This is a genomic window from Enterovibrio gelatinilyticus (genome assembly GCF_028683095.1).
GTDB lineage: Bacteria > Pseudomonadota > Gammaproteobacteria > Enterobacterales > Vibrionaceae > Enterovibrio > Enterovibrio gelatinilyticus.
This window is the reverse complement of record NZ_JAJUBC010000017.1, coordinates 1-57671: the sequence shown is the minus strand read 5'-3', so window position 1 is coordinate 57671 and position 57671 is coordinate 1. Positions and strand designations below refer to the sequence as shown.

47 protein-coding genes (1 of these 47 running past the window's edge) are annotated in these 57671 nt (G+C 47.4%); 18 read left to right on the top strand and 29 right to left on the bottom strand.

What is annotated here, in order from left to right; translation table 11 throughout:
- On the bottom strand, positions 1–975 hold the 5' portion of the coding sequence (gene ectB / locus LRP50_RS15165; protein WP_274165301.1) for a diaminobutyrate--2-oxoglutarate transaminase. Its footprint begins 291 nt before the window's first position; 975 of the gene's 1266 nt are visible here — the first part of the coding sequence; it begins with the start codon at positions 973–975; the stop codon falls past the left edge of the window.
- Positions 976–994: 19 nt separating this feature from the next.
- Entirely contained in the window at positions 995–1540 is a 546-nt protein-coding gene (gene ectA, locus LRP50_RS15160; protein ID WP_274165300.1) for a diaminobutyrate acetyltransferase, read from the bottom strand.
- Between the two features lie 510 nt (positions 1541–2050).
- Between ectA and LRP50_RS15155 the strand changes: the two genes are divergently transcribed.
- Positions 2051–3505, top strand: coding sequence for a glyceraldehyde-3-phosphate dehydrogenase (locus tag LRP50_RS15155; protein WP_274165299.1), 1455 nt, complete (start codon positions 2051–2053; stop codon positions 3503–3505).
- A 520-nt stretch (positions 3506–4025) separates the two neighbouring features.
- Here the strand turns inward: LRP50_RS15155 and LRP50_RS15150 are convergent.
- Positions 4026–4397, bottom strand: a complete 372-nt coding sequence (locus LRP50_RS15150; RefSeq protein WP_274165298.1) for an MmcQ/YjbR family DNA-binding protein — start codon at positions 4395–4397, stop codon at positions 4026–4028.
- A gap of 346 nt (positions 4398–4743) precedes the next feature.
- On the opposite strand from LRP50_RS15150, the gene LRP50_RS15145 reads away from it, so the two are divergent.
- The 4 genes from LRP50_RS15145 (at position 4744) to LRP50_RS15130 (ending at position 9774) form a co-directional block, all read left to right on the top strand.
- Positions 4744–5922 (top strand): MerR family transcriptional regulator, encoded by a 1179-nt coding sequence (locus tag LRP50_RS15145; protein ID WP_274165297.1) that lies wholly within the window; start codon positions 4744–4746, stop codon positions 5920–5922.
- A 20-nt stretch (positions 5923–5942) separates the two neighbouring features.
- The gene (locus tag LRP50_RS15140; protein WP_274165296.1) at positions 5943–6482 is read left to right on the top strand and encodes a GNAT family N-acetyltransferase; all 540 of its coding nucleotides are present in this window, start codon (positions 5943–5945) and stop codon (positions 6480–6482) included.
- Between the two features lie 9 nt (positions 6483–6491).
- A complete protein-coding gene (rsgA, locus tag LRP50_RS15135; protein ID WP_274165295.1) occupies positions 6492–7529 on the top strand; it encodes a ribosome small subunit-dependent GTPase A in 1038 nt (345 codons plus the stop codon).
- Positions 7530–7725: 196 nt separating this feature from the next.
- Positions 7726–9774: a prolyl oligopeptidase family serine peptidase gene (locus LRP50_RS15130; protein ID WP_274165294.1), complete on the top strand. Its 2049-nt coding sequence runs from the start codon at positions 7726–7728 to the stop codon at positions 9772–9774.
- A gap of 158 nt (positions 9775–9932) precedes the next feature.
- Here LRP50_RS15130 and LRP50_RS15125 read toward each other — a convergent pair whose 3' ends face one another.
- Both LRP50_RS15125 and LRP50_RS15120 read right to left on the bottom strand, forming a co-directional pair.
- Positions 9933–10118, bottom strand: coding sequence for a Flp family type IVb pilin (locus tag LRP50_RS15125; protein ID WP_274165293.1), 186 nt, complete (start codon positions 10116–10118; stop codon positions 9933–9935).
- A gap of 420 nt (positions 10119–10538) precedes the next feature.
- On the bottom strand, positions 10539–10997 hold the full coding sequence (locus tag LRP50_RS15120) for a PqiC family protein (RefSeq protein WP_274165352.1): 459 nt from the start codon (positions 10995–10997) through the stop codon (positions 10539–10541).
- A 251-nt stretch (positions 10998–11248) separates the two neighbouring features.
- Here LRP50_RS15120 and LRP50_RS15115 point away from each other — a divergent pair, with 251 nt between their 5' ends.
- Positions 11249–12142: a hypothetical protein gene (locus LRP50_RS15115; protein ID WP_274165292.1), complete on the top strand. Its 894-nt coding sequence runs from the start codon at positions 11249–11251 to the stop codon at positions 12140–12142.
- A 67-nt stretch (positions 12143–12209) separates the two neighbouring features.
- Positions 12210–13082, top strand: a complete 873-nt coding sequence (locus LRP50_RS15110) for an SMP-30/gluconolactonase/LRE family protein (protein WP_274165291.1) — start codon at positions 12210–12212, stop codon at positions 13080–13082.
- A gap of 71 nt (positions 13083–13153) precedes the next feature.
- On the opposite strand, the gene LRP50_RS15105 is transcribed toward LRP50_RS15110, so the two are convergent.
- The 6 genes from LRP50_RS15105 to LRP50_RS15080 form a co-directional block, all read right to left on the bottom strand.
- Positions 13154–13555 (bottom strand): NUDIX hydrolase, encoded by a 402-nt coding sequence (locus LRP50_RS15105; RefSeq protein ID WP_274165290.1) that lies wholly within the window; start codon positions 13553–13555, stop codon positions 13154–13156.
- A 211-nt stretch (positions 13556–13766) separates the two neighbouring features.
- Complete coding sequence (locus tag LRP50_RS15100) at positions 13767–15587, bottom strand: reverse transcriptase family protein (protein ID WP_274165289.1); 1821 nt, start codon at positions 15585–15587, stop codon at positions 13767–13769.
- Positions 15580–16008, bottom strand: coding sequence for a hypothetical protein (locus LRP50_RS15095; protein WP_274165288.1), 429 nt, complete (start codon positions 16006–16008; stop codon positions 15580–15582). Before LRP50_RS15095 ends, LRP50_RS15100 begins: the two co-directional genes overlap by 8 nt.
- Entirely contained in the window at positions 16005–17648 is a 1644-nt protein-coding gene (locus LRP50_RS15090) for an SWIM zinc finger family protein (protein ID WP_274165287.1), read from the bottom strand. The genes LRP50_RS15095 and LRP50_RS15090 overlap by 4 nt, the downstream gene beginning before the upstream one ends.
- Positions 17649–17650: 2 nt before the next feature.
- Positions 17651–20764: a hypothetical protein gene (locus LRP50_RS15085; protein ID WP_274165286.1), complete on the bottom strand. Its 3114-nt coding sequence runs from the start codon at positions 20762–20764 to the stop codon at positions 17651–17653.
- A 230-nt stretch (positions 20765–20994) separates the two neighbouring features.
- Positions 20995–21942, bottom strand: coding sequence for a LysR family transcriptional regulator (locus LRP50_RS15080; protein WP_274165285.1), 948 nt, complete (start codon positions 21940–21942; stop codon positions 20995–20997).
- A gap of 148 nt (positions 21943–22090) precedes the next feature.
- Between LRP50_RS15080 and LRP50_RS15075 the strand changes: the two genes are divergently transcribed.
- A complete protein-coding gene (locus tag LRP50_RS15075; protein ID WP_274165284.1) occupies positions 22091–22903 on the top strand; it encodes an enoyl-CoA hydratase/isomerase family protein in 813 nt (270 codons plus the stop codon).
- A gap of 319 nt (positions 22904–23222) precedes the next feature.
- The gene (locus LRP50_RS15070; RefSeq protein ID WP_274165283.1) at positions 23223–23384 is read left to right on the top strand and encodes a hypothetical protein; all 162 of its coding nucleotides are present in this window, start codon (positions 23223–23225) and stop codon (positions 23382–23384) included.
- 139 nt (positions 23385–23523) lie between these two features.
- Here the strand turns inward: LRP50_RS15070 and LRP50_RS15065 are convergent, their stop codons facing one another.
- The 11 genes from LRP50_RS15065 to LRP50_RS15015 all read right to left on the bottom strand — a co-directional run bounded on the left by LRP50_RS15065 (position 23524) and on the right by LRP50_RS15015 (position 32558).
- A complete protein-coding gene (locus LRP50_RS15065) occupies positions 23524–23907 on the bottom strand; it encodes a DUF2541 family protein (protein ID WP_274165282.1) in 384 nt (127 codons plus the stop codon).
- 140 nt (positions 23908–24047) lie between these two features.
- A complete protein-coding gene (locus tag LRP50_RS15060) occupies positions 24048–24518 on the bottom strand; it encodes an ASCH domain-containing protein (RefSeq protein ID WP_274165281.1) in 471 nt (156 codons plus the stop codon).
- Positions 24519–24755: 237 nt separating this feature from the next.
- The gene (locus LRP50_RS15055; RefSeq protein ID WP_274165280.1) at positions 24756–25304 is read right to left on the bottom strand and encodes a hypothetical protein; all 549 of its coding nucleotides are present in this window, start codon (positions 25302–25304) and stop codon (positions 24756–24758) included.
- A gap of 42 nt (positions 25305–25346) precedes the next feature.
- Positions 25347–26267 carry a 5-oxoprolinase subunit C family protein gene (locus LRP50_RS15050; RefSeq protein ID WP_274165279.1) on the bottom strand — a complete coding sequence of 307 codons (921 nt, stop codon included), beginning with the start codon at positions 26265–26267 and terminating at the stop codon, positions 25347–25349.
- Positions 26257–26952 carry a 5-oxoprolinase subunit PxpB gene (gene pxpB, locus LRP50_RS15045; protein ID WP_274165278.1) on the bottom strand — a complete coding sequence of 232 codons (696 nt, stop codon included), beginning with the start codon at positions 26950–26952 and terminating at the stop codon, positions 26257–26259. Before pxpB ends, LRP50_RS15050 begins: the two co-directional genes overlap by 11 nt.
- Positions 26939–27679 (bottom strand): 5-oxoprolinase subunit PxpA, encoded by a 741-nt coding sequence (locus LRP50_RS15040; protein ID WP_274165277.1) that lies wholly within the window; start codon positions 27677–27679, stop codon positions 26939–26941. Before LRP50_RS15040 ends, pxpB begins: the two co-directional genes overlap by 14 nt.
- Before the next feature lie 45 nt (positions 27680–27724).
- Positions 27725–29035 (bottom strand): TRAP transporter large permease, encoded by a 1311-nt coding sequence (locus LRP50_RS15035; protein ID WP_274165276.1) that lies wholly within the window; start codon positions 29033–29035, stop codon positions 27725–27727.
- Entirely contained in the window at positions 29035–29571 is a 537-nt protein-coding gene (locus LRP50_RS15030) for a TRAP transporter small permease (RefSeq protein ID WP_274165275.1), read from the bottom strand. The genes LRP50_RS15035 and LRP50_RS15030 overlap by 1 nt, the downstream gene beginning before the upstream one ends.
- Before the next feature lie 124 nt (positions 29572–29695).
- Positions 29696–30676, bottom strand: a complete 981-nt coding sequence (locus LRP50_RS15025; RefSeq protein ID WP_274165274.1) for a TRAP transporter substrate-binding protein — start codon at positions 30674–30676, stop codon at positions 29696–29698.
- A gap of 27 nt (positions 30677–30703) precedes the next feature.
- Positions 30704–31531 (bottom strand): putative hydro-lyase, encoded by an 828-nt coding sequence (locus tag LRP50_RS15020; protein ID WP_274165351.1) that lies wholly within the window; start codon positions 31529–31531, stop codon positions 30704–30706.
- A gap of 106 nt (positions 31532–31637) precedes the next feature.
- Positions 31638–32558, bottom strand: a complete 921-nt coding sequence (locus LRP50_RS15015) for a LysR family transcriptional regulator (protein WP_274165273.1) — start codon at positions 32556–32558, stop codon at positions 31638–31640.
- A gap of 423 nt (positions 32559–32981) precedes the next feature.
- Here LRP50_RS15015 and LRP50_RS15010 point away from each other — a divergent pair, with 423 nt between their 5' ends.
- From LRP50_RS15010 to LRP50_RS14970, 9 genes are all read left to right on the top strand, one after another.
- Positions 32982–34190, top strand: coding sequence for a NupC/NupG family nucleoside CNT transporter (locus LRP50_RS15010; protein WP_274165272.1), 1209 nt, complete (start codon positions 32982–32984; stop codon positions 34188–34190).
- 272 nt (positions 34191–34462) lie between these two features.
- Entirely contained in the window at positions 34463–36571 is a 2109-nt protein-coding gene (locus tag LRP50_RS15005; RefSeq protein ID WP_274165271.1) for a HAMP domain-containing methyl-accepting chemotaxis protein, read from the top strand.
- A 239-nt stretch (positions 36572–36810) separates the two neighbouring features.
- Positions 36811–37107, top strand: coding sequence for a PTS fructose transporter subunit IIB (locus LRP50_RS15000; protein ID WP_274165270.1), 297 nt, complete (start codon positions 36811–36813; stop codon positions 37105–37107).
- A 5-nt stretch (positions 37108–37112) separates the two neighbouring features.
- On the top strand, positions 37113–39593 hold the full coding sequence (gene ptsP / locus LRP50_RS14995) for a phosphoenolpyruvate--protein phosphotransferase (protein WP_274165269.1): 2481 nt from the start codon (positions 37113–37115) through the stop codon (positions 39591–39593).
- 63 nt (positions 39594–39656) lie between these two features.
- A complete protein-coding gene (locus LRP50_RS14990) occupies positions 39657–42062 on the top strand; it encodes a GH92 family glycosyl hydrolase (protein ID WP_274165268.1) in 2406 nt (801 codons plus the stop codon).
- A gap of 256 nt (positions 42063–42318) precedes the next feature.
- A complete protein-coding gene (locus LRP50_RS14985) occupies positions 42319–45027 on the top strand; it encodes a GH92 family glycosyl hydrolase (protein ID WP_274165267.1) in 2709 nt (902 codons plus the stop codon).
- Positions 45028–45095: 68 nt separating this feature from the next.
- Positions 45096–47792 carry a GH92 family glycosyl hydrolase gene (locus tag LRP50_RS14980; protein WP_274165266.1) on the top strand — a complete coding sequence of 899 codons (2697 nt, stop codon included), beginning with the start codon at positions 45096–45098 and terminating at the stop codon, positions 47790–47792.
- Positions 47793–47878: 86 nt separating this feature from the next.
- Positions 47879–50341: a GH92 family glycosyl hydrolase gene (locus LRP50_RS14975; RefSeq protein ID WP_274165265.1), complete on the top strand. Its 2463-nt coding sequence runs from the start codon at positions 47879–47881 to the stop codon at positions 50339–50341.
- A gap of 54 nt (positions 50342–50395) precedes the next feature.
- Positions 50396–52894, top strand: coding sequence for a GH92 family glycosyl hydrolase (locus tag LRP50_RS14970; RefSeq protein WP_274165264.1), 2499 nt, complete (start codon positions 50396–50398; stop codon positions 52892–52894).
- 636 nt (positions 52895–53530) lie between these two features.
- On the opposite strand, the gene LRP50_RS14965 is transcribed toward LRP50_RS14970, so the two are convergent.
- From LRP50_RS14965 to LRP50_RS14935, 7 genes are all read right to left on the bottom strand, one after another.
- Entirely contained in the window at positions 53531–54178 is a 648-nt protein-coding gene (locus LRP50_RS14965; protein WP_274165263.1) for a glutathione S-transferase family protein, read from the bottom strand.
- Between the two features lie 31 nt (positions 54179–54209).
- Positions 54210–54809: an SMI1/KNR4 family protein gene (locus LRP50_RS14960; RefSeq protein ID WP_274165262.1), complete on the bottom strand. Its 600-nt coding sequence runs from the start codon at positions 54807–54809 to the stop codon at positions 54210–54212.
- Positions 54810–55005: 196 nt separating this feature from the next.
- Complete coding sequence (locus tag LRP50_RS14955; protein ID WP_274165261.1) at positions 55006–55491, bottom strand: GNAT family N-acetyltransferase; 486 nt, start codon at positions 55489–55491, stop codon at positions 55006–55008.
- 111 nt (positions 55492–55602) lie between these two features.
- Positions 55603–55989 (bottom strand): hypothetical protein, encoded by a 387-nt coding sequence (locus LRP50_RS14950; protein ID WP_274165260.1) that lies wholly within the window; start codon positions 55987–55989, stop codon positions 55603–55605.
- A gap of 153 nt (positions 55990–56142) precedes the next feature.
- Positions 56143–56466, bottom strand: coding sequence for a barstar family protein (locus tag LRP50_RS14945; protein WP_274165259.1), 324 nt, complete (start codon positions 56464–56466; stop codon positions 56143–56145).
- An 80-nt stretch (positions 56467–56546) separates the two neighbouring features.
- Positions 56547–57071 carry a hypothetical protein gene (locus LRP50_RS14940; protein WP_274165258.1) on the bottom strand — a complete coding sequence of 175 codons (525 nt, stop codon included), beginning with the start codon at positions 57069–57071 and terminating at the stop codon, positions 56547–56549.
- 167 nt (positions 57072–57238) lie between these two features.
- Positions 57239–57538 carry a hypothetical protein gene (locus LRP50_RS14935; protein WP_274165257.1) on the bottom strand — a complete coding sequence of 100 codons (300 nt, stop codon included), beginning with the start codon at positions 57536–57538 and terminating at the stop codon, positions 57239–57241.
- Positions 57539–57671: the final 133 nt, after the last annotated feature.

Here is a 57671-nt window from a genome sequence, read left to right as displayed (position 1 = left end):
TTGCTGGCTACGCGCTGCAATGTGCTGTTCAAAATCGTCGTTCTGCCAGTAGTTTTCAATTGCTGTTGTCGCGGTAATGAACGCGTGATTATTGCCACGGAACGTACCGTTGTGTTCACCCGGCGACCACTTATCCAATTCTGGTTTCAACAGCACAAGTGCCATTGGTAAGCCGTAACCACCAATAGATTTAGACAACGTTACCATGTCTGGTTTAATACCAGATGGCTCAAAACTAAAGAAAGTACCTGTACGGCCACAACCCGCTTGAATGTCATCAACAATGACAAGCACGCCGTTGTCTTTACAGATTTTGCTTAAACGTTGAAGCCACTCATTAGAGGCGACATTCAAGCCACCTTCACCCTGTAAGGTTTCCAGTAATACCGCAGCGGGTTTATCTAGACCACTTGAATTGTCATTAAGCATGGCTTCAAACAGCGCAAGTCCATCAACGCCAGCGTAACCTTCATAAGGAAGGCGTGACGTGCCTGTGAGTGGCATGCCAGAACCTCCACGGTGATGCTGGTTACCTGTTGCTGCCAAAGCGCCATAGGTACAGCCGTGAAAACCATTGGTAAAGGTCACGATGTTTGCACGACCTGTTACTTTACGTGCGAGCTTCATTGCCGCTTCAACAGCATTGGTACCGGTTGGGCCAGTAAACTGCACTTTGTAATCAAGATTTCTAGGTTCGAAGATGTGATTACGGAGTGCGGTTAGAAATGCGGCCTTCGCTTCGGTATGCATATCTAGACCGTGCGTGAGTCCATCCTTGTCGATGTAATCAAGCAACGCTTGTTTCATGATGTCGTTGTTGTGGCCATAGTTAAGCGAACCTGCGCCTGCGAGAAAATCAATGTAGCGCTCGCCCTTATCTGTGGTTAACCAACAGCCTTTTGCAGAAGTAAACACTACTGGGAAGCGATTACAGTAAGACTTAACGTTTGATTCTTTCTCGTTAAAAATGTTCATCATGTTTCCGTTATTAAAATTAAAGATTTTTGTTCAAAGGAATGCGGAATAGAAACTCGGTATCGTGGCGGCCTTCAAAATGCTGCGCTTCATCGAGAAACACAGAAACCTCACCTTTTATGCCATTAGCGGCTTCAAGTTTTCTAAACAGGCTCCAAGACCCTTCATTCGATTGCGTGATCGTCGTTTCAATCGCGACTACGTGCTGCAGATGTTTGCGCTTCAATAGCCCTTGCAGCATTCGATAGGCCAAGCCTTTTCCACGCATGTCTGGCGATACAGCGACTTGCCATACGAAGAGATCATGAGGGGCATCCGGTTTCAAATAGGCAGATATAAATCCGACAACCTCGTCATTGTGCTCAGCAACAATGCAGGTCTTATTGAAGTGGGAGGACTGGAGGAAATTGCAGTACGAGGAGTTTTCATCAAGGGGGGGACAACTGGCGATGAGGTTATGGATCTTAAAGCCATCATCGATTCGCGGAACACGAAACATCCATTCGTCCTGTTCCGTCCTAAAGCGCGTTAACGCTGCGCTTTGGTAAATTGTCTCAGTACTCATTGTGGTTTGAATCCTTTAGAGGTCTAAGCATTAAATCCCTTTAAATGATACCTGTGATAGATAATTTATCAAGTCTAAGTCACCACTTTAAGAACAATCCCTTGTATCACAGGCTTTTATAGAGCTGGATGATGAGTGACTCGAAAGTGAAACATTTAGTGGTGTAATTAAGTTGTCATGTAATTGTCAGAGGGAGAGACGTCTTTGCGGCTATGGTGGCAATGCTGGTCTTATTTGGTGGCGATTAATAAGAATAATATGAGACAAAAATTGAAAGACTTACGTTGTAAACTTTCAATCATATTTTCGAGGATCGAAGATTATAAATTTTTTGGACAGTAAATTTTCAACAGATATGGAGGTAAAGCATTGAATAAAAGGGACTGCTGTAAGAACTTTTTTTTACTTGGTTAATAATTATCCTGTCGTTAGACTCTTCGCCAAAATAATAAAAACAGACTCAAGCCCCCTTTTAACTGTGAAACACCCAAAAAGGCAAAAAAAGTAACCATGAGCCCAGAACAATATCTTACCCAATGGCAACAGAGCCAAACTGATGCGGAAACCATGTCCCCCTTGATTGGCAAATTATACCGCGAGAAAGGTGTCGAGATTCAGATCTACGGTCGCGCAGTGATCAATGCGAGCACAATAGATTTGCTTAAATCGCACCGTGTCGCACGATGGTATACGGGTCAGGAAGTGACGACTTCGCATACTTTACCTCTTCTGGAAACGCTCGCAGGATTTGACTTGCCAGCTTGTCGCATTGACTTAGGACGCCTTGCCAGCCTGTATTGGCGAGACCACCAAGATTGTGGCGAGTTAGATGATTTTTTAAAGACATCAATCGCACACCTACCCAAAAGTACGCCTCTTAAGGAGCCCAGAGATGTTGTGCTGTATGGGTTTGGGCGCATTGGACGCTTAGTTACGCGCCTAATGATAGAAAAAAGCGGACCAGGATATCCTCTGCGTTTACGCGCGATTGTTGTACGTGGTGGCAAAGATGGCGACTTGGAAAAGCGCGCCAGCTTGCTGCGTCGTGATTCGGTACACGGGCCGTTTAACGGTTCGATTTTGGTTGATGAGGCGCGCAATGCACTCATTGTGAACGGAAACTACATTCAGTTCATTTACGCAAGCCATCCTTCAGAGGTTGATTATGAAGCACATGGTATTCATGACGCCGTGGTGGTCGATAACACAGGCATGTGGCGAGATGACGAAGGTCTTGGTCAACACTTAACAGCCAAAGGTGCTGCCAAGGTATTGCTGACTGCTCCCGGTAAAGGCGACATCAAGAATATTGTATTTGGTGTGAACCATGACGATATCGACGATCAAGACTCCATTATTTCTGCGGCCAGTTGTACCACCAACGCGATCACCCCAGTGTTGAAAGCCATGAATGATCGATACGGTGTTGAATCGGGTCACATTGAAACCGTGCACTCATTTACTAACGACCAAAATTTGATCGACAACTTCCACAGTGGTGAGCGACGCGGGCGTGCCGCATCATTAAACATGGTACTGACGTCGACAGGTGCAGCAAAAGCAGTCGCTAAAGCCTTGCCAGTATTGAAAGGTAAACTGACGGGTAATGCTATTCGTGTTCCAACGCCTAACGTATCAATGGCGATTGCGAATCTGAACCTTAGCAACAAGGTTGAGCGTGAATCATTGAATGCATTCTTGCGTGAAACAGCACTAGTTTCTCCGTTGGCTGGGCAGATTGACTATACCCAATCCACTGAGATTGTATCATCCGATATTGTCGGTTCTCGCTACGCGGGGGTGGTTGATAGCCAAGCGACCATCGCAGAAGACAATCGCTGCGTGCTGTATATCTGGTACGACAATGAATTTGGTTATAGCTGCCAGGTTATTCATTGCATCGAGCACATGGCGGGTATGCGATATCCGGTAGTGCCTGAATTGAAAATGGAAACGAGCTTTTAGGTTGTAGCAATCAGCCTTTCCCATGGCGTTTTCAAACTGAAAGAGCGGCTTATTTGAGCCGCTCTTTTTTCTGCCTGTACGGCAGTGATGTTGGACTTTAACCATCGACCATTCGCGTAACATTTCTAAGCTGCCTGTGCGGCAGTGAAGAAGACGCTTTCCTATGACTCTCTGTTTCGTCATTTCTAAGCTGCCTGTGCGGCAGTGAAGATCGCGTGGGTGTCGGTCAGGCAGTCTACGCGTTTCTAAGCTGCCTGTGCGGCAGTGAAGGGTGCATAATAATGCTGGAACGCAGGTTATTAAAGAGCTTAAGTAAAATGATAAGCAAAAACCCTAATTTTAACGCGAATTATTTTTCGTTTTTAAACAATAGGTTGCGTTGCCGCTCAAAAAAAGGGTTTTGTGAAGGGTCATTGGGGATTGACGAAAAGCTACAGACTCTCATATCCAACTGCCTAAAACGGGGACATTTATTTTCAAATATTGGAAATTAAAACGCTTAATATTGATAGTAGGCTGTTTAGCTAATCTCCTGATTGAGCCCCAGTTCTTTTTGCTTAGATTTGGTTAGCCCAAGAGACACTAAGCGATGAGACTCAGTTAGGTAATACTGTAAATCGTCGTCTTTTTCATGATGACTATCAATTTGCTGAATCCATTTCATACCGCGGTTCGCAAAATAGGGCGCGGGTATATAGCCTTCGCATTCACGCAAAAAATAAAAGTTTCGCTCTGAGGTTTTGAAGGTGAACGCTGGCTGCTTGTCTTTGCTCCAACCGCCAATAGCAAAGACTTTACCGCCCACTTTCCATACATGCGAGTTCCCCCACTGAACGATATGCGTGGTCGCTGGTAAAGAGCCACAAAATTGATTGAATTCTTCGTAGTTCATAAAGCCTCTTTGCAAGTACAGGCGTCACTATAGCTCGCTGAACCCTGCATCCTCTGGTTGTTTGGGTATATCATATTGGGTATTGCCTGAGAGTAACGTCTCACTGTCTGACCTTTCATAGAACCATATCAAAGCTCGATATTCATTTTTATCGATGTCCATGATGACGTTGCCATTTTGCGATCGTGGAGATATGGCGAGCGACAATGAGCTGATTCCTGCATTCTGAATTTAACTATTGAAGCCGATGATTTTGAGTGATGGATAACATTAAAACAGGTTGACCTGTCTACTACTTCATAGTTCATAATCTGTCCCAATTGAGAAAGCATAGGCTTGTTTCACCATGTATCTGATTTCAGAGTTGGCTTCAAAAGCGGGTATATCACGCACTACCTTGCTCTACTATGAAAAGCTCGGCCTGATCAGTGGTCAGAGGCTAAGCAATGGATATCGCCGCTACAGTGAACGCGACTTGCAAAGGTTACTCCTCCTTCAACAACTTCAAAGTGCAGGGTTAACGTTAAAAGAGTGTCAAAGCTGCCTCGATGTGAAGTTGGATAAACAGGTTCTGGTTGAGCGATTGCATCAGCTAGAAGAAGAAATTCAGAAGAAAACACAAGCACGTGAATTGTTGCTCGGGTTACTCGGTGAGCGCTCGCAACGAAATTTGCATGAATCGCTTATCCAGAGTGCCCCGCTCGAGCACTTAAACTGGCTGAACACGCAAGGGTACAGCGAAAAAGAAGCGCTTCGATTGAAATGGCTATCAAAAGACATGAATGACCACGATGCTTACATGCAAGATTTTATGGATATATTTGCACCGCTAGAGCGGTGGGGACCGGGTAGTCAGGAAGACACACTGAAAGCGGCTTCATTTCTGCCAAACAGTGCAACGCATATTTTGGAGATCGGCAGCGGAAAGGGGACATCGACCTTATTGCTTGCAGAGCATTGCGATGCCCATATTACTGCCGTAGATAATGAACCTACTGCGATTGAGCAACTTAAACAGAAATTGGCGGAGACACAGTTCGGCGAGCAAGTTTCACCTGTTTGTGCATCGATGACGTCATTGCCGTTTGCAGCAAACAGTTTTGATGCGATTTGGGCGGAAGGCTGCGTCTACATCATGGGAATGGAAAACGCGCTGACACAATGGAAATCATGCCTAAAAAACGGTGGGATGATTATGGTGAGTGATCTGGTTTGGCTCACCGATTCGCCGGATGAAAAGACCAAACAGTTTTGGCAATCCGAATACCCTGACATGCAAACCATCGCGACACGACTGAAACAGTTTGATGCATTGGGCTATGACCTTGTGGAGCAATTCTCGTTAGGGATCGAAGCTTGGCAAAACTACTGGCTGCCACTTCAACGTCGTATCAACGAATTGGCACCAACCATGGTCGCGTCTCAAGCGCTTATCGATATCGATAATGAGATTGCGACCTATGAGAGAAGTGCTGCCAAAGCGTTTACCTATCAATATTTTGCACTCAAGTTAAGAGCTTCTTAGCTAGGGCATGGAAAGGCAATATGAATTACTTACTCGCTTTACCTGAACAAACCGAAGAAATCATCACACTCTTTAAAAATACGTTCAGTGATGCTGAAGGCAAAGAGGAAGGAGGAGTGATCGCAACGCTCGTTTCTGATTTCCTATCCGTGCCGTCAATAGAAGACGACCTGCATGTGTTTGTGGCGATGGATAACGCGCGTATTGTTGGCAGCATTATCTTGTCGCGTATGCATTTCCCCAACGGCGAAAATGTCTTTTTACTATCTCCAGTGGCGGTCGCTACCGACTACCACGGCCAAGGGATTGGTCAGACATTGATTAATGTGGGCTTGGAAACACTTAAAGCAAAGGGTGTCGCTGTTGTTGTGACGTATGGTGATATTAATTTCTATTCGAAAGTCGGCTTTGCACCGATCAATGAAAGCCTGATCCAAGCCCCGCTAACACTGTCGTATCCTGAGGGCTGGATTGCTCAGCCATTGCAAAGTGATGTTATTAAGCCTATGAATGGCAAGCCTCGTTGTTCCTCGGCGCTCAACAATCCGAATTATTGGTAAGAAGGTTTTATGCAAACGCCAACATTAGTTGATTTAGGTATGCGTCCTTTCTTTCAGCAACAACTGACGCTGGAAGAGCTTGAACACTGCTCGCTTGGGCGTGTTATTGAACACCATAAAACAGAAGTGGTTGTATTGGCTGGCAACGACGCATTGCGGCTATCGCTCAACCCGAACATCGACGGAATTTGTGTGGGGGATTGGGTTGTATTCAACGGAGATCGCCTACTTCGCGTTCTCGAAAGGCAATCCCTATTTCAGCGCAAAGCAGTAGGAAGCGCTCGCGCTCGCCAGTTCATTGCAGCCAATATCGATACCGTATTTATCGTTAGCTCTCTTAACGACGACTTTAGCCTCAATCGAATTGAACGATACTTAGCACTTGCTAAGGAAACGAATGTTGAGCCAGTGATCGTGTTAACGAAAGCAGATCTATGTGCTGACGCAGATGATCATCGTCAACAAGTACAAAGTCTAGATTCACTGCTGAGTGTCTATTGTGTCAATGCGCTTGCGCCTGATGAACTCGACCTATTGAAAAGCTACTGTCGACGAGGAAGAACCGTTGCCTTTATGGGGTCATCGGGCGTTGGGAAATCCACATTGGTAAATGGCCTACTTGGCAGCGAGCAGATGGATACAGGGGAAATTCGCGAACAAGACAGTAAAGGGCGACACACCACGACTTATCGCGCCATTAAATGGCTTCCTGAAGGCGGTTTGTTGATGGATACCCCTGGAATGCGCGAGCTTCAACTCAGTGATGCAAAGGAAGGCATTAAACTGACGTTTGCGGATATTGAGTCTCTCGCAAGCCACTGCCGGTTTCAAGATTGTCAGCATCAAAATGAACCGGGCTGTGCAGTGTTAGACGCGCTGGAAAAGGGTGAAATCTCAGCCAGAAGGTTAGATAACTTCCACAAGTTATTGCGAGAAGATGCGCACAACAGTGCCACGTTGGCACAAAAACGCGCCAAAGATCGCGCATTCAGCAAGATGGTTAACACCGTTCAAGAACAAGCCCGATCGGGAAAGAAATTCAAGTAAATTACCTCTCTTTTTCAAACGTTGTTGAGATGCGACAAAGGGGGAGGTTCGTCATTCTAGCCGCAGGCTGATGGTCTGCGGAAACGATGTGCTGCGTTGGTTATCAACAATTTGTCACGTTTTTTATTGGACAAACCTGCGCAGTATTCAGGTGCTTTGGATATGATGAAGCCATAAGCACAGCAAGGAGTAAGCGATGTTTCATTATCCGAAAACGCGCCAAGACGACACGATCGATACCTATTTCTCAGTCGACGTTGCCGATCCCTATCGATGGCTAGAAGATGATTTAAGTGAAGAAACCGCAGCTTGGGTAGATGCTCAAAACGAGGTGACGTTTGGCTATCTACGCACCATACCGTCTCGCGATGCTATCCGTGCACGACTGGAAACGGCCAATAACTACGTCAAAGAGTCCGCCCCATTTACTCGCGGCGAATTCACGTATTTCTACCGCAATGACGGTTTGCAAGATCAAGCGGTGGTGTTTCGTACCCAAGGCTCGGCAGAAGATGCCACTGTTTTTCTCGATCCGAATACTTGGAGTGAGGAAGGCACGACCTCGCTAGATCAGCTTCGTTTTTCGGGTGACGATAAGAAAATTGCCTATTCCACCTCAGAGGGTGGAAGTGATTGGCGCACGATATACGTGATGGATGCGACTTCAGGCGAGCTATTGACTGACAAAATCGAAAACGTGAAGTTTTCGGGGATTGAGTGGCGAGGCAGCGAAGGCTTCTACTATTCGACTTACGATAAGCCTGAAGGCAGTGAATTATCGGCGCGCACTGAACATCACAAACTCTACTTTCACGCGCTGGGCACTGCTCAATCGGATGATGAACTGGTATTCGGAGGAGAAGGGGACCCGCAATACCGTTACGTGGGTGGTTACACCACCGAAGATGATCGCTTCCTCGTGATCAGTGGAGCGAATGCGACGTCTGGCAACATGCTGTACGTGAAGGATTTGCAAGACACCCCTTCGGTTTTGGTTTGCTTGACCGACGACGACAGTGCTGACAGTGATGTGATTGAACACCACAATGGCTCACTTCTGATCTACACCAACTTAAATGCTCCCATGGGACGTGTTGTAAAGGTTGCTGCAAGCTCGCCACAACAGAGCAACTGGCAAGATCTGATCGCTGAAACGAATGACGAACTGAGCATTGAAACAGGCGCGGGTTACCTGTTTGTTAGCTATTTAGTGGATGTGCAAACACAGGTAAAACAATACCAGTTAGATGGCACATTTGTGCGTGATATTGCCTTGCCAGGTGTTGGTAGTGCGTCCGGCTTTAGTGGGCGCGAAAAAGATAAAACGCTGTATTACACCTTCACGAACTACACCACCGCCAGTGATACTTACCGTTTTGATCCAAAGACGGGAGAAGCCGAGTTATATCGTCGCAGCGCCTGCGTGATAGACAGCACTCAACTTGAATCTAAGCAGGTATTTTATACCTCGAAAGACGGTACAAAAGTCCCGATGACGATCTGTTATCGCAAGGGGATCACGCTGGATGGTAGCCTTCCCACCATTTTATATGGCTATGGCGGCTTCAATATCAGTTTAGAGCCCGCATTCAACCCCAATGTTGCTTCGTGGATAGAAATGGGCGGCATTTATGCCGTAGCGAATTTGCGTGGTGGCGGTGAATATGGAAAAGCATGGCACGATGCGGGGACGCAGCAGCAAAAGCAAAATGTGTTCGATGATTTCATTGCGGCTGCGGAATACCTGATTGCCGAAAACTATACGTCATCTCAAAAACTGGCTATTCGCGGTGGTTCAAACGGTGGCTTGCTGGTGGGTGCATGTATGACTCAACGCCCGGAACTATTCCGCGTCGCATTGCCTGCGGTTGGTGTGCTAGATATGCTGCGTTACCACACGTTCACTTCAGGTGAAGGTTGGGCGTATGACTTCGGCACATCGGCGCAAAGTGAAGCCATGTTCAATTATTTGCTGGGCTATTCGCCAGTACACAATGTGAAAGCAGGCGTCAGCTATCCTTCCACGTTAGTGACAACTGCCGATCATGATGATCGCGTTGTTCCTGCGCATTCCTATAAATTCATTGCCGAGCTTCAAGCGAAACACAGTGGTGAAAACCCAGTGATGATTCGCATTGATGTTAATGCAGGTCATGGCGCAGGTATGCCGACGCACAAGGTGATGGATTTAACCGCGGACGTGTATGCGTTTTGCTTCGATCAGATGGGCGTGATGCCGCGTTAAAACAGCGAAGGCGGCACTGTCGCCTGACATACAAAATATACATAAAAACGCACCGTTGATGGTGCGTTTTTTAGTGTGTAGGGGCTGATATGCTGAAGATGGTTGCTGACGGCAACCTATGCTAGCGCCAACTTACTGCGAACACTGACCAATGCCAATCAAGTTTTCGCCTGATCAATGTTTTCTTGAATAGTAGTGAAGCCGCCTTTTAGTGCGTCAGGCAGCGGATTGCCATCAGTAAACGCTGTTAAGACAATGATAGACATCGCAACACCAATGATGGCGTATTCGATGGCAGTTACACCCTCCTCGCTATGAAGGAATCGTCTAAAAGTAATTAACATTTGAAGGTGACTCTCGTTTAAGTGTCTGGTTTTCAGCGTATATCATTGTTAATGAATCGATCCAGTGCTGTATTTAGTCAGTGAGACGCTATTGAGTGATGAAGTACGAGTGAAGTGTGATTCATAAATGAGAGAGAGTGTTGGCTGTGAGAAATGTTGAGGCTGGGTGAAATTGTGATACAAAATACTCGCGCTATATCACGTGAGGCAATATGCATTGTGTTGTTATATCAATGTCTTAATGGAATCATTCAGTGTTGAAGCAATCGTTAGATTTTTGATGTTCATCACTCAATCAATCTGAAGTGTGAGTCGTGCAGATACTCTAAAATAATGCGTAGTTCCCATGTGGAAAATACACTTTATTGACACATTGTAGTGTGGGTGAATTAGCTACAGCGATTAAACCAGAAAACGAGTTTATTGCCGGCTTAATAGATAACGTGCAATATCATCACTGACTTCTGTCCAAGCGACTTGCAGCGCTTGCGTTAACCCTGCATACCCATCTTGCTTTAAGGGCACAGACTTATTAAAGGTGTTCTTTATTACCAATTGTTGATCAGCATTGTAAAGCGACCAACTGCCGACCACTTCTGCATCGCCGTTCAACCCACCATTAAATCTTTCAACAAAAATACGCACGGCATAGCTGGCTTTTTCAGCGGATTCAGTTTGCGGAATATCACCGTCTTTTTCTATCAGAATTAACCAACCTGATAGCTGCTGCGACAACAAATTCGCAGTGGCCGACTCCAGCATATCAGAGGGTAGTATTGCCCATTGGTGCCACGTAGCCGCACGAGCACGATAGTTATCTAAGCGTTGCACCATGCCAGGCTCGTTAAGGCCAGCGTACATATCCACTTCTTTGATAATAAGCTGAGGTTTAGAATCTGGAGATAATCCTATTTAACGGCGACAAAGTATCTTCATCTACCAAGAGTGCCTATAAGGGCGTATTGCATTGACTTGATGAAAACGTCAGACATCACTTTTCTTTTTGATTCTAAGAAAATAGCCAAAGCGAAATATACGGAATGCGTATGATCACCTCGCATAAAAATAACGATAAGACTTAGAAACTAAACCAGTAGTGTGACTGGCATTTGGGGATACAAAGGATGACCGTGAAAAATACTTGGAAAGAGGCCACGCTGACACGTGGCGATTTATCGTTGATTTTGGTGCCCGGCATCGGCGGGCGTTTGATGGACGTGGTGTATAAAGGCCACTCGCTATTATTTACCAACCCAGACTTGGTAGGATTAACAGCAAATCCATCGACTGGTGCGTTAGACATCTTTCCTACGCGTGCTAAACACGTGCCTTTCCCTTTGTGGGGCGGCGAAAAAACGTGGCTTGCACCGGAACGTTACTGGCAGGATCAAGGACCAATACCTGCCCTGGATTCGGCGGAATATCAGGTTGAAATGTTAGGCTCACATTCTGTAAAAATGACGAGCCCTAAAAGCCCCGATGGATTGGTGATTACCAGAACGGTGTCATTGTCTGAAGACATTGAGGGGCAGTTTGAAATACATCATCAAATTACCAATGAAAGTGTGGAAACCGTAAACGTTGGATGCTGGTCAGTGATGATGTTGAAGCGTAATGCCACCATTGCTTTTGCGCTAGATGATGCGACAGAAGTAAAAACGGACTTCGGTGAACCCGCCAACAATCTGCAAACAGTCGGAAAGCATGGGCTGGTGCGTTGCGATGACGACAACGAGTTTAAAGTCGGTGTGCACCCTGATTCGCCCGTTTCCTTCGCATATTGCCCCATTGAACACACCTCGAAAGGCGTGTTGCTCACTTCCTCTGTCGAAACGCTATTTGAAGCGACAGAGTATGCGCATGAGCATGCCTTTGAAGTGTACAACTCTTCCGCATACCCCTATTGCGAACTGGAATGGCATGGGAGAATGGGATCGTTAGCACCACAAGATTCCGCAACCTTGGTGACAACGTTCCATGTCACGGAATCTGACCAAGAGACATTTATGCATCTGCTGTTGTAGCGTTGCTCTGATAATAAAAGCTAAGATAGCCAACGGTTTAGTTGATAACAAGAACAATGGACGTTGTATGAAAGTGGCAGAGCTACTCCTTGATTGCAATAACGATCATGGTGAAGGTGTTTTTTGGGATCACCGCGATGGAAAGGTCCGTTGGACAGATATGTTTGCCAGCAAAATTTGGTCATATGATCCCAAGACCCAACTGCACCAAGTGCAAGACATGCCAAGCCCTGTGTGCTGTTTTGCACCTCGAGCTCAAGGTGGCTTCGTGGTGGCGTTTAACGATCGCATTTCGCTGTTTGACCTCCAACATGGCGAGCTCGAATGTCTTCATTGGTTTGAGCCTAGTAACCCCCACTCACGCTTAAATGATGGCAAGGTGGATCGTGAAGGAAACTTTGTCGTGGGAGGTATGAATGAGGGGACGTTTGAGGCTGATTCGAGTGTGATTCATCTCTCTAAGAACCATAAGGTCACAACCTTAATAGAGAATGTAGCTTGTGCCAATGGTATTTGTTTTCACCCCGATGATAATCGCATGTACTTCGCCGATACGCCAAATGGCGAGATTATTGAGTATCAATATGATGCCAAGAAAGCCATTGCCACAACGACACGAACCCTGATGCGATTCGATGCCGAGCCGGGGTTACCCGATGGGTCCTGCGTTGATAGTGATGGCGGTGTTTGGAATGCAGAATGGGACGGCGGGCGCGTGGTACGTATCAGCCCAGAAGGTGTGATTGATAGGGTTATTGAAATTCCCGTAGATAAACCCACGTGCTGTGCGTTTGGTGGAGAGCATTTGGACACTTTGTATATTACGACGTCTAAAGGGGGAGCGCCGCAAGATGCAGTTGCGTCTGAGCATGGGATAGGCGGCCTGTTTTCAGTGAAACCCGGCTTTCAAGGGGTGATTGATCAGCTCTATGGTGGCTAGTACGCAATGGTTGTTGATTGGCAAGTAAAGACAAAAAACGCGCCATGCGGGCGCGTTTTTATAGCAAGCAATTATTGGGTGATATGGCCTTGTTGAATCAACCACTCAAGAGCAACCCATGCTGCTTTCGAGGTAATGGCTTCGTCAGCCGTTCCCAAATACGCCATTTCTTCGATTTCAGCATCGGCTTCTAGTTCCCCTGTGTAATCGGCGAAGTAGCAGGTCAGCTGCACAGATACACCTTCCGCTTTGCCATCCGCAGGGCCAGTGAAAGTCTCAACATACTTGAGGCTTTCAGCCACCAAATCAACAGACAGTTCTTCTTTGATTTCGCGCATCAACGCTTGTTCATCGGTTTCGCCTGCTTCGCGCTTACCGCCCGGGAGGTAGAACAGTGTTTTGCCTTTTGAGCGTACGGCCAGTAGTTTGCCGTCTTTGATCGTAAGCCAAGCCAATTTATCAATCAGTTTCATTGTCGTTTTCTTTTGTTATTGATCGTTGTGATTGAGTGAGATTATGCCACGGAGTGCCGACGGTTGTCAGAATGAGAATAAGGACCGTGTATTTATCAATCTCTGAGCGCCAAATGGGTAAGTAAACTCGAGAAACCAAGCTTGAGAAACTAAGCCCTGAGCGCTTAAGGCACTTATTCAGGGCTGGGGTTCTTGAAAAGAGTGAAAAAAATTACATGAAGAAGTAATACATCCAAAAGAACAGTGAAGCTGCCAACGCAATTTTGGCCGTTGTAGAGGCGCGGGACAATGCCACGATCAAAATGATTGGCGAGAAGATGATGGCGAAAATCCAAAATCCGATGCCATGCTTTTTCTCGCCGGGCTCTAGAGAGTCATCGTTATCAGTGTGCTGTGTGCGCTTATCAACATTGCCATCGTATTGCTGTCGAGCTTCTTCTATTGCCTCTCGTTTTTTGTTTTGTATTTGTTGGGGCGTGAGTTCCAGTGTTGGCGCTGATTTATCTATAGGTTGCCACCAATCCTCTCTTGGGGTTTCACCTTTCGCCGCTTTGATGCGGAACAGCTTCTTGTTGAGTGCGCTCACTTTGCCTGTCGGCACGGGAATATCATGCTGACGTTTTATGTGGATCACGGATTTTTGAAGTGGGATCCCTTTCTCTGGGTTCACCATGGCAACAAAGTTTGCATACCCCGCCAAGCTTTGAAAAAGTTCACCGTGTCCCCAATGCTTGTTTTCAGGGCCATCAAGCTCTACTTGTTTTAATACTGCACGAAAACGCTTCAAGGTTTTTCTTTCCACGGACAGCCCATCGTTAACGACAACGCCTGTCACTTCCTGTTTCTGATGGCGGCGCATCACGCGTGTTTTATCTGGATGAATAACAAACCCTTCGCTGGATACGATTTGTTTGCAGCGCCATAGGAGTGCTTGTACTTGGCTGTCATCATCATTGGAAAAGGTGAGATCATCGGCGTAGCGGGTATACGTAAATCCAAGCTTTTCGGCCATGCCTTTTAGGCGAGCATCAAGACGTCGGCATAGCACATTCGTTATCGCAGGGCTGCAAGGTGAACCCTGTGGCAATGTGCGTTCCCCCACAGCGACGTGCCATGTTTTCCCATCCATGTCTAACGCTTCTGTTGCCGGCTTTGTGGTGAGTAAGGCAAACGTTGTGGCCAGTTCTTCACTGTAGCCAAGTTGCTTGAACATGCCTTTTACGCGCTTGTAACTGACCGAAGGGAAAAAGTCCTTCATGTCTAAATTAATCACGACACGTTTCTTAATGTGTGGTTCGGCATTCGAAACAATGCTTCTGCCAGACACAAAGCCATGTGCGGCATCGTGAACTGCCAACTTGTTCAACACATTGTCGAGCAACCAATATTGTGCGCGTTTCATGCGTGGCATCGGCGCTGAAATGGTGCGAATGCCGCCCGACTTTTTCGTGATGGCAAAATCTTGATAGTGGGAGATTGTTGACACGTCTTTTTGATAGCAAAGAAACCGCAGTTCGCTGGTGGAAACCCCCATTGCATCAGCCACGGCACCTGCATGGGCAAAAACAGGCAGTTTTTGGGCCGTAAGCCTGTCTTCCTGTGAGGTTTTATCTTCCAATCCCGCTGAAACGTTCTCACCCAGGTAGGTGAATGTCTCACCTTGTTTTATGTACCAAGAGAATGCTCTCTTATAGCGCGCCGTGTTTCGGTCTCGTTTTGTTTGCTCGCGTTTTTCCAACGCCGCTTTTTTGCGTTCGTCATGGAGCGCTTTTAACGCTTTTTCTGGATCGGAATAGAGTGCATTTTCCTTACTGAGTTCGCGAAGTCTGGCTTGTAGCGACGATCGTTTCTCAATAAAAGCTTCAGCTAACGTCGGCTTTTCGGCGTTTTTCTGCCAGAAACCCAAGCGAGTCATTTCACTGAGAATGTAATTGTTTTTGCCCACATGTCTTACGCGGTCGTAGAGTTCTTGGCGCGTCAGCTTTGGTGATGGATCTTGAATAGGGGAATCGTTTTGTTGTTCATTAGACATGGCAAATACCCTCCTTGGCTAAGGAGACATCGGGAGAAAACAGAAAAGTGCGGAGCGCAGAAAGAGGGTTTGGTAGCGCGACAACTTCCTTCGAAGAGTTCTTAGTACTGAGGGAATCAACTCGATGCCGTACGTTACCTATATCGCTCATTGACTTCTTTGAAGTCATACCGCAATAGCGATATAGGTGACAGTACGGCCCAGTTAAGATTGCCTCAGTGACGCGTGGGTAGTCTTTGTACCAGAATGGTGATCCACCATTCGCGATGCAAGGTTCTAACGTCGCGCTACCAAATGGGGTGTGGTTTGAATCTGTTGTATTCAGACCACGAAAATCTGAGTCGCCAGCATGCAAGGCTGATCGTTTTGATTCAAGAGTGTTGCAGTAAAAGAGTGATGCAAATCTCGCAATAAAATTCATGAAAGGCGCTCCTCTGACACCGTGAGTCTCAGTGCGAGCATATGTTCGCAAGGGCCTTGGCGGAGTTTGTTTTGATGCCAGAAATGACACTGGCACTCGCCTTTCACCAACCGTTGGTCATTATCGATACTCAACGCCACATGGTATTCGTGGGCATTGTCCATCACGGTACCGACGAGTTGTTGCCCCTGTTGATCGGACTCAGCCTTATCAATGGTGACGAGCTTCGCAGCCACAAAATTCGCGGCTTTCTTTTCGCGTTCATTGTTAAAACGAATTTCATCCAAATCGACTGGTGCGTTGTAGAGCGCGCGCAGCCGATACACGTCATTGGTCATGTCATACAACACAAGCCCCAGTTGGCTATATTGCGCGAGGGCGGATTTCACGGTGCTGATATCAAGTTGAAGGCGAGTAGCCAGGCTTTGCGCACTTTCTTGATGTGTTTTCTCAAGGGCTTGATACACGCGCTGGCTGGTGAGTTGATCCACGGTTTCACGGGGCGCAAGCAAATCAAAATTTCCTGCTTGAGACCAATCGTTCGCACTCCAACCCGACAGCCCGAGCGTAAACGTGAGCGGGCCCATGTTGGCGACATAGAAAGACGGCAATCCATCGCCCATCAGGTGGACATCGAAGTGATCTGCAATGGGTAATAAGCGTTCCAGAATAAGCAATCGGCGGCGTCCCCATACACGGACAGTGCGCGCTGTGTTGCCTTGGTAAATGGAACGGTCAAAGCGAATTACATCGCCCCACGGTTCCATCACCACTTGAACAGGCTGCCCCGGGTTGAGCTCGAAACGCATGGATCGAGGGCCGACGCGTTCTTTTTTGCGTTTAAGTTGCAGGCACAGGTTGTGAATGTCCATCGGTTGAAGCCGCAATGTGGTCATTGGTAGCGTCATTGCCGAACTGACTTGCAAGAAACCTCGCACCCAGCTTTCGGGTAAGTCGATCTTTTTCTCGTCGTACTCTGCACCGCCAGAGGTTTGGATATTGAACCCGTCAGGGGCGATTTTTAGCAGTGTGGTGCGGTAATCGCGGATTTTTTGAAACTCATTATACAGTTTGGTGGAGTAATCGATGTTAGTAGTGCCATAAGCTTGCTCAGAAACATTGGCGAACACATCGTATTGGCAACTCAATTTGCCGTAGCTGGACTCATCTTCAGAAAAGCATTCAAAAAAGACCTGATCGGGATGAATAGTGATCACCGGATCGAGCACGTACCAAGCGTCCATGTCGTTCTTATAGAGGTAATCAAAGTAGGTGTTTTGTGCCTTGTAGTAAGGCGCAAGTACCTCGCCAGCTTGGCGGTTCATATCAGCGAGTTCCGAACTGACTGCGTCAAGTTCTGCTTTCACTTTCCCCGATTGGCTAACGAATTCTGCCAGCAACCGTTCTTCTTCACCCGCCAACCAACGTTGGTATTCCTCGCGGTTTTTCGGCTTAAAGCGCATGTCTGAAATGACCACATCATGCAAGCTGGACATGGCTTCTCGAAAACGTCGTTTGTCTTTTAGCTCCCCAACAAAAAAGGTCGGTGGGCGCGATAAATCCGGTGAAAACGACATGTCCGTTTGTTGGCTGTTGGAACCGACGCGTGAGGCATTGGCGTATCGATAAGTCACTTCCATGTTTATTTCGCAACCTCGCTTAACGTCGTGTTTCGAAGGCTTTTGAGTGCAACGGGCAATGCGAGATCGCTGTGCGATTTTTTCAGGCTCAACATCAATTTGATGTATTCCGCTTTGTCTTTTTGTACCGATGTCAGTGATAAGCGAGTCAGCATTTGGCACAGCATTTCTCGAATCGCATCAGAGTTGTCCGCGTGTGCTTTGAGAAAGCGGATCACGTTGTCTTTTGCAGGACGGCCGGTATTTGCTCGAGATAGCACTGATACAAAATACGGCTGCAACGCGAGAATGGCCGTTTCATTGTTCGCAGCGTGTTGTGGCAACAGCTGACTGACAAACAGCTCCACATTTGCAGCAGGGTGTTGGCTCAACTGCAATAGGTATTGCTCTGCATCGCCTTGGTCGAAATGGGTTTGCACCAGTTCTCGTCCAAATCTCTGCACAGGTTCGACAACGCTGTCACAGACTGCGACAATTTGGTCGGGTGTCCAGCGATCTCGTGACAGCGTCTCGCGACAGAACGTGAAGGCAAATGCTTGTGTATCTGGCCATTCGCTTTCCATGATGGGAACAATGCAGTCCATCTGAACAATGAGCGCTTCGGGCGTATCATCAAAATACGTGCGGGCTTTCTCACGCAACGACAGTGTTGGGCTGTTCAGCAACGCGAGCCACTTATCGGCAGAGAAGGCGTCGTGTGATACTTGCTTGTCGAACTGCTCGGACGCAAGGGTGTGCACCACTTCAGAACGTGCGGTTGCCAAGAGCCAAAGTGCCTCTGAATCTTCTCGTAACCTGTCTGCACCATGCACACGAAGGAAATCGGACAATGTGTGCTGCAATGCATCATCAAGTTTGTGCCCGTGCAGCAAAGCGACGATGTGTTTGAAAATCGCCTTCTGGTTTTCCGCGTGACTGGCGTTATAAGACGCACCTTGCATGGTTTGCTCAAGCACGCTCAAGATGGCGCGCTGATCGGTGTCACTGCTTTTCGTTAACATCTCGAGCAGAAAATCGAGCTTGCTTGCTAGCTCATCGCTATCGAGTTTTTTCAGCAACGCGAGGTTGAACGCGTGAATATCTTGATCATCCGATGCACGGATTGTCTCCAACACGGCATCCGACATTTGGTGATAAGCGATCGGCATGGCATCCAAAAGCTTGCACCCGAACAGCGAAAGACGCGGAGATGTTGAAAGAATCAACGCGTCTATCGTGGAGAGATCACGGTAGGTTTTCGTGAGTACATCGTGACACTGTGTCATCAGCCAATCAAAGACCTGAATGGCGTGATCTTTCGACGCAAAATCCTTTTTGCTCGCCACAGAAATTACCGTTGTCAGCAACTCGGTTTTGTCGACAAACGTGAATTTCGCTTTTTGTTCTGGGGTGTTGAGCCACGCGACCACGTTGGTATGGCTAGCAAGCTGGGTGCTTGGGTCGATACAAAGTGCGTACGACAGGGCGACGAGGAAGTCGTTGAAATCACGCTTTTGCCCAAGCAAGGTTAAACCAAGGCTCGCAGGCGCAGCTAAACCACTGTCGAACAGGGTAACGAGTATGTCGTTCGTGACAGCTTGATTCGCTAAGAGGTGTTTCAATCTCTCCGAGGCAAAGTCCTGTGAGCGCTTAAATGGCTTGGTAAATAGCGTCAGCACAGCATCAAGGGACAGAGTTTCTAGAAACTCGGTATTGTCTTCCAGTGCACGAATCGCAAAATCTGAAATGGGTTCGCATTCCGTGTCGCTAGCAATGCGGAGCAAGCTGTCGGGCGCATTATCCCATAGCTCAGGAAATGCTTCTCCGCGCCCCTCAAAGGACACGTCTGGGTCGAATCGCCATATGCCCCGCCGATTTTTTGAATAGGCTGGGTTGTTAGCGCGAAGCAAGGTGTTCAACGAAGAACAGTGTGCGAATTCGTCATAATGATGCGTTGCGATGAGTTGTCGTCGCCAATTATCATCCCATCGATAGTGTGGAGTGCTTCGGGCGCGTTTGGCTTGTTCCCCGCTGTATTGCAGCAGTGTGGATTCGGCCAATGCAATGAAATGTGCATTTTGAGTTATGCCAAGGTGTTTAAGCACACGGGCGTAGCGCGCCACAAAATAGCGATGGGTTTTCTGGGAATGAGCCAACCGTGCGGTGCTTGATGCCAGTTCTTCTTCCACGTTAAGGCGACCGTGCTCGTTGTAGAGCACGTCCCACTCTCTCGTAAAGTGTGGCTTACTTTGTTCTAAGCGAACGTTCAGCGCCGCGAGTACGGCAGCATCCGTCCGAAATTCGCTCATCTTGAGCATGTATCGCATGCCGTGAAATGCACCTGGCACAAAAGGCAGGCTAGGCAATAGCTGAAGTAACGTCTGGTGCATGTCGGCATCAACGCGGGCTTGCAAGTAAGCCGCTTTTAACAACGTGCCGATGGGGTAACTGGTCGCACGCCGAGTGTCAGTATTGTTGAATTGTTCGACGGCATTTTTGAGCGTATCTGCTGTGATGTCTTCTTGATGCGTGCGCAACGATTCAAACGCGCTTTTACGCGCCTGTTCAGGCGTTAGGGCGAGAACAACTTCGACCGCTAAACTCGCCAGCGTGTTGTTGGCGTGCGTTAAATAGGGTGTAACACTATCAATGTTCTCTTCATTTCCCACACGGCCTAGTGACCACAGCAGGGTGTATTCGTGCAGATCATCTTTCTGTCCGAGAAGGGTAACAATCAGTGCAGCCGCTTCAGGGTTGCGTTCAGGTGGCAATCGCCAAATTTGACGTGCACGGGCATCGGCGTTCTTTTCATGTCGAATGCGATCAAGCAAAGATGCCGAACTGCCTGAGGTGGACACCCTTTTTGAGGGCTGAGATGGCGATGATACGGCATCCACATAGCCCTTGTTGGTTTTGGACACGACGACAGATGCAAAGAGCTTCTCGGCTTTCTCCAAAGAGACAGGCACAGGCGTTTTTGTGCCTTCACGCAGGCTCGCCCCTCGTCGACCATAGCGAAAGTTAACGAGGTATCTCTCGTTTTCATTTGTGTTCGTCGTGTCTACTAAATCAACGTCGTAGACCTTGTCTGACTTTCCTTCCTGAAAACTCAGACGAGATGTTTTTATCAGCCTCATTTCCCTGTCTCATTCGACTCAGCAAGTTGACAACACCGTACCACATCAAAACGGTCAGTTAATCAGGAAAGCCGTTGAATTCCAGAGAAATCACAAAGATGGGAATAGATGGGAGTATGTGCAACATGCCATGGGCATTCATGCGGATTGGGTGTGAGGATCAGGGTTTGAAAACCAATACGTTTTCTAGGCACGCAGCCTGAACTAGACAATAAAAGCCGCGTGATCAACTAGGTTCGGGCATACAAGGTGTCGAAATGAGGGATGTTGCTCTCCCACACGGGAACGTCTTCGCCAACAACGGTTTTTAAAGTATCAATGAACAACTTGGTTTTGATTGGGGCATCTCGGTGCGGGTAAACGGCATAGAAAGTGCCAAAGTCGTCGAGTTTAAGGTGCGTCATGATCGGGACGAGCTGTCCGTCTAATACTTCACCTTCAATCATTTGAGCAGTGACAACCGCCAGCATGTTGCCGGAAAGCGCCGCTTTTTTAATGATTTCAACGTCATTCACTTTGTAGGCGACGTTAAGTTTCAAGTGCTGGCTTTCTTGCTGGTCATCTAGGTAACTAAACTGATCCAGAAGCAGTCCAGGGGCAGCATACACAGCAGCAGGCAGTGCTTCTAACTCTGCGACCGTTTTGATTTCGCCATGCTGTGTAATAAACGATGGAGAGGCGACGATCAGCAATCTATCTCGTGCGATTTTCCGTGTGACGAGGCTAGAGTTCTTCGGTTTCCCGATGCGAATGCCAATATCAAATCCTTCTCCGACGATGTCGACCAACCGATCTTCTAGGCGCAGCTCAATGTCTACCTCGGGGTAGTTTTTCTGAAATGTAGCAATGGCTTTTTGCACATATTGTCTACCGAACAAGCTTGTGCTGGAAATCCGCAAAACACCCTTAGGTTCGGCGTGATAATTCTGCGCCAAGTGATACGTCTCATTTAATAACAAACGTAAAGCTCGCGCTTGGTTCATCATTTCTTGTCCCGCTGCGGTTAAGGAGAGCGAACGTGTTGAGCGATTTAACAAACGCACACCAAGTTCACTCTCTAGGCGGCTGATGTGTTTGGAAATCACTGAACGGTCAACGTTTCGTTGTTCAGCGACGTTAGTGAACGAACCCAGATCAATCACATCAAGCAACAGCAATAATCGACTCGAAAAATCCATGCAAAACCTTTGGTGCAAATTTGGCAACAATAATGTGCCAATTTGAGCATTTTTAATCACAGGAGACAAATCTATAGTGACACCACATTGAGAGCATCTACTTATTCAAAGCGCAGACAAAGCGCATTTATCCAAACGAGGAAGACCCATGAACACGATTGCGATAACTCATGAAAACGGCGTGGCAACTGTTACTATCAACAATCCCCCAGTGAATGTTTTGACGATTGATTTAATCAACGAAATCAACGCATACGTGCTTTCACTTAAAGATGATCGTGAAACGAAAATTGTGGTGTTTAAATCGCTTCATGAGCGCTTTTTTCTAGCGCATTTGGATTTGCATGTCATCAATGGCACGCAAGGTGGGCAAGCAGCCTCCATTGAATTCAACCACATGATCGCCAATATCAAGGCAATGAAACAGCTGTCTGTCGCAGTAGTGGATGGTGTTGCTCGTGGGGGCGGTAACGAATTTGTGATGGCATGTGATTTAGCCTATGGCACTGAAAACGCGGCATTTGCGCAACCTGAAATTCACGTGAACATTCCAACGGGCGGGCAGGGCGCGGTGCAATTTGCGCGACGCATGGGCAAGAACAAAGCCTTACAAGCTCTGCTGTTGGGGAATGATTTTACGGCGCAACAAGCAGAAGCATTGAACATCATTACGCAGTTTGTGCCAAAAGCGGAATTAGACACTTTCTTGGCGGCGGCACTGGGCGTGATCAGTACGTTGGAAGTGCGCGACATCGTGATGTACAAAGAGATTGTTCATACCTCTATCGTCGATGAAAACGCAGGGGCGGAATTGGAATTGCGCTATTTCCTAGAACGCGCCAAAGAAAACAAGACGCAAGCGATCATCAACGCCTTCATCAAGCACGGCGGTCAAACAGAGCGTGAAGCGAAAGACATTCAAGGCATCTTTGTTGATACAGCAGCAGAATTAGCGAAATAAATCAGAAGCTTAATCCAAGGAGAACGGTCGACAATTTTTTGTTGGCCGTTTTTTGTTTTAAGGGATAGACAGTGATCTCTATATGTTAGTTTCGTTGCAATATGAAAATTGTTTTGCAAGCACGTGAGGAAGTCAAAACGCAGTAATGTGTTTTTTGGATATTACTGATTGATATTAAATAACTATTTTTGTTTTCGTAACCTTGGCCTGTTATATGCATCCGTTCGTATACGGAATATCATCAAGTAAAAAAAGAGACAGAAAAATATAGGATTAAGTCGTTTTCGATTGGAATTGAGAGTGAATTGAGGTGCTATTTATGATCTGTATGAATGAATTTGGTGAGCTATTGCATTGTTACGAAGATAAGCAATGTCCCGTCGAAGGTTCTGTGTATGTTGAATACCTCGATGGTGAAAAGAAAGGCAATTATTACATCGAACTAGAACCTGAATCTCTTGTGGAAGTGTATCTGCACTAGGAGGACCTTAGGCTCTATCGCTTTGCTATATATATTTATAGGGTCTGGATTGGCATTGTTATGAGGGGCATGCGTTGTCGCATCAACGTAAAAAGCAGCAAGCCGTTACCGCTCGCTGCTTTTTTCATTGGTCAGTCGATTACTGACGACCGTAAACGCGAATACCTGCCGATGAGTTCTTCGATTCGCCGAACACTTCCAATTTCTTCACGCAACGCTTATAAGCAAACTTACGCCAATCTGTCGTGTCGTCTTCTTTTATATTGCGGTAAAAGCTGATGGTTTTGGTTTCGCCATTTTTGAAAGTCACTTTTACCTTTCGTAAATACGCATCGCGATCTGCTTTTACTTTGATGGCGTTTACACGACGACATACCAGCAATGGGATGTCTGCGCCGTGCTTACCGTTTTCAAGCAAGATAGTGCGGCCTAGTGTGATTCTTTCTTCGGCATGGGCGTAGCTTGATAGTGTCAGTAAGCCCATTAAAACGCAGATCAGGGAAAGCAGCGTTTTCATATTCATTGTTGTTTATCTCGATCATTTTGTTGGGGAATCGGCAGTTGTGCCGAAAGGCGACGGAGTGTATCGCCAGAGCGAAGATAAACAACAACTTTAGGTTAAAATTTTTCTCGGTTGTGTCAGGATTTCGACACATTTAGGGGTTAATTTAGTGGGTAAACCACTTTGAAGCGCTCTTGTATCAACAGCATCTCTTCACTGGGAGTAATACCTAGCTCTTCGCACTCCAAAGAGAAGAATTTCCAGTGCGCATCTCGCCACCAAGCCAGTGTCTTATCACCTTCTCCTTCTGAGGCTGCAAACTCTGCGGTGACATCTTTATATCGACATTCTGAAACTGACGTGAACTCAATAATACAAACTGGATCGCCAGCCCAATCGGTAACCACTTGTAAGTGCCCAACTTCTGCCATCGGCTCTCCTTCATGGGTGTACCAATATGCCATGCTACAAGATGCTCGTTTTTCGCCACGTAAGATCAAGTCTGCACAAATGTTGGCGTTGTACTCATCTGAACAGAAATAATCGGCACTGAAAGACGTATGCTTTGCTCTGATAGTTTCGGGTAATGTGATGAGGTAGTCATCAAGATATTGTTGGTGTTTTTTGTCCATGTCACCCTCGGTGTTTTAACGCTCGGTCACTCAATTCGCGGTGTTCTCGGTGACAGACGTAAAACTGTAGATCTCAAAACTGTAGATCTCAAACAAATCGGGACTATCACTTTTTTTCAACGTGTCGAATCTTGATATCCAAACCTGCTCCTTTCGAATTGAATATACCCAAACAAATCTCGCCCTTTGGGAGCATCTTGAGGTTGTTTGGGTATGATGCTGACTTGGCGTAAGGCATTAGGTTTCGAGGAAGGCGCGAACGTCATCAAATAAAGGTGAGCTCGGCACTTTCATTCTCACTATGTTGCTTACGCACCATGGGTAAGGTATCTCGCTTAACTCATTAAACAAATGACTCGTACATTGAAATGCGATGACCACCATATGTTCAATAGTGATAGTTAGCTTATCAACGAGAGTGCCATTGTTAGGATCAAAATCCCACCCGTACTTGCCGTATCCGATCTTTAATTGCCCACCGTCTTTTTCGGTCATCGCAACGAGCCATTTGCACGACAAAGAAGACCCTTCCCGTTCAATCGAATCTGAAAGGCAAAAGGTATAAATGTTCTCGTAGTGTTGGTTAAACTGTGTGACTAATACATCCGAAATCGCAGAGACACCTGAGACGTTGGAAGGGAATGAAATGCCGTCCGTATTGACCGCCATGGCGAGTGTTGCCGAGTGGTCAAATACGTGAGGCAATAGGTGAGGCTTATTGTTGTCCTTCGCCGTGATATACCGACTGATTGTTGACAGAAACTGAGAAATATCAGGGGATTCCATTACCGCTTTGTCCTTTTTAAACAACGAATTGGTGAGAGGTTTCTAACCAAATATCACGCGATTGAACAAGCGCCTTTCTACTTCTGCATCAGCAACGTCCATCGGCGAAAAATTCACGGTTTGTCCGGGCCTGCGTTGTGACAATTGACCAGCCCCCAAGCTACTTAAACATCCGATTTTTGGATATCCACCAATGGTTTGGCGATCTTTCATCAAAACGATAGGCTGGCCATCATTAGGAATTTGAATGGCGCCAAAGGCAATGCCTTCTGAAATGATACCGTCGAGACTGCTTTTGATCGGCGCACCCGAGAGCCGGTAGCCCATGCGATCGATATTCTGGCTTACTTCATAGGCACTGGTGAAAAAGGTCATTTGAGCATCATGCGAAAACGCAGCGTTTTGATAGGCTGGCATCACACCCAGTTCCAGCGGGGCGTCGTAGTCCGGTATGGTCCATTTGGGCGCGCGTTGGTCAATCACGTCTGAACAGACGTGAAAACGCAAAACATCGCCTTGTTTCAATGGGTCACCATTACCATGTAACCCGCCAATTTTTTCTCTCTTAACGGTCGCGCAACTGCCGAGTTTGTTGACGCATTCAAAGCCATTTTTCACGGCCAAATAGGCGCGTAATCCCTGCTTTGGTGTGTCAAACTCGATGGTGTCTCCTTGCTTAACGGCATAGGTACACCAATTGCGAACTGGCTTGTCATTAATTCGTGCTGAAAGATCTGCGCCTGTAATGGCAATGCATGTAGCCGCATTGACCTTGAGCTTCAGTTGCCCAAAGGTAATTTCGAGTTGATTGGTGTCGGGGGTATTCCCGAGTAAGCGATTCGCCCAATAGTAGGCATGTTCGTCCATCGGGCCACCGGAGGTGATGCCCAAGTGCTGAAAGCCTTGGCGTCCACTGTCTTGCAGCAGGGTCAACATTCCCGGATTAATCACCTCAAAGCTCATCGAACACTCCGCCTAGTTTGATGTATGTTTCTTTGTCTATAGGGCAAAATTTGACGCGATTCCCTACGTTAACGCGTGCCAACGTCTCGCTATCCCAATCCAGCATATCAAGAGGGGTGCGACCGATGATCTGCCAACCTCCCGGCGTACTGCTGGGGTATATCGCCGTTTGGCTATCGGCAAGGCCAACGCTACCTGTCGGCACTTTTAACCGCGGCGTTGACTTTCGAGGCATAATTATCGCGTCGTTCAAACTGCCGAGATAAGCAAAGCCGGGGCTAAATCCAATCGCATAAACGCGGTATTCTCGCTCGCTGTGAAGTTTAATCACTGCGTCGGCATCCAAACCCGTTTTCGTGCAAACATCCGTCAAGTCGAGCGCGACATCCTCACCGTAATAAACGGGAATTTCGACCAACACATTGTCGCTGTTATCCGTCTCAGTATTCGCCTGCGTTGAAAGTGCGAATTTGATGCGTTTAATGATGTCGAACCGATCGGTTTGGGCTAAATCAAAACTCACCAGTATCGAGTTATAAGACGGAATGATATCGGTGATGAGCGCGCCCAAAGCTTGTCGGATCTGGAAGATCGCATGATTGACGTCTGCGGCGATAGCTTCATCAATCTTGTCACCGAAATACACAATCAATGTTTGTTCATTGACTGCCTCAATTCTTACCATTAGTCCTCCACAACCCTAATGCTTGTGCCACAGCGGAGGCATGAGGGCCATCGCCATGAATGCAAAGCGTGTCAGCCTCGACCTTCAATGTTTTGCCGCTTAGCGTCGTGACTGTGCCTTGTTCAGTGATTTGCTGAACTTGGCGTAAAATCGCGTCAGCGCTGCCGTGAACAGCACCGCCTATGCGGCGGTTTACTAAGAACCCGGCATCGTCGTAAGCGCGATCAGAAAAGGCTTCGAACAGTAGTTCGATTCCTATTTCATTCGCCAGTTTGTTCAGAGGGTCACGATGTGGGATCGCCATCACCACTAACGGGCAACCAGGTGCGGTGTCTTTGACGGCTTGCATGACCGTTCGCAGCACCTGTTCGTCTTTCATCATGGTGTTGTATAGCGCGCCATGAGGTTTGACATAATCAATAATGGCTCGCTGTTGGCGGCATATGCCCTGCAAAGCGCCTATTTGGTAACCTAGCCAGGCGTATAGTTCGTCGTTTGTACAATCAAACTGGCGACGCCCAAACCCCAGTAGGTCGGGGTAGCTGGGATGAGCACCAATCGATACGCCATGCTGTTGTGCCAGCGCCACAGTGTTTCGCATGATCACCGGGTCTGAGGCATGAAAGCCACAGGCGATGCTTGCCATGTCTATACATGGCATGACGTCTGCGTCGTTACCCATGGTCCAAGCACCAAAGCTCTCACCCATGTCACAATTTAATTTCATCTTAAAAGATCCCTCCGCCTGCTTTTTGTCTGTCAATCGCTTGCGTTACCGTTGACTCATGGTGGTAGGCAAATAGGTCACAATGTCTGGGAACACGCTAATTAACACTAACCCCAATAAGATCAGCATGAAAAATGGAAACGCAGCCCGTGCGACATACAGTATGTTTTTCCCTGTGAGTGCCTGAATAACAAACAAATTGAAACCCACCGGTGGTGTGATTTGAGACAACTCCACCACCAGAACGATAAAGATACCGAACCAAAGCAAATCAATGCCTGCTTGCTGCACCATCGGCATCACAACCGCCACGGTTAACACCACCACGGAAATGCCATCTAAGAAGCAGCCCAAGACCACAAACAAGATGGTGAGGTAAAGCAGTAGCTCAAACGGAGACAGCGACATGGCGGCAATCCACTCTGCCAAAGCGCGAGGAATACCTAGAAAGCCCATTGCCAGTGTGAGGAAGTGAGCACCCACCAGAATAAAGCCAATCATGCAGGCACTTTTCACTGCGCCGAGCAGGCTATCAATGAAGCTTTTGCGTGTGAGAGAACCGGTTAGGGCTGCCAATACCATAGCGCCAAAAACACCAAGAGCAGCAGCTTCAGTTGGGGTGGTAAAACCGCCGTAAATTGAACCGAGCACGAAGCCAATTAAGAGAACAATCGGCATCAGCTTTTTCAGAGATTTGAAACGCACAGACCACGAAATGTCTTCGCTGGTGTGCTGTGGAACACCGTCTTTGTTAAACATTGCCCAAAGGGTGGTGTAGCCCACGAACAGTAACATCAGCATGATGCCGGGTAGTGCGCCTGCGATGAATAAGCGTCCGATAGACACTTCCGCCGCCACGCCGTACACGATCAGGATGATAGAAGGGGGGATCAAAAGCCCTAGCGTGCCAGAGCCTGCCAGTGTGCCAATCGCCATACGTTCGCTGTAGCCTTGCGCTTTCAGTTCGGGTAGCGTCATGCGGCCAATCGTGGCAGCCGTTGCTGCGGATGAGCCGGACACAGCGGCGAAGATGCCACAGCTGAGGACGTTCACGTGCAGCAACTTGCCCGGAAGGCCGCTTAACCAAGGCGCGAGCCCTTTGAAGAGATCTTCCGAGAGGCGTGTCCTGAAGAGTAATTCACCCATCCATATAAACATTGGCAGAGCAGTGAGTGACCAACTGGTGCTTGCACCCCAACTAGAAGAGGCAAACAACAGCCCGATTTGTTCGTTTCCGGTGAGATAAAGTCCAATCACGCCGACGCCGATAAGTGAGAGCGAAACCCATAACCCTGCAGCGAGAAACAGAAGAAGGCTAAGTGCCAAGATAAAGGAAATCAGAGCCATGTCAGTCATTACATGCCCTCCTTGTTGTTGCTAAGGTCGAGAGTCACGTCTTCACCTTCAAGCACTTTGTAATGAGGCGTAATGCCGCGAATGTTTTCGATAAGGCTATCAAGAACTGCAAGGTTGAATGCAATCATGCCGATCGCGACAGGAACTTGCGGGATCCAAAGCGGAATCGGGATGTAGCCGTGAGTCACTTCTTCGAAATCGTGGGATTCCCAAACCATGTATGTGCAGTAATAGCTGGCGAAGCACAGCAGCAGAAAAGCGACGGTTAATACCACTGTTTCCAATGGGTGTTGCCATTTCTCTGGTAATCGTTGAATAGCGAGGTTGACGCGAATATGGCCGCCTTCATGAAAGGTGTAAGCCAAGCCGAAGAAGGTGGAGGCTGCCAATGCATAACCTGAGAAGTCTTCTGCTGATGGCACGATAAAGCCAAGCAGACGACCGATAATTTGGGCAAGGATGATCAGCATGATCACCACAATGAAGAAACCGGACAAGCCGCCCGACAGCATGTACAAGGCTTGCTTAACGCGCATAGTGTTAACCTTTTTTCGAACCGTCCTAAGTGGCCTTCATGCGCGTTGACGAACATGTAAGGCCCCGATTGGTTTGAGCACCCTCCCCAGTCCATTCGGGGAGGGGATTATCCATAGTGAGTGATTACTTACTACGGTAGGCTTCTAGAACAGGCGTGAGAGTTTGTGGAGATTCTGCTTCCCATTCATTGGTCATGGTGACACCAATGGCTTGCAGTTCTTTTAGCAGTTGCTCTGAAGGTTGAGAAACCACGATGCCGTTATCAGCAAGGGTTTTGGTGTCTTTCGCTTCTTGGGCAGTGACTTCGTCCCAACCACGTGCTTCCGCTTTCGCTGCCGCATCCAAAATGGCTTTCTGTGAGGCTTTGTCTAAACGTTTGAACGCGCGCTTGTTAATAACGACCACGTTTTTCGGGATCCACGCTTTGATTTCATTGAAGTGGCTTAGGTAATCCCAAGCTTGACCGTTTGCGCCAGTTGATGGCGAGGTGATCATCGCGTCGATAATGCCGGTGCTGAATGCTTGTGGAATATCAGGTACTTGCACTGTGGTCGGTGTGGTATTCATCAGATCAGCCAGGCGAGATGTCGATGGGCTGTAGGCGCGCATTTTTGTGCCTTCAATGTCAGCAAGCGAATTTACAGCAGCCTTGGTGTAAAGACTTTGCGCCGGCCATGGCACCGTGTAGAGCAGCATCATGCCTTCTTTGTTTAGTTGCTTTTCAATTTCAGGCTTCGCCGCTTCCCATAAGGCTCGAGCTTGCTCGTAATTGGTCGCAAGGAAAGGAATGTTGTCATGTTTGAATATCGGATCCGTGTTGCCCATGATGCCAATAAACACTTCGCCCAATTGAACTTGCCCTGTACGCACAGCGCGAGGGATCTCAGGGTGCTTCATGAGTGATGCGCCAGAGTGAACTTTGATATCCACGTCACCGCCTGTGGATGCTTTCACGTTTTCGGCAAAATCATAGGCAATTTTTGTTGGCAGGTTTGCATCACCATAAGGGGTTGGCATATGCCACTGGGCGGCAAAAGAGGTAGGCATCATTAATGCCGAGAATGACACAACCGCTGCGGGTAGTAGGGTTTTCAACAACTTCATTGGAAGTCTCCTTTTCACATGTGTTCGTTAAAAAATCGAAAGGGTGTCGTTACTTATATCCGTCACAATCATCTTCCCTGGCGAGTGAGTGATGGCGATAGGTGGGCAGGCATTGGCGATGGCAAGTTGGGGAGTCACACCACATGCCCAAAAAACAGGAATTTCATCATCGTGGATTGGCACAGCGTCACCAAAATCAGGTTGAGAAAGATCGTGAATACCAATCATTTCCGGATGACCGATGTGCACCGGTGCACCGTGAGATTTGGGATAGCGAGAGGTGATTTGTATTGCCCGAATGGCGTCCGCAGGCTTAAAGGGGCGCATGGAAACCACCATGTTGCCGCTGAAATACTGGCTAGGGTTCATCTCGATATTGGTGCGATACATAGAGACATTGGCGTTGCAATCAATGTTACGAAGGGAAAGACCTGCGCGCATGAGTGGGTCTTCAAATGAAAATGAACAGCCCAGCACGAAGGTCACCATGTCAGTGCGCCATAAATCACTAATATCATTTGTTTCTTCGGAGAGTTCGCCGTGGCGAAAAATGCGGTATTCCGGAACATCTGAGCGAATGTCAATGTCGTCGCCTAGGGTATCTAATATGGGTTTACCAGGCGCTGATACTGCCAGCAAAGGGCAAGCAACGGGATTCTGTTGGCAGAACATCAAGAAATCATCAGCCCAGCTTTTAGGCAAAATCACGACATTGCCTTGCGCCAGACCGGGCGCGAATCCGCTGGTGGAGCTAGTGAATTGTCCACTCCTCGCCAACTGACGTAGTTCACGTGCTTGTGTTAATGCCGCTTCGTGATGATTGGTAATAATCGACGTGTCATATCCTGCGTTCATTGGGGCTGTCATCCTGTTACCCTGCATGTCATTCGTGTTAACTAAATGTTGCAGCTTAGTGTCATCTCGTCCAATTATAGTTTTTTACCTTTTCCGATAAATTATTTTAATCAGGACTGTGAACCAACGAATGAGCCAAGGTATGAGAATGTGCGGAAGCCACCTCCATGGCTAATTTTGCGGCTTCGTCAGATGCACTGTTAAAAGGCGCGCGCAGGTATGAGGCCGTGAAGCCGAGTGGAGATGGCGCCCATTCGCAGGACACAGCACGTAAACGACCACTTTCAATTTCAGGTGCAGCAATGGTGCTGGGGAGTGTGGCTACACCCAAACCATCTACGGTCATACGCAAGCATGCAGACAACGAACTTGAAGTAAAAAATCGCACATTGTTGGTGTCGGCGTGATCAAAGTGCTGTTTGATTTCGCCAAACGGCTGGGTGTTTCGGGCATAGGTAATGATCGGCCACTTAGCCAGATCAGCCGCGGCTAATGCATGTTCGGGTAAGGCGAGATTTGGATTGGCAACCCACTGCAAAGGATAGCGGCAAAGGGGCAAATTGGTGACAGAAGGCTCGGAGACAGGGCCCATCAGAAAGGCGAGATCTAACGTTCTATCGAGCAAATCATGGCGTAGGTTAGATGTCACATCCACGGTAATGTCTATGTCTAAACGAGGAAATTTATTGTTGAAGCGGCGCAGGAATTCCGTCAACCACGTGTGTACCACGGTTTCAGAAATACCTAGGCGCAATGTACCCGTGAACAGTGCGGTATTCTCGGCACGTTTTTGGAATTGTTCTGCAGACATCAGCATTTTTTCAGCAAAAGGCAGCAATTCACGCCCTTTTTGCGTGAGTGAAATAGGTGATGCGTCGCGGTCAAACAGCGTCACTCCTAGCTCTTTTTCCAAGCCGGCGATACGAGATGAAATGGCGGGTTGGGTAGTGAATTGCTGCTCGGCGGCTTTACGAAAGCTGCGAAGAGTGGCAACGATAACAAAGGTTTCTATACGTTTCAGGTTCATAGTGACTGCTGGTTACTGTGAGTTATTCAAAAGATAGACCTAAGTGTGTCATCCTATTCGATGGGACAAGCGTGTCATGGTTTACATCACATAGAATGCTGATTGAATCAGGCTTTTCGCCCGCAACCCTCTTGAATGTGTGATGTGGATCCCGTTATACTCCTCGCCCGACTAGAGCGGTCACTGTCTTATTTAGACGGCGACACAAGTCAGCTTTACATTCGACTGCAACATGGACACCCGCCCCACGGAACAGGGCCCAGCGTAACTGTGAGCTTTAATTGGTGTTGATACGCCGCTTCGTGGACGGGAAACTCTTTTTGCAGCAATGCTTTGTATTGCTACACGCCTAATTTGTATGACCTGTTGTACGTTTGCAGCCCAAACGCCTTAAATCCCCAGATACAACTGCAAGGTTATACAATGCAAATTCTTTCAAGTTTGGTCGGTATTCTGGCCCTATTGGCCTGCGCCTATGCGCTTTCTGAAAATCGCAGAAGCATTAATTGGCGAACCGTCATTGGCGCGTTTGGTCTTCAAGCTGCGCTCGCCGCACTTGTTCTTTATGTCCCCGTTGGGCAGTCGATACTGGGATCAATGAGCTCGGGAGTAGCTTCTCTGCTTTCGTTTGCCGATCAAGGCATTGGCTTTGTTTTCGGTGGTTTAGCAACGGGCGATTTCGTTTTCGCCATCCGTGTTCTTCCTCTTATCATTTTCCTTTCTTCTTTGATTTCATTGCTTTATTACCTTGGTGTCATGCAGTGGGTTATCAAGGTCATCGGTGGTGGCATTCAAAAACTACTCGGTACAAGTCGTGCTGAATCGTTAGTTGCGACGAGCAATATCTTCCTGTCCCAAGGTGAATCGCCACTTGTTGTGCGTCCGTTTCTAAACAACATGACGCGCTCAGAACTGTTTGCGGTGATGGTGGGTGGCATGGCATCTGTTGCTGGCTCGGTACTGGGCGGTTATGCAGCGATGGGTGTGGATCTGAAATACCTGATTGCGGCCAGCTTTATGGCAGCGCCTGGTGGCCTGTTGATGGCGAAGATGTTGATACCTGAACGTGAAACACCGTCGAACCAAGAAGACATTTCGTTGAGCAAAAGCGAAGATGCTAACGCCATTGATGCGCTTGCATCAGGTGCCATGAATGGCGTTAAAGTGGCTGTGGCTGTCGGTACGATGTTGATTGCGTTTGTCAGCGTGATTGCCATGATTAATGCGGGCTTCGAGATGGTGGGTAGCTGGTTTGGTGTTGAAGCACTCACGTTGCAAGCGATTTTCGGCTACGTTTTCTCGCCGTTAGCGTTTGTGATTGGCGTGCCAATGAACGAAGCACTGACCGTAGGATCCTTGATTGGTCAAAAAGTGATTCTTAATGAATTTGTCGCGTATCTCGATTTCGCCAATGTAAAAGAAGCACTGTCTGCACACAGCCAAATCATTGTCACGTTTGCCTTATGCGGTTTTGCCAACATTGGTTCGATTGCTATTCAACTGGGTTCAATCGGTGCGATGGCGCCAGAACGACGTCATGATGTTGCCACCATGGGTTTACGTGCCGTGCTAGCCGCGACCTTAGCGAACTTGATGAGTGCAGCGTTGGCAGGGTTGTTTATTTCGCTTTAGTGCACAAAAAGTAATGAAACACAAAGGGACGGCAATCGTCCCTTCTTTAATTCTATTTCTCAATGTTCTCGACACCCTCGTTATTGCCTATCCTGTGTGGTTACTTTGTGGCACCCGATTTCCTTTTCTGGTGTGTTTTGCCATATCTGCCAACAAATATTGATTTTCACACTGCTCATTCTTCGCATTGAACTAGTTTTAAAGGTGTCTCCATTTTAAGAAATTCTGTTTGGAGAATCGACGCGCACACTTTTTTGTTTCAGGAGATACATATGCTCAGCACAATAAGAAGCAAACTTATATTTGGTATTGTACTTTTATTGGTCATGCTATCTATCACGGCAGGCGCAGGTTTGTTTTATGTGTTCAAGCTTGACTTGAGTATTCGAAGTTTGAGTGAAGATGTCACTCCAACCATTGAGAATACTGATGACATGATCGCGTCCCTGTGGGAACGCGGGAAAGTTGCTAATGAAATTATGGCCTCTGAAAGCAAAGACGAAGTGAAAAATCTTTACGATCAATTTCAGCCTCTCAACGACGTTTTCGCGGAATCTTATGATGCACTCAAACCCTTAATCTCTGGCGATGAAGTGCGTATCGCCTCAGAAGCAGTGGCCGCGGATGAGTTACTGAAAAAAAATGTTCAACTCATGTACGAAGCGCATTACGCAGAGTTGGAAGAAGAAGAGAAAGCTAAACGCTTACTGAGTGATTTTGACGATCTAGGTGGGCAACTGATTACTGCACTTGATGAATTCGCAACAGAAAATGAAGCAGAAATGGCGAAAGCCGAAGACAAAGGTGATGAGCTAGCGACCCAGTTAGGCGCGACGGCGAAAGATGTAAATGATGTGTTGGGTGAGCTATTTGAACGCGATTATCCTGTCGTTGAAGCAGCATTAAAACTACAACGATACGTAATAGAAATGCAAGATACGGCCGGTGAATACTTAGCGGAAGAAGACGCAAGTAAACTTCCTTCTATCAGAAATAATTTTGACGAACTGGCGTTGCAAGTGACTTCGTTAATTAAAGTGCTAGAAGAACTCGCAGAGACCGAAGAAGATGCGCAAGATACGATTGATCTGCAGAAAAACTTTGCGAATTGGCAAACGATGGCACTGGAAGATGAGTTGCTGTTTGATACCTATCGCGATCAATTAGAACAAGAAGTCGCGGCGGATAACTACACAGAAGAGCTCGAATCTAATATTACGTTGGCGGATGGTTTTTTAGAGCAGCTCGCTGAGTCTGCCGATGCCATTGCAGATAGTGCAGATGAAAAAGCGGCTGTTGCGGTGACGACGGCTGTGTCTATGGTGGCTGCGATTTGGATTGTGGCACTGGTGTTTGGCGCCATGACAACATTTGTGCTCATTCGAGCAATCATCAAACCCGTCGATGAGTTGCTGAGGCGTCTCAACGATATTGCTCAGGGTGACGGGGACCTGACCCAGCGTGTAGACGAAAGTGGCAAAGATGAAATTGCAGCATTAGGTAAAGCGTTCAATGGTTTTGTGAGTAAAATCCAATCTTTGGTGTCTCAAATCGCGACTGAGTCTGGCTCGTTGAATACCGCGATTGGTGCCATCTCCGAGCTTTCTACAAGAGTTGCAGATAGAGTTGAAGTTCAGAGCGAGGAAGTTGAGTCGGTAGTTAGTTCTATCTATCGAGTCAATGACGCGGCAGACAGCATTTCTTCCAATGCTCAGAATTGCTCGGAAGCGTCTCGTTCAGCAAGTGATGATGGTGAAGCAGCAAGGCAAGTTGTTCAGCAGGCTGTCACCTCCGTTCAAGGTTTGGCGAAGGATATCGACCTGAGCTCATCGGTTATTGACCAACTGAATGTGGAAGTAGCCCGTATCGTTTCTGTGCTTGGTGTAATACGAGACATAGCAGAGCAAACGAATCTGTTGGCCCTGAATGCGGCGATTGAGGCGGCACGAGCGGGTGAGCAAGGTCGAGGCTTTGCCGTGGTGGCAGATGAGGTTCGTACTTTGGCGTCACGCACTCAAAACAGCACCAATGAGATTCAAGGCATGATCGATAGCTTGAAGAAAGGTGCTGATGATGCCGTAGAATCGATGAAACGTTCGAAAACTGGGGGCGAAACAACGGTTGAATATGCGCAAAATGCCGGTGAAGCGTTGGAGCGAATTACACAGGCAATCAACAACCTTAACTTGATGAATGAGGAAATAGCGACAGCAGCGGAAGATCAACGCTCTGTGGTTAATTCAGCGAATTCTAGCGCGAAGAATGTGAAAGAAGTGGTCGAAGAAAGTCGTGTAGCAGCAAAAGATAACCTTAACTATACCCAAAACATGCGTGAATCACTGAGTAAGCTCAGTTCATTGGTGGGTCAATTCCGTGTGTAGAAAAACCGCGTGATTCACACTTTTCTAAAGAATCGAAAGCCCGCATTCGTTGCGGGTTTTTTTGTGCCAGTGAGAGAATTTGAACCGGGCTCTCAACCCGCCTAACTCGCGACGGTGACCCAATTCACACATTGTTTTTCATGCGCGTTTTGTCCAGTAAATGATAGCTATTTCATCTATTTGTCCAGCAAGGAAAGGCATAGCATCAAGCTGTCTGAATCAAACGATAAGTAGAGCACATGAACGTCGTCGCTATCACTGCATGCCATACCGGAATTGCCCACTGTTACATGGCCGCAGATCGCCTCATCGAAGCCGCTAAAGCACTCTCCATCAACATCAAAGTTGAAACCCAAGGCGCGATGGGTATCGAGAACAAGATCTCCAAACGCGAGTTTGATTCTGCAGATTTTATATTGTTGGCCACTGAAATTAGCCCGGCAGAAAGCGATCGTTATGAAGGGAAAAACCCCACCATCGTTTCCGTGCAAGACGCCATCAATAACCCCCTATCTCTTTTGAAAAATTTTAAGTGAACACAATGAAAAAAGAAGTCGCATTTACCTGTGAATTGCCAAACGGTATTCACGCACGTCCTGCAAATCATCTTGAAGCGGTTTGCCGTCAATTTAGCAGCGAGATCACGCTGAAAAACCTGCGTAACGAGAACACAGGTTCAGCAAAAAGCGTGCTGTCGCTGGTGGGTACTGACACCCTACTGAACGACCCGTGTTCATTGATCATCGAAGGTGATGACGCAGAAGCCGCATTTGATGTGCTGGCGACTTACCTGCGTGAAGAATTCCCGCTTTGTGATGAAGAAATCGTAGTGATGGATGAGGGTGATGTAACCCTGCCACAATCACTGATGAACCATAACCCAACCCTTATCCGCGCGAAGCGTCTTTCTGCGGGCATCGCGAAGGGTAAATTGATTCGTTACAACGACATCGAATTGTCAGTGTTCGAGCAAGAAATTGCGTCGCTGAACTTTGAGCAAGCGAAGCAGCAAGTCACTGAAACGCTGATTGATAAAGCAGAGTTGGCAAGCGGCCAAGAAAAAGAAATCATCAAGGCACATCTGGGTATCTTGAACGATGAAACCCTGAATGAAAAAGTGTCGGGTTTTGTGTCAAACGGTGAGTCGCTGGCGAAAGCGATTCTTCTGACCGTTGCAGCAATCACTGAAACCTTGATGCAATCGTCTTCGGCATACCTGAAAGAGCGTGTGCTGGACATTAAAGACATCGCGTTGCAATTGTTGATGACTGCGCACCCACACGTTGAAGTATCAACAGACTTCACTTTAACCGAACCGTCTATCGTGATTGCTAATGACTTAACGCCAAGCCAATTCTTGGGTCTAGATCGTGCATTCTTACAAGGCCTGATCCTGACGCAAGCAGGCTCTACCTCGCACACTGTCATTTTGGCGCGCGCATTCAACATCCCTGCGGTATCTGGCGTTGAAATTGATGCATGTGCGAAGCACGAAGGTGAGACCTTGTTTGTAGATGGCGGCCTTGGCATTGTTGCACTTGCCCCTTCTGAAGCAGTTTCAACCTACTTCGAGCGTGCGATGTGGCTGGCTGAGCAAGTTAAAGCCGCTGAAAGCGAATACCTGAACCTACAAGCGCAAACCAAAGATGGTCACAAGATTGAAATCGCAGCAAACATCGCTTGTACCGTAGAAGCAGAATCCGCATTTGCGAAAGGCGCGGAAGGCATTGGTCTGTTCCGCACTGAAATGCTGTTCATGGATCGCAGCACGGCACCGGATGAAGAAGAACAATTCGGCGCATACAAAGAAGTCTTGGAAGCGGCAGGCGACAAAGCCGTGATTATCCGCACCATGGATATCGGTGGTGACAAGCCGCTGGATTACTTGAACCTGCCACACGAGCACAACCCATTCTTGGGTTACCGCGCGGTGCGTATTTACCCGCAATTCCTGGCGCTGTTCCACACCCAACTTCGTGCGATTTTGCGTGCAGCGCAATACGGTCACACCAAAGTGATGATCCCGATGATTCAAAGCATCGAGGAAATCCGTTGGGTGAAAGCACAACTAGAGATTGTGAAAGCGGAATTGGTGAGCGACAACACCCCATTCGGCGAGATTGAACTGGGTATCATGGTAGAAATTCCATCGGTGGCCTTCATCATGGATCAGTTCTGTAAAGAAGTGGACTTCTTCAGCATTGGCTCTAACGACATGACTCAATACCTGTTGGCGGTTGACCGTGACAACGACAACGTTGCCAAGCTTTACAACAGCCTCGCACCATCGTTCTTGCGTCTACTTCGCGCGGTGGTATCTGGCGCTCAAGCGCACGATAAGTGGGTTGGCCTGTGTGGTGAGCTAGGTGCAAACAAGAAAGTGCTGCCATTGTTGGTGGGCGCTGGCTTGAATGAGCTAAGCATGGCTGCACCAAGCATTGCACCAACCAAAGCGGCTCTTCGCCAGTTCGACAGCGAAGCGTGTAAAGCGCTGTTCAATGAAGCATGTGATTGCGCGACGATTGCCGACGTTGAAGCTTTGCTAGAAGCGTTCGCACAATCTCAAGAAGATAAGCCACTACTAGACGTTGAATGTGTGCTGCTAGATTGCGACTTCAATAGCAAAGAAGAAGCGATTCAAACGCTGGTGGGCAACCTAGGTGTGCGCGGTCGTACTCACTTGGTGAACGAGCTAGAAGCGGATATCTGGGCACGTGAATCTGTGTTCACCACCGGCCTTGGTAATGGCTTTGCAATCCCACACACCAAATCAGACAACATTGCGCATTCGTCTATCTCTATCGCTCGCTTGAACAAGCCTGTGATTTGGAGCGACGACGAAGACGGTGCAGTCGAATTTGTCATCATGCTGACGCTAAATAAAAACCAGGGCGACCAGCACATGCGCATTTTCTCTGGCCTGGCGCGCAAACTTATCCACGAATCTTTCCGCAACACCCTAAAAACAATGACGACGGAAGCTGAAATCATCAGCTACCTGCAGTCTGAGCTCTCTCTGTAATACCCAATTACGATTTCAGGTGCTGCATCCCCCTGCGGCACCTTTTTTAAAAAAGGTAGAAGAATGAACATCAAGTTAGCGCCTTGTGCACTCGCTATAGCCCTTGCTTTGTCTGTTGTTGGCTGTAACTCAGATTCCAACACCTCAGAACCTGGCATTTCTATTCCATCCGTGTCGATTATCGATAAAGCGGTATTGAAATACGTTGATCCAATGATTGGTACCGCTGCATCGGGCCACACATTCCCAGGTGCAGTTGTTCCTGCGGGTATGGTTCAACTTTCACCAGATACGTTTATTGGTTCGAAGGCTGACCACGAAGCGGGTCTAAATGATTGGCACTCAGCATCGGGTTACTGGGATAAATCTGATTATTCCGAGAATGGTGAGATTTTTGATACCGACGTGCCAATTTACGGCTTCTCTCACACCCATTTATCAGGCACGGGTGCTACCGATCTTGGTGACATTCTTGTTCTGCCTTATTCAGACTTGAATGACCACAGCATCAATGCGTTTGATAAATCCAACGAAATCGCCACGGCAGGTTTTTACAAAACCAAATTGAACAACGGCAACATCGACGTCGAACTTACAACAACAAAGCGCGTTGGTTTGCACAAATACACCTTTGCGAAAGGTGCTGATCGCAACGTGAAGTTCGATTTAGGCCACACGCTGCAAAGTAATAACGGCAAATCGCTAAAGAACAAAATCGAAGTGATCGATGAATACACCATTCGCGGACGCAAGTCTTCGACGGGTTGGTTCCAAGGTCAAGATCACCAAGGTCAAGACATCTTCTTCTACGCGAAATTTAGCCAGCCGGTAGCAAGCGCGATGTTAGGCAAAGATGGCAAAGAGCCTGAGACTAACATGCGCCACAATGCGGTGTACCAAGGTGATGATTTAACCGCATTCCTAAACTTTGGTGCGGGTGACGAAGCGATTGAAATTCGCGTCGGTATTTCTCCGGTGAACTGGCACGGTGCACAGAAGAACTTAGAAGCAGAAGCGCCAACGTTTGATTTCGCGACAGTGAAAGCGAATGCAGAGTTTGCATGGGCTGAGAAGCTCGCGAAAGTGAAAGTGGAAGGTGGCTCAGACGCAGAGAAAACCAACTTCTACACTGGCATGTATCACATGATGATCGCGCCAATCGAATTCTATGACGTTGATGGTCGCTACGTGGATATGCTCGGTACCACACGCACCTTGGAAGAGGGCGACACGCCAAATTATTCCATCTATTCAACGTGGGATACCTTCCGTGCGGTTCACCCATTCTGGACCATCATCGACCCGAAACAAGCCACGCTCTACGTTGAAGATTTGATCCGTAAATCAAACGACGAATTCGGTATGTTGCCGAAGTGGGAAGGCCACGGCTCTGAAACGGGCACCATGATCGGTTACCCATCAACCGCTATCCTGGGCGATGCGGTGACCAAAGGCTTGGTTGACGCAGAAGAAGCGCTTGAAGCTTCTGTAAAATCTGCACATTACCGCCCGCACGATTTCCCACAAATCAACGATGGCATTCTTGGCTCGTTGATGGCGGGTCAATTGAGCTACCACATTGGTGAAACTTGTGTACGCGCACCAAACTGGAACTCTGTGTCTTACTCCCTTGAATTCTCGTTCTACGACTGGACCATTGCCGAAATGGCGAAAGCTGCAGGCGACATGGAAACCTATGACGAGTTCAAAGCACGTTCATACAACTCGCTGACACATTGGGATCCAAGTGTTGGGTTCTTTGTGCCGACTGAACTGAAAGATGGCGATCCTTGTGCGTTTAAATACAGCACTGAAGCATTCAGCCCTTACAAAGCGGATGCGTTCTACTTCACTGAAGGCAACGCTTGGCAGTGGCAATGGGCGTTCATGCAAGATCTCGACAAACTGACTGAGATCATGGGTGGCACAGAGGGTTTGAACGAGAAGCTAAACAACCTGTTTACCGCGGATGAAAACGAAGGCGATCAACACCAAGACATGACAGGCTACATCGGCCAGTACATCCACGGTAACGAACCTTCGCACCACGTGATTTACCTGTATAACCGCACCGAAGAATCTTACAAGGCGCAGGAATACTTGGATCAGGTTTACGACGAATTCTACAAACCAACGCCAGACGGCATCATCGGTAACGAAGATGTGGGTCAAATGTCAGCGTGGTATTTGATGTCGTCCCTTGGTTTCTACCAGATTTCACCGACAGACCCAACGTACAGTATTGGTCGCCCAATCTTCGACAAAGCCACCATGTCGATTGGCGAGGGCAAGTTTACGGTTATTGCTGAAAACAACGGCCCGGACAACATGTACGTGAAATCCGTCACCATCAACGGTAAGCCTTTGGACAAATTCAACACCTTTAAGCACGAAGAGTTTAAAGCAGGTGGAGAACTTCGCTTCGTGATGACCGCTGATAAGTCAGAGGCCATGGCCGCGAATCTTTAATATTAATATCCCCCTAATTCAAATGAGGGGGGATTAATTGAAAGCAACAGCTTTCAATTAAATAAAAGTAATACAAACCGCCCAAAAGATATTTAAGCAATGTGGACATGTTTAAGTGTCGGGTGGTTTTTTTATGAAAACGATTCACAAATAAATAATGAGAGCGCGATTCAAAAATCTTATTCCGGTATCGGCAGGGGTTCGATCACGCCAAAAACAATCATCCAATACGTTTCTAACACTATATAGGTCGAAAATGATAAACAAAAAGTCTGTGCTTTCTATGGCGATCGTTTTTGCGTTAGCGGGTTGTAATTCCAGTTCATCGGATAAAAGTGAGCATATCGGCACCTTGCCGCAGCCTGATCTTTCTGTACTGAATTACGTTGATACGCTTATCGGCACGAAAGGGTTGGGTAACGTGAACCCTTCACCGGTTATGCCGGAAGGCATGATCCAACCGTCGCCAGATAACTTCGACCCAAACGGTTGGAATGGCAAAGGTTCTCCCTCTGAGTATGACCCAACCAATGCGTTGCTTTCTGGTTTTACCATGACCCACATTTCAGGTGCGGGTAAAGGTGACCTGAATGATTTCGCCTTCTTGCCATACACAGGCTTTAACACTGACGCACCAACCATCAATAAAGACACAGAAACCGCAGAAGTCGGTTACTACTCGGTGGAATTAAAAGAGACGGGCGTAAAAGCGGAATTGACGGCCACCGATCGTGTGGCGTTCCAGCGTTATACCTTCAAAAAAGGTGAAGACCGTAAAGTCCGTATCGACCTACAACATGAGTTGCTAGAAACCTACGGCAACCACTCACGCAACATTTACTACAAGCGTTTGAACGACACTACCGTGGTGGGTGCGCGTACTTCTAACGAATGGGGCCAATGGCAGACTGTTTTCTTTGTGGCTGAGTTCTCTGAATCTATCGTCGAAGAAAATCTTTATGCAAAACTGGCTTCTGAAAGCACGTTGCGCCCCGTTGATGCTACCGAAGTTGGTCTTGCAGACTACCGTGGTTACGCAGAACATCAGCCAATGCCTGGTGAACCAGATCCTGAGGCTGACCGTTTGGCTCAACGCGCAAACGACGTGATGACCCACTTAAACTTCGGCAAAGGTGATGCACCTATTACCGTGAAAGTGGCGATTTCTGGCACCAGCGTTGAAGGTGCTATCAATAACTTGAATGCTGATACAAACGATTTCAACTTTGATGCTGTGGTAGAGAAAAACCGCATCGCATGGGCTGAAATTTTGGGTGAGTTTGAACTGGAAGGCGGCAAAGAAGCCGATAAAACCATGTTCTACACTTCGCTGTACCGCACCTATGTCGCGCCATTCGTTTACCAAGATGTAGACGGTAAATATCGCGGCATGGATGGCAAAGTGCATCAGGCAGAAGACGGTTTGGTGAACTACTCGGTGTATTCAATGTGGGATACGTTCCGCGCCGCGCACCCGCTAAAAACCATCATTGATAAATCACGTGCTGTGGAATATGCACACGATTTGCTGAACAAATACAAAACCGGTGGTGTACTGCCTAAGTGGGAACTTCACTCAGACTACACCGGCGAAATGGTCGGGCATCCTGCTGTTTCTGTTATCGCTGACATCATGGTGAAACACCCTGAAGCCTTCACGCAAGATCACTTTGAACTGGCGATTCAAGCGGCGAACGACACGCTCAACTTCTCGCTAGATAAAACCGACAGCTGGGTGCCTTACAAAGACGCATGGTCTGGCGATAAACGTTTCACCGTCATGACGCGCCACAACAATTACCAAGAAGCGCTCGGTTACATTCCTGCGAATGCGAAATGGGCGTCGGATGCCGGCGACAAACCAGCATACGTGAACGGGATTGCTGTTGATAAATATGACGGGCTGGTGAACGAATCTGTGTCATATGGTTTGGAGAATGCCTACTACGACTGGACCGTTGCGCAGATCGCCAAACTGGCAGGTGATGACGCGTCATTTGAGCGCTATATGGCACGTTCTGAAGCGTTCAAAAACTACTTCGATTACAACCCTGAATTCTACGGTAAGCTCCTAGACAGCAAAGGTAAATCGCTTGGCGCGACGGGCTTTATGCGCCCGGTTTACAACCAAAATGGTGAGAAAGTTTTCGCAAACAACCTGAAAGCGGACTGTGTAGATGAAAACCTCGCGCTGTCTATCCCGCAAGACTTGGATTACAACGCCTGTAAAGACCGCAAGAGCCTGACAGAAAACGATGTGTTCTGGCCTTACCGTGCTGAACACCGTGGTGAAGACTTCACGGAAGGCAATTCGTGGCAGTGGACATGGTTTGCACCGCACAGCATCAATGGCCTTGGCAACGTGATGGCGGGTCAGAACACCATTCGTGCGGACTTCGACAAACCAGAAGCGTTGACAGAAGAGGGTAAAGCGGCGCTATTGGCGAACTTGAATGCGCTGTTCAATGCCAACTCGAACGCAGACACCAGCCAGTCTCACGATATGTCCGGCTACATCGGCCAATTCGTGATGGGTAATGAACCTGACCACCACGTGCCGATGATTTACAACTGGACCGCGGAGCCTTGGAAAACGCAGGAAATTGTCGACCGTGCAATGAATGAGTTTTATCACCCAACGTTAGAAGGCCTGATTGGTAATGAAGACGTTGGCCAAATGTCGGCGTGGTATGTGATGAACGCCTTGGGCTTCTACCAAGTGACGCCGGCGGATCCGTCTTACACCATCACGCGCCCAATCTTCGATAAAGCAGTGATCCCCGTTGATGGCGGCTCATTCACCATCACAACGGAAAACAACAGCGAAGAGAATATCTACGTGAAATCTGTTGCCATTAATGGCAAGCCTCTAAACAACAATTTCTCATTTAAGCACTCGGATTTGAAAGCGGGCGGGCAATTAAGTTTTGTCATGACCGGAAATAAAGAAGACGCATTAAAGTAAAAATAAAAAAATCAGGAGATCTATTCGTAGATCTCCTTTCCCTATTTTTAGTGAAATGAAGGTGTAACATGAAATTCAAAAAGAGTTTACTTTGTGTTGCGGTAATAGCAGGAATATTGGGGTCGGCGGGTTGTACTACTCAGGGCATGTCTTTCACTGAGCAATCTGCAATTGAAATGGGATTAAACGTGCCAGTTGCGTTTGATGACATGGACATTACACGCTTTGTTAATCCATTTATTGGAACGGGCAATTTAGGTAACACGTATCCAGGTGCGACAACGCCACACGGTATGGTGCAACTGTCGCCGAACAACGGATCGAACGGCTGGGAATACACCTCTGGGTATTACTACAACGATAACCGCGTTTCAGGCTTCTCTCACACTCACCTTTCTGGCGCAGGCGCAGGGGATTTGAACGACATCCTTGTGATGCCAATCAACTCCCGCTCAGACTACATGCTTAACGAGGGCTCGCCGCAGCTGAACCTCGAAGCTTCGCGCTTTAAGCACCGCAACGAACAAGCCACTGCCGGTTACTATTCTGTTTTCCTAGATGACTATGACATCAAAGCCGAGCTGACCGCGTCAGATCGCGTGGGTGTTCACCGCTATACCTTCCCGCAAGATGAGAAATCCGAAATCATTGTGAACCTGGGTTTCAACATTAACTGGGACTACACGGCAGAATCGCATTTCGAATGGGATAAAGACGCTAACACCTTATCGGGTCACCGTTTCTCTGATGGTTGGGCGGCGAGCCAGAAAGAATTCTTCGTGATGGAGTTCGATAAGCCAATCAAATCGATTCGCTTTGAATATTTTGACCGCGACACCAAATCGTATGTGCCAGCGAAAGCGGGTACGACCGAATTCACCAACCAATATGCCCGCGCTTATGTCGAGTTTGATACGGCTGAATCTGGATTAGTGGTTGAAGCCAAAGTGGCGCTTTCAAACACCGAAGTGGGCGAAAACGCGCAAACGGGTGCGTCGTTGAACATGACGGAAGTGGCGGGTAAATCCTTCGACCAAGTGCGCAAAGACGCCACGGCGAAGTGGGAAACCGAGCTGGGTAAAATCAAGGTTGAAGGGGATGTGGCATACAAACAAACCTTCTACACCGCGATGTATCACGCCTTCTTGGGGCAAACCATTCACTCGGACCTTGATGGTCGTTACCGTCAAGTGATGCAAGGCCGTGGCGCGTACCCTGATGGGACGAATGCCAACGGTGATGTGGTCTCTGAACCACTTATCGAAAAAGTCCGCATTGCGGATGCAAACAAAGATGGCAAAGCCGATTTCGTTCGCTACGACACCTTCTCCCTTTGGGATACCTACCGTTCTGTTCAGCCGCTTTCAAGCATCATTGAGCCAAACCGCTTGGCAGATGTGGTGCTTTCCATGCTGTCGTATGCAGAAGAAAGCTGGGTCGACCACAACGGCAAAACCCGCCACGGTCGTTTGCCAGAATGGACATTCAAAGGCAACGAAACGGGCATGATGATGGGCATGCACTCAACCCCTGTGATTGCGGATGTGTTGACCAAAGGCTCACTGGATGCGCGTATGGATGAACTGGGCTTTATCCAAGCGCAGCAAGACGACATTAAGCAGCGTCTGATCAGTGCCATGATCAAAGACGGTCGCAAGGGCAGTGCGGTTGATTCCATCGACGAGTACGTCACTAAGGGTTACAAAGCGTCGAAGATGCGTATCGGTAAAGGTGACCTATGGGCGCATTCACCGTTCGAAAGCAGTTGGACGGCATCATACTCACTCGAGTATGCCTACAACGATTGGACCATCGCGCAAGCAATCAAAGCCGTCATGGGCGAAGACGCGCCGGAATACAAAGAGTTTGCTGACCGTTCGAATAACTGGATGGCGCAATTTGATGTTAACGGCAAGAAATACAAAGGCTGGTTTAAAGCGCGTGACACCAAAGGCAACTTCATTGATGCCGATTGGGTTGATCCTGCAACTGGCCTCGCGGTGGATAAAGACTGGCGTCCAGACATGTTCAACTATGCGTTTGCAGAGTCGAACGGCTGGCAATATTCGTTCAGCGTTCAACATGACATTCATGGTCTGATTGACCTGATGACCGAGTTCGACAAAACCCAGAACCCAGACGCAAAACGCGGTGAGCTGTTCACCAAACGTTTGGACGAATACTGGTCAACGTACCCAGACCGCAACGCAGGCGACAACCAGTTCCCAGTGTTTAACACAGGTAACGTAGGGCAACACGTTCAAGGCAACGAGCCTGATCACCATGTGCCATACCTCTACAACTACGTTGGACAACCTTGGAAAGGGCAAGCTGCCATCGCTGCGGCGACCAATGTGTGTTACGACAACACGCCTGACGGCATTTGTGGTAACGACGACTTTGGCACCATGTCTGCGTGGTTTGTGTTCCGTGCATTGGGCTTCTACCCAGTGAGCGCATCAACGGGCGTTTATGAAATCGGCACCCCGCTGTTTGATAACGCCACCATCAATGTGGGCGAAGGTAAAACCTTCACCGTGACAGCGAAAGATGTCAGCCGCGAGAATATCTTCATTCAATCTGCAACATTGAATGGGGAAGTATTCGAGCGTACTTACCTTACCCAAGAAGACATTATGAATGGTGGCACCTTGTCATTTGTAATGGGCGACGAGCCAAATAAACAATGGGGTTCTCAACCAGAAAATACGCCGCCAGATTTTGGTGTGGGTAAATTCTTGCATGCGGATCACATGCCGAAATAATAACGGCATCTCTACACAAAATAGTTTTACCTCAAATCAAATAATAAAAAATTAAAGGGAGAGTTCTCTCCCTTTTTCTAAAAGGAATGAAAATGAAACATACATTAGCACCGCTAGCGGTGGTGATTGCTATTGCGCTGTCTGGTTGTAATTCAGATTCTGATTCAAATTCACAAACAGGTTTAGTGGGCGAAGCGGTTAATAAATCGCTGATAAAATATGTCGACCCGTTTATTGGCACGGGTGCTGACGGCCACACCTTCCCGGGCGCGGTTTACCCTGGCGGCATGGTGCAGCTTTCTCCTGACACGGAAATGGAAGGTTGGGGATCAGCGGCAGGTTATTTCGATCATGGTAAAAAAGAAGACATTCCTGTTTATGGTTTTTCTCATACCCACCTTTCTGGAACAGGTATCACTGATTTAGGTGATATTCTTATTCTGCCATTTACTGAAAAAAGCAATGCGACTTATAACACCTTCGATAAAGAAAATGAAAAAGCGGAAGCGGGTTATTATTCTGTCGAATTAAACCGTGGTGATATTAAAGTGGAATTAACCACATCACCACGCGTGGGTTACCACAAATATACATTTAAAGATGGCACCACGCCGTTCCTTAAACTGGATTTAGACCACACGCTAAATAAAAGCTGGGGCAACCGCACCACAATCGGTGATATCGAATTCATTGACGAATACACCGTACGTGGCAAGCGCAGCTCTGACGGTTGGGCAAACAACCAGCACATCTATTTCTACGCTAAATTCAATCAACCTATCGTGAAAGCGACGGGCATGATCGACGGCGTGGAAACGGAAATCTCGCTGGATAACGATGCTTTCCAAGCCACCAAGACCATCGCCTACCTAGAGTTTGCGCCATCAGATAAACCGATTGAGCTAACCCTAGGCCTATCGCCAACCAGCGTGCGTGGCGCGAAGAAAAACTTGGATGCAGAAGTCACTGAATGGGGCTTTGATAAGGTACTGACCAAAACGCAACAAGCATGGCACAACGAGCTAGCAAAAGTGTCCGTGAAGGGCGGTACGGAAGAGCAGAAAGAGATTTTCTACACGGCCATGTACCACGCCAACATCGCACCTATGGTGTTCCAAGACGTTGACGGCACCTACCGTGCAATGCGCACACAAGAGCTAAAAGAAGCGGGTGATACGCCAAACTACTCGATCTACTCCATGTGGGATACGTTCCGCGCCTTCCACCCACTGCAAACCATTATTAACCCTGATCGCGCGGAAGAATACGCGAACGATTTGATCCGCAAGTACAAAGACGGCGGCATCTTACCGAAGTGGGAACTGCAAGGTCATTACACGGGCACCATGATTGGTTTCCCTGCGATTTCTATCATTGCCGATGCCATGGCGAAAGGGCTGAATGTGGATGCGCAAGATGCGTTGGAAGCGGCTGAGTTTACAGCGCGCTACCACGAAGAAAGCGAGTTCCCTGATTGGACGCCTGACCAAAACATCGGCGCAGCGAACGTGGTGCAAGTCAAAGTATACGAAGAGAATGGCTTCGTTCATCACGGCTACTGGAACTCTGCATCCTACACCTTGGAATTCGCTTACGGTGACTGGGCGGTCTCTGAAATTGCGCGTATGGCGGGCGATGTGAAGGTGCAAGACGAGTTTCTTGCCCGCGCTGACAACTGGCTACATCACTGGGATGCATCAACGGGCTTCTTGCGTCCGAAGAACCACCCAGCAAGTTCCTCACCAAACAAGCCGCCATTGGCGTTCAACCAGCCGATCGATGAAGAGCGTAAAGACGAATGTGTGATGGTCGAATGGCCTGCTGGTTCTGGGACGATGAAAGAACAATGTCCGCTGCTTGATTTCGACCCGTACTACGTTGATGAGTTTGCCTTTACCGAAGGTAACGCGTGGCAGTGGAAATTCCAGCCAATGCATGATTTCGCCCGTCTAAAGCAAGAAATCTTTAAGGCGGATAAAGAAAACGGGAAAGACACCACCCCAGAGAAAGCCTTCCGTGAAGACTTGGATGAGTTGTTCACCGCGCGTTCATCAAACACAGGTGAAGAACTGCCTGATTTGACCGGATACATCGGTCAATACATGCACGGTAACGAGCCGTCGCACCACATCCCTTACCTGTACAACATGACTGACGAGCCTTGGAAAGCCCAAGAATACCTCGATCGCATCATGGCTGAAATGTACACCATCGAGCCGACGGGCTTGATTGGTAACGAAGACGTCGGCCAGATGTCTGCGTGGTACATCATGTCGGCGATGGGCTTCTACCAAGTCTCACCGGCAGACCCGTCTTACTCCATTGGTCGTCCGCTGTTTGATGAAGTGGCGATCGATGTTGACGGTGGCAAGTTCACCATCGTTGCAGACAACAACAGCCCGCATAACAAGTACGTGAAATCCGTCACCATCAACGGCAACGAACTCTCTAACGAGTTGACCTTTGAGCACAGTGAAATCAAAGCAGGCGGTGAGCTTCGCTTCGTGATGACTGGCGATAAGAAAGAAGCCATGCAGGCAAAAATCTAATTGTTCATAGACCCGATGCCGCCAGTGTGCGGCATCTTTGTCAAGGATTATTCTATGTCTATTTCTCGTGTTTCTAAGGTTGCACTGTCAGTCTCTGCCGCCCTTTTCTTGTTTGGCTGCAATTCAAGTTCTTCTGATTCAAACCCAAATACAGGCGTTGTGTCGCCAGAAATAAATGTTCTGAAATATGTTGACCCATTTATCGGCACGGGCTTCAACGGTCACACCTTCCCTGGTGCGGTTGTACCAGAAGGCATGGTGCAGTTATCGCCAGATACGGAGCTGATGGGCTGGCACTCTTCGTCGGGCTATCACTATGACAAAGACACACTGTTTGGCTTCTCGCACACTCACCTGTCTGGCACAGGTATGGGCGGTTTGGGCGACATTCTGTTCCTTCCATTCACGGAAGAGAACGCGAAATACATTGAAGATTCGGACGATTACCGCGAGGCGATTTCCGTCAAGATGGACAAAGCGTCTGAAGTGGCAGAAGCGGGTTACTACTCCGTGAACATCGCTGAAAACGGCATCAAAGCCGAGCTTACTGCCTCTGAGCGCGTGGGCTTCCATCGCTATACCTATCCAGAAGGCCAACCGCAGCGTTTGAAGATCGATTTAAACTCGATCCTTAACAGCGATTGGGGTTCGACCTCACTACGCAACAAACTGACGGTCAGTGACGATGGTTACACCATCACGGGTGAGCGAGATGCTGCGCATTTTTCTGGCTGGGCGAAGAACCAAAAAATCTTCTTTCACGCCACCTTCGACAAGAAAATCAAAAACGTGCAACTCCTCGTTGGCGGTGTCTCAGCCGATGGTTTGAGTGCCGAACACATTTCCGAATTGGTTTATGACAATGACGGTAAACCGGTCAAACGCATCAAAGCCGACGTGACGGCGTATGTTGAGTTTGAACAGGGAGAATCACAGGCTCTGAACGCACAAGTGGCGATCTCTGCCGTCAGTGCTGAAGGCGCACAAAACAACCACCAAGCAGAAGCGGGTGTGTCGTTTGATGTCGCGCGTACGCAAGCAAGTGAAAAATGGGCAAACGCGCTGAACCTGAGCGTGAAAGGTGGCACAGCCGAGCAGAAAGAAATTTTCTACACCGCGCTGTATCACACCAAAATTGCACCGCAGGTTCACCAAGATGTGGATGGAAGCTTTCGCGGCATGGGTAAAGGCTCAATCCGTGAAGGCGAGGGTGAATACTCCATCGCGTATGGTGAAGCCACCGAAGCGCTTCCTAACTTCTCGGTTTACTCTTTGTGGGACACGCACAAAGCCCTGCACCCGCTGAAAACCATCACTGAGCCGACACGCGCCGTTCAATACGCGAAGAACTTGGTTCAGAAATATACAGAAAGTGGTTTGCTGCCGAAGTGGGAACACTTAGGGGATGAAACTGGCACCATGGTGGGTTACCCAGCCGTTGCTGTGATTGCCGATGCGATCACCAAATTTCCAGACGCGTTCACGCAATCTGAAAAAGCGCTGGCCCTGAAGGCGGCGATTGATTCTTCCACGTACGACAACTATGACTCGCTTGCCACAGAGTGGGATGTGCCAGTATTGAATCGCACTCTTACAAAGCACATCGACTACATCCAAAAAGAGGGGTTTGCGCCGGCGATTCAACGTGATGCTGAGGGTAATCCGATCGACCCTGATCACACCATCGAGTCCGTGTCGTACGGTTTGGAAAACGCCTTCTATGATTGGGCCATCGCGCAAATTGCGAAAGCGGCCGGCGATACCCAAGCAGAAGCCACCTACCTAGAACGCTCAAAAGGCTACCAGTATTACTTCGATAACAATCCGATGGAGTACGCCGAATACGGTGTCACTGGCTTTATGCGTCCGGTCATGATGGATGGCTCGTTCATGGCACCGTTCGACCCATTTGGTACGGCCCATGAAACGGGGAACTACACCGAAGGGAATGCATGGCAGTGGACATGGTTTGTGCCCCACGACATTGCGGGTTTGAAAGAGGTGATGGGGGGTGAAGCGGCGTTCAAGACAAACTTGGAAGCGACGTTTACCGCTAAAAGCCAAGGCACTGAAACGCCAGATATGTCGGGTTTGATTGGTCAGGTGGCATTCGGTAATGAGCCATCGCACCACATTCCGTACTTATACAACTGGACTGCAGAGCCTTGGAAAACCCAAGAGGTCGTCGACCACATTTTGGATGACATGTACTTAGCGGAGCCAAAAGGCATCATCGGTAACGAAGACGTTGGCGCAATGTCAGCGTGGTATGTCATGTCAGCCATGGGCTTCTACCAAGTGAACGCGGCTGATCCTACCTACACCATTGGCCGACCTCTGTTCGATGAAGTGAGCATCCCTGTCGAAGGTGGCGAGTTCAAGATCACCGCTGACAACAACGCTGATGACAACTTCTACGTCAAGTCAGTGACCATCAACGGTCAACCTCTTGAAGACGGCCTCTTCTTCAAACACGCCGATATCAAAGCAGGTGGAAACCTCCACTTTGTGATGACAGCACTGAAGTCTGAAGCCATGGTGAATAAGCCATAAGAATACTCACACTATAACTATTACAATATGATTCACACGATTTGCCGCTCCCTACGAGCGGCTTTTTTTTGAATGAATTTGAGATGAAGGATTTAGATTGAACGCTGTAAACCGCTTTTGGACAGAAGCGGCAAAGAGTTGGAGATCTAAAATTTTCTTTTCGGATAAGGAAAGTTAGGGAAATAATGACTCAAAAGTGTCTACTGAGTCGGTGGCTATTCATTAATCATAGCGCTCAAAAGTGGGCTGTTTTCTATCAAGAAGACTGGTAAGAAGAAAGGTAGGGAGAATTTACAAATAGTTAGTGTATAGCAGGTACGTGAAAGCCACCGCAGAGGTGTCTATTTCACAAATCGGTGGGTTGGTGACACTTAACGCGTAGATGCGGGTATGCGAAATTCGCACAGTCGCTTTCGTCCAAGCAAGGATAGGACCGCTTTAATGGAGGGCTCAGTGCCAATGAGCGTTCCATTCTCAATTTTCGAATAGGTATCAAGCCATTCGGCAGATTCAAACCCTAGACGCTCGAGAATATCGAGTATCCAATGTGTTTTCACATATATACCAAATCAACCTGAATATGCTCGATTTCAGAGGTTATCATCGCTTCGGTCAAGCACGCTGAATCCTGCATATTCAGTTTGTTTGGGTATACGCATCCAAATTTGTTCCTTCAACCTCGCACACGTTCTTGACTGATGACCGCTTAGCTAAATCTTTCAAATATCGTCCTAAATGTTCAAATGACAAAGGAGGTGTTTTAAATCCACTGGCCCAATGCGAAAGCATAAATAGAAAGAAGTCACAAACGCTGAGTCGATTGCCAATTAGAAACTCTTTGTTTTCTAATTGTTTATCGACCAAACCAAACATTTCGGTGATACGTTTCTCCTGAGTTTCTGAAATAGATTCAGCTGTATCAACAGATGATGTGTGTTTGTTTGGGTAAAAATACAACATCAACTCTGGCTGGATGCTTGTGGTTAGGTAAAAGAGCCACTGATAGAATTCTGGTCGACTTGGATCTCCGATGTCTGGGATAACACTTGATTGGGGATGTTCGTCGCACAAGTGCAAACAAATCGCAGCACTTTCAAAAATAACCGAGTCACCATAAGCTAGCGTTGGGATGCGTCCAGTTGGGTTGAGTTTTAGGTATTCGCTTGATTTTTGTTCTTCGGATTTCCTATCGACTAACACTAGTTCATAGGTGGCGCCAATTTCCTCAAGAAGCATGTGAGGAGCCCAGCTGGCATTACGCGGATAATAGAATAATTTGTACAAGTTATTCTCCTAAGATTGATTGGTTGTACTTCTAGCTAAAAATTGCAGGATTATGCTTTCTCCAAATTTTCATCTCTAAACTTTCAGGGTATAGCCCGTCAGGTGAGTAATTTTCGTGTTCTACCCATTCTGCGCAGGTTTCAATCATTTTTTCAATTGTGTAAAAGTAGATGTCTATATCCTGATTGACTGATATAACTGGTCGTTTTAGGGTTGAGTCTAGATTATGCCCTCTGGTTGGTATTACGTACCAACTACCATTAAATGCAGCTATTGGAAAAGAGTATTTAAGCATCTCGTGATCGGGTAGATGTTTACCATAAGATTCCATCATAACTTTATATTCAAACTCTGCTCTATCAATACTACAGAACGAGTTATCTCTGAACAAAAAAGGAAACTCAGTTTCCAAAGCATCCTTTTCTTGCCCGCCCCTCCATTCATAAAGCGCAACAACTTCGTCAGGTAAGTCTCCAGGGAACCAACTACATCTTCTTCTAAGTTCAATTTCATTAATAGGTGGTAAAAGCGAGCCTTCGACATTCATACCATGTGATTCAAAGGCATTTAGTAATCGATTTAAACTTTGATGTAAGTTTTCCTTGGAAAGCTTGGTTGGTTTTATGTTCATGTGCATCTTCATTCTTTTTTCTGAATTTTCATTACACCCGAGAATTTGTGCCCCTATAAGTGTACCAATTAGTAATTCAAAAAAGTTTCGTCTATTCATGTTGAAATTTAACGTCGTAATAAGCGGCAAGTGAACGCGTGCTATGTTTGGGCGTAACGAGTCGGCACGCGTTTATGAATTCGACACAATTGCTTTGTTAGCCGCAAATCGCCCAACGAAAATACGGTCTCTGACAATCCATTCGTTCGATTAATGCACCTAACTTCTTGTAGAACTCGTGTGCTTTGGTGTTATATGGGCTAGCTGTCCATGAAATGTGAGAAGTTAACGACTTTTTAGCATCCGTTTTCAAAGCATGCATAAGTTCAGCACCATATCCCTTTGACCGATGCTCACCAATAACTAGCAAGTCATCAAGCCAAATAGACGGCTCGCCACTAAAAGAAGAGTAACGATAATGAAATAGAGCGAACCCCAGAGCTTCGCCATCGACTTCTAATAGCAAAGCATGAGCAAACGGATAGTCACCAAATAAGGTTCGTTCAATCTTCTCTTTGGTCGTAGAGATTTCGCCGTCAAACCCATTCATACTTCGGTCAAACTCAGCTTTATGTTCGATAAGTTCTAACAACTTACTGGAGTCTTGCTTGATCGCTTTCCTTACGTTCACTTTGTTCTCCATAACTCGAAATTGTGGTTGTCGCTAGCGCCTCAAACACCGGCTTGGTGAAGTTGGCGGCTTTTTTGTAACAAAAAAGGTGACAGCTTTGCCAAGTCCGAGTGCGTTGACTTGTTAAGTATTTGGTGACACCACTAACTTAATTTTACTAGCAAGTGTTACTCCGAACGACTCTGATGTTTCAATAATAAGCTGATTTACGGAACCAGGATCTATAAGAGAAACATCAGAGGCATCTATATTCTCAACAAGCCACTCCACAACTGAATAAAGCTCTTCTAGTTCCAAGTTGTTCTGATGCCTCAAAGAGCCAATTGATACCGCTGCCAACAACTTGAGAGCATAGGGAGTTGGCTTGGATTCATTTAGCTCAAGTGGGCGAAGCCAATACTCAACTTCAGCGCGCCCTAAACCGCCGCCAATTGAATTTCCATGTTCGATGGTCTCATTCATTATAGAGATAACATCATCTTTGGTTTCTTGATACGAGTACTGATCCATAACTCTCTTGATGCTTAACGTTAGAATAACGGGCGTTTACCACCCAAAATTGAATGAAACGCCTGAATCACAGCGTCACTATGGAAAAATGCGCCACGAGTATACGTCTCTGTTCATTTGCTTATTAGTACGCGCGGATCTATATACTGGCCTCTAGTCACCTTCGAACTCTAAACCTTCTCCGGAAGGACTATCCTGCCGAAAAACCATGTCACGATTCGGATAAACTTTTACGTAGTCTTGTAGACACTCAACAAAACTATCATGTAGCACAGGAAGATGGATTTTTAGGGCTGCCATCCCTTCAACTTCGATTTTTCTAGGCATCGAAGACTGCTCATCATCAGTGATGTAATCCCAAAATGCGTCAAGGTTGTAGCTGTAGTGTCCGGGGAAGTTGAGCTTCTTGGAAACGTACTCATGGAACGTTTCTTCGTCCAATATTCCTGACATATCTAATAGCAATCTATCGAACATAGTTATCGCTCGTGATTTGTAGTGCTAACGCCTAGCTCACAGGAAAATTGGGAGCGCAGCGAGTAATTTTTCCTGTGCAGCTACTTGTTAAGTGTTCCGCCAATGATGGCGGGTAGAACATTTACTTCCCACTTCTCAATATCTGTATCTTCATCTAATGCGCTGACCGTGTTTATAACCTCTTTGGCTTTAAGAAGCCCGAGGCCATCAGCGAATTTAGTAATATCTTCAATGCTTTGCTCTTCGGAGAAATCCATTAGGTCGATTATTATATGAGCCAATAGAAGCTGAAATGAACCACCAAAATCGTTATATATTTCGTCTGCTTCTAACTCGAAGTAGACAAATTTTCTCTCGTCAGGTTTAGATAACAAGACGTAGAAGGAGTCTCCATTTGAACCATCACAGATTGGGGTGATATCGAACCCTCTTAATATTTCATATTCGTTCTCAATAGATGGAAGATACCAATAAGCACTTTCAGGTTTTTGTATTTGATACTGAATTTCTCCCAATTCTTCAAGCCTGTCTATGGCATCGATAAATTGGCTAGTCACACCAGCACTTAATAAATTCTCTTTTCTACTCTCTTCTTGGACGATCATGAACGATACCTGATTTACACTTAACGCCAGCAACACAGGAAAATTTGATAATTAGATTAGATTCTTACACCGTAATCCCGTACTAGAAAAAACCAAAAAGCGCGCAAAGTTTGTCCATTTGGTCACTTTTGTTAGGTGCGATATTCGAATGCTTTGATAACAAGCTACTAGTTGAAAAATTTTGAGTTGTATTGAAGAAACTCATCGTATGAACCATGAAACTCTACAGTAGGATGTTTGTTGTCAATTTCAGGCCTCATACTCCATGTTAAGTGAACAACTGTGTATAAGTCCTCTGCGTCTATGTGCCGACACAAAATGTCATCAGTCGCATCATTGCGGTGGGCATAAACCTCAATATTTTTAGAAAACAAAAAATGTCCAGATAGCATCTCTAGGTTTAGCTCTTTCCCATACATTTCTTTGTCTTCTGAGTCGGCGTGAAACCAGTCGTGGGGCAATTTCATAATTCTCCATAACTTCTTAGAGCACTTAACGTTCAAATCTAGCGAATCCCCTCAAAATCTCTTTTCTAAACAATGAGAAGGACGCGCATCGACCCTTTTGATCTAATGAATTTCGCCAAAAACCACATTCCAC

Coding starts and splice junctions, on each gene's coding strand:
- ectA (WP_274165300.1), bottom strand. CDS start 1,540: ATGAGTACTGAGACAATTTACCAAAGCGCAGCGTTAACGCGCTTTAGG.
- LRP50_RS15155 (WP_274165299.1), top strand. CDS start 2,051: ATGAGCCCAGAACAATATCTTACCCAATGGCAACAGAGCCAAACTGAT.
- LRP50_RS15150 (WP_274165298.1), bottom strand. CDS start 4,397: ATGAACTACGAAGAATTCAATCAATTTTGTGGCTCTTTACCAGCGACC.
- LRP50_RS15145 (WP_274165297.1), top strand. CDS start 4,744: ATGTATCTGATTTCAGAGTTGGCTTCAAAAGCGGGTATATCACGCACT.
- LRP50_RS15140 (WP_274165296.1), top strand. CDS start 5,943: ATGAATTACTTACTCGCTTTACCTGAACAAACCGAAGAAATCATCACA.
- rsgA (WP_274165295.1), top strand. CDS start 6,492: ATGCAAACGCCAACATTAGTTGATTTAGGTATGCGTCCTTTCTTTCAG.
- LRP50_RS15130 (WP_274165294.1), top strand. CDS start 7,726: ATGTTTCATTATCCGAAAACGCGCCAAGACGACACGATCGATACCTAT.
- LRP50_RS15125 (WP_274165293.1), bottom strand. CDS start 10,118: ATGTTAATTACTTTTAGACGATTCCTTCATAGCGAGGAGGGTGTAACT.
- LRP50_RS15110 (WP_274165291.1), top strand. CDS start 12,210: ATGAAAGTGGCAGAGCTACTCCTTGATTGCAATAACGATCATGGTGAA.
- LRP50_RS15105 (WP_274165290.1), bottom strand. CDS start 13,555: ATGAAACTGATTGATAAATTGGCTTGGCTTACGATCAAAGACGGCAAA.
- LRP50_RS15100 (WP_274165289.1), bottom strand. CDS start 15,587: ATGTCTAATGAACAACAAAACGATTCCCCTATTCAAGATCCATCACCA.
- LRP50_RS15095 (WP_274165288.1), bottom strand. CDS start 16,008: ATGAATTTTATTGCGAGATTTGCATCACTCTTTTACTGCAACACTCTT.
- LRP50_RS15090 (WP_274165287.1), bottom strand. CDS start 17,648: ATGGAAGTGACTTATCGATACGCCAATGCCTCACGCGTCGGTTCCAAC.
- LRP50_RS15085 (WP_274165286.1), bottom strand. CDS start 20,764: ATGAGGCTGATAAAAACATCTCGTCTGAGTTTTCAGGAAGGAAAGTCA.
- LRP50_RS15080 (WP_274165285.1), bottom strand. CDS start 21,942: ATGGATTTTTCGAGTCGATTATTGCTGTTGCTTGATGTGATTGATCTG.
- LRP50_RS15075 (WP_274165284.1), top strand. CDS start 22,091: ATGAACACGATTGCGATAACTCATGAAAACGGCGTGGCAACTGTTACT.
- LRP50_RS15070 (WP_274165283.1), top strand. CDS start 23,223: ATGATCTGTATGAATGAATTTGGTGAGCTATTGCATTGTTACGAAGAT.
- LRP50_RS15065 (WP_274165282.1), bottom strand. CDS start 23,907: ATGAATATGAAAACGCTGCTTTCCCTGATCTGCGTTTTAATGGGCTTA.
- LRP50_RS15060 (WP_274165281.1), bottom strand. CDS start 24,518: ATGGACAAAAAACACCAACAATATCTTGATGACTACCTCATCACATTA.
- LRP50_RS15055 (WP_274165280.1), bottom strand. CDS start 25,304: ATGGAATCCCCTGATATTTCTCAGTTTCTGTCAACAATCAGTCGGTAT.
- LRP50_RS15050 (WP_274165279.1), bottom strand. CDS start 26,267: ATGAGCTTTGAGGTGATTAATCCGGGAATGTTGACCCTGCTGCAAGAC.
- pxpB (WP_274165278.1), bottom strand. CDS start 26,952: ATGGTAAGAATTGAGGCAGTCAATGAACAAACATTGATTGTGTATTTC.
- LRP50_RS15040 (WP_274165277.1), bottom strand. CDS start 27,679: ATGAAATTAAATTGTGACATGGGTGAGAGCTTTGGTGCTTGGACCATG.
- LRP50_RS15035 (WP_274165276.1), bottom strand. CDS start 29,035: ATGACTGACATGGCTCTGATTTCCTTTATCTTGGCACTTAGCCTTCTT.
- LRP50_RS15030 (WP_274165275.1), bottom strand. CDS start 29,571: ATGCGCGTTAAGCAAGCCTTGTACATGCTGTCGGGCGGCTTGTCCGGT.
- LRP50_RS15025 (WP_274165274.1), bottom strand. CDS start 30,676: ATGAAGTTGTTGAAAACCCTACTACCCGCAGCGGTTGTGTCATTCTCG.
- LRP50_RS15020 (WP_274165351.1), bottom strand. CDS start 31,531: ATGAACGCAGGATATGACACGTCGATTATTACCAATCATCACGAAGCG.
- LRP50_RS15015 (WP_274165273.1), bottom strand. CDS start 32,558: ATGAACCTGAAACGTATAGAAACCTTTGTTATCGTTGCCACTCTTCGC.
- LRP50_RS15010 (WP_274165272.1), top strand. CDS start 32,982: ATGCAAATTCTTTCAAGTTTGGTCGGTATTCTGGCCCTATTGGCCTGC.
- LRP50_RS15005 (WP_274165271.1), top strand. CDS start 34,463: ATGCTCAGCACAATAAGAAGCAAACTTATATTTGGTATTGTACTTTTA.
- LRP50_RS15000 (WP_274165270.1), top strand. CDS start 36,811: ATGAACGTCGTCGCTATCACTGCATGCCATACCGGAATTGCCCACTGT.
- ptsP (WP_274165269.1), top strand. CDS start 37,113: ATGAAAAAAGAAGTCGCATTTACCTGTGAATTGCCAAACGGTATTCAC.
- LRP50_RS14990 (WP_274165268.1), top strand. CDS start 39,657: ATGAACATCAAGTTAGCGCCTTGTGCACTCGCTATAGCCCTTGCTTTG.
- LRP50_RS14985 (WP_274165267.1), top strand. CDS start 42,319: ATGATAAACAAAAAGTCTGTGCTTTCTATGGCGATCGTTTTTGCGTTA.
- LRP50_RS14980 (WP_274165266.1), top strand. CDS start 45,096: ATGAAATTCAAAAAGAGTTTACTTTGTGTTGCGGTAATAGCAGGAATA.
- LRP50_RS14975 (WP_274165265.1), top strand. CDS start 47,879: ATGAAAATGAAACATACATTAGCACCGCTAGCGGTGGTGATTGCTATT.
- LRP50_RS14970 (WP_274165264.1), top strand. CDS start 50,396: ATGTCTATTTCTCGTGTTTCTAAGGTTGCACTGTCAGTCTCTGCCGCC.
- LRP50_RS14960 (WP_274165262.1), bottom strand. CDS start 54,809: ATGAACATAAAACCAACCAAGCTTTCCAAGGAAAACTTACATCAAAGT.
- LRP50_RS14955 (WP_274165261.1), bottom strand. CDS start 55,491: ATGGAGAACAAAGTGAACGTAAGGAAAGCGATCAAGCAAGACTCCAGT.
- LRP50_RS14950 (WP_274165260.1), bottom strand. CDS start 55,989: ATGGATCAGTACTCGTATCAAGAAACCAAAGATGATGTTATCTCTATA.
- LRP50_RS14945 (WP_274165259.1), bottom strand. CDS start 56,466: ATGTTCGATAGATTGCTATTAGATATGTCAGGAATATTGGACGAAGAA.
- LRP50_RS14940 (WP_274165258.1), bottom strand. CDS start 57,071: ATGATCGTCCAAGAAGAGAGTAGAAAAGAGAATTTATTAAGTGCTGGT.
- LRP50_RS14935 (WP_274165257.1), bottom strand. CDS start 57,538: ATGAAATTGCCCCACGACTGGTTTCACGCCGACTCAGAAGACAAAGAA.